Genomic DNA, 57671 nt, shown 5'->3' with positions numbered 1-57671 from the left:
ACCAGAGTCATTAATTGTCTCAAACAATTGGAAAACATCTTCTAAAGTATTAATAGTTATTAAAATAACATTCATTTTTTTAATATAACTGATGCCAAATCATTAATTTCTGATGAAGTTAAATGCTTATTTTCTAATCAATTAGTAAAATATAATTTTGCTTTATAAATTTTAGTTTGTTTAAATTTATCCTCATTTCTTAATGTTGCTTCATAGTATGGTTGATCATACTTATTTAGTTCTATTTTATTAAGTGAAAAATCATGTAATCCATAATTTTGATTACCCATAAAATAAAATAAGCATTTACGGATATCACTTATTATTCTACTATCTATTTCTTCTTCAGATCCTGTCTCTTTATTATTTATTCTTATTTTACAATAATCCAAAAATGCTGATAACAATAATAAATATGTTGTAATCCGTTGTTGCCCATCAACAATATTTACAATGTTAGTATTCTTATTATTATCTACATGTAAAATAATAGTACCTGTATAGTGAATATCATCGTTTGAATTAGGATCTTTTTTCACAAATTCTCACATTTCATCAATACTATCAGAAAATTTTTTTCATTGTTCTACTCCCCAACTATATCGTCTTTGATATGGCGGTATTTTTAATTGTTGATATTTTTGCAATAAAGCTTCTAAACTTATTTTTTCTGGGTGATTTAACTTCATTTTATTCTCCTTTTGATGTACTAATAACATTATAATATAAAAAAATTTTAAATAAACAAAAAATAGTCTTCTTATTATTTTAGAATAAAAAGACTGATAAAAATCAGTCTTTAATACTTTACTAAATTTATTTAGTTTTTGGACTTTGTCCATTTTGAATTGGTGTTTTTTGCTGTTTTTGCATTTCAGCTAATAATTCACGCATATATGGTTTAATAACTTCTTGTTCACCACCATACACAATTTGCACCGATTCACCACGAACAATCATACCAGTACTTCCTCCTAAGGACTGAATCCCGTCCTTATTGACAACGCTACTATCCACAACTGATACTCGTAAACGTGATGCACATGAATCAACAGCGGTAATATTATCTGGTCCGCCTAAAAATTCAATAATTCTACGTGCTTTTTCACGTTTAGCAGCATCCCCTTTCGCTAATGGTACATCTTTATCACTATCTGCTTGTTTTGCTTTAAAATCAGCTTTAGTATATAATTTTGCACCACCATCACGACCAGGAATTGCAACTTTTCCATATTTAATACAGAAGTAGAAGGCCGCAAAGTAAATAGCAATATATGGAACTCCAATAACTGGAATTCAATAGAAGTTTGTTCCTTTACCACCAACAAATGGAATAATTCCAAAGACAACAAAGTCAATAAATCCTCCTGAGACTGTCATCGAGGTATGCACATGTAATAATCCCATTAACATAAACGAAATTGCACATAATGGCATATGAACACCATAGAATAACCACGGTGCAACAAATAAGAAAGTAAATTCAATTGGTTCAGTAATTCCAGTTAGGAAACAAGTAAAGGCCGCTGAGAAATAAATCCCCATCACTTGCTTACGATTTTGTTTTGGAACACTAAATCACATTGCTGCGGCAGCAGCAGGTAACCCAAACATCATAAAAGGAAATTTTCCAGCTTGGAACCGACCAAGATTTAATCCCATATGTTCCACCATTGTAAAGGTAATTTTTGAATCAGCAATAATTTTATACATAATTGTTTGATCTCCAACTGCGGAAATTGTTGAAGCATTTAATGATGATACTCAAGTATTAATAGCCACTGTTGCATCAGCAGCATTCATTTTTGCCACATCAACACTAGCATCAATATATCCAGCACCTTGTAAATCTTTTAAGAATGCAATATAACTTAACGGGTCTTTAAGAACATTGGCAATTAAATCCGCCATACTCCCCCCCGCTTGTGTTCACCACAATGGTGAATAAAAAACGTGATGTAAACCAAATGGTACTAATGATCGTTCAAAAATCTCAAAAATTAGTGAATCCAACCCAACTGGTAATTTTCCTGAGTTATTTCCAAATCAGGCTAATCCTGTTCCAATTAAGGGCCAAATAATCATAAAAATAAATGCTAACGGAATTACCGCCAAAAACATAATAATTGGTACTAATTTAGTTCCACTAAAGAAACTAAGAGCTGAAGGCAATTGTGTTTTATGAAAACGATTAAAAGCAAAAGCAGCAATCGCTCCGACAAAAATTCCCCCAAAAACTCCAGTATTTAATGAATTAACTCCTAAATTAGCAGTTAGTAATTTGCTTTGCACAGCTCAACTTTGACCAGTATAAAATAATAAATTATATTGGTCAGTTACTCGTGTTGAACTAACAATTACAATTTTTGCATTTGGATCAGCAACTAATCGTGAATAAATTTCACTTGTTCGCATATAATCTAATAATCCATCCGCCGTTAATAACGTTGGACTCTCTGATGTTAAGCCATCAACAGTTAGGCCTTTAATTGGATTAGTAATCCCCTCAATATCAACAACATATTGAATGTGGGCAAATGCTTCGTTTAATAATGATAATTGAATAGCATTAAAAACTAAAAAACCAACTACCGATGTTAAAGCTGCAACTCCAGCATCTTCTGTATAAGCCATAGCCACTGAAATACAGAATAAAACTGGTAGATTACCAAAAGCAATATCACCCATTTTATTTAAAAAATTCCCAAAGTATCACGCTGCTGAAGCAGGGTCAACTTTTGATGAAATTGTTGCCCCAACGCCTAAGAAAATTCCGGCAATGGGTAACAACGCAATTGGTAACAAGAACGCTTTACTAAGTTTACTTAGCGTTGCCATTGTTCGTTGGTTTGACCGTTTTCATCATGCCCGTGATACAAATGGCTTAAGTTTTGCTTGCTCACTCATTTTAACTATTTCCTTTCAAAATTAATAAGTCAATAAATAAGGTAAGGTTTTATCCTTTAAATTTAAAATAATGTTATCTTTTATAAAACTATTAGAAAAAGAGCTGATATTCCAATAACATAGCAAAAAAATGCTCCGTATAAAGCAATATTTCGCTTAATATAATTTCATAAATCTAATTTTGTATTATTTTTTGCATAATAATCGCCACTATTTGCCAAGCGCCTTTTTTGCATAATGTAAACAATTAATAACAATGTTCCAACAATAATACCAAAAAGCATAATTGCTAAATATGTAACATTTTGTGGTGATAAACTTAAAATCATTTTGGCTGTTTTACTCTTTTCTATTAAAATAATTTTATAAGATTTCATTATTTTATGTTTTTATTTTAGAATATTTTTCTTTAAAAATCTATAATTTACATTTTTTAATAAAATTAGCAAATCATTTTTTATTTTATATTTTATCTAATATGTTGTAAAATAAAAATAGTTGGTATTATGAAAATAATTTTCATGGCAATCATAAAGAAAGGAGTTTCTATGTTATCCTTATTAACATATGATAAAACTAACTTAACCGATACGGAACTATCAGTTATTGAACAAATTTATCAAAATCCTTTATTATTTACGAGTAAAACCATCTCTGAATTGGCGAAAGCTTATTATGTTAGTGAATCAACAATTACTCGGATGGCAAAACACTTAGGTTTTAAAAATATCAAAGAATTACAGATGCATATTTATGAACGATTAAATTTTTTTAAACAGAATTATGAAACTAATGAAACCATGAAATTAAAAGATATTGCTAACAATATGCGTGTCTATTATTCTTATAGTATCCATGAAACAATTGACAATATTGATTTAGACGCCTTAGATCGTTTAATTAATGATATTGTCATTAAAAAGCGAATTGTCGCTTTTGGTATTGGCAATTCATTCCTTGCCTGTCGTGTTTTACATAGTAACTTAAATATGATTGGTTATAACTGTTTTACAACAGAAAATATCCATTCGCTAATGGTTACAATGTCAAATGTTGATGAAGATGATTTAATTATTATTTTTAGTAAATCAGGAAAAACGAATGAAGTTGTTAATATTATTAATTTAGCAAATAAACTTGGGATTGAAGTGGCGCTGATTACTAACAATCCCAATGCTGATGAGCTATACAAAATTAAGCATAAAATCCTTTTTGAAGTTCATACCAAAGAAAATGAACGTTTCCCTGCTTTATCATCGAAAATTGTGCAAATTTTAATCTCCGATATTATTTTTCGTAGTTTATTAAAAATTCATCCAAATTTAGAAGAAAATATTAAAGCGGCAAACGCAATTACTGAGGAATACAACAAAAAAGCTATCAAAAAATAAAAACGTTTAATTTAGACTAATCCCTACGGTAAATACAAACTTTGTATAATCCTAATGGGATTTTTCTATGCTAAATTAGACGTTTTTATTTTGTTCAATCTCAAACATTTCTTTAGTATAGTTAAACACACTACCATATTGTTGAACAACATTTGCAACTGGTAAATCAGCTTTAATTTCTCCATCTGCTAAATAAATGATACGATCACAAAAGCGTTCGATTTCTTCCATATTATGTGAAACCAAAACCATTGCGCGGTGATTAATAATAATATTTTGCTCTAAAAATTGAAAAATAACCTCTTTAACAGCAATGTCTAACCCCGTTGAAACTTCATCCAAAATAACTAATTGAGGCTGATGAATTACTGATAATAAAATATTTAATCGTTGTTGTTGACCACCTGATAATTTAGCAATGTTTTTTTTCATTACTGTTGTTAATTGATACGTTTCTAATAACTTGTTAATTTCAACTGGTGTTAAATTTAATTTAAAAGTATCGCAATAATATTTAATCATATCAAACGGCGTTAATCCTGGCGGATACTGTGAATTTTGAAATTGAATCCCAATTGTTAACTGGTGATGATAAACAATTTCACCACTACTAGTTTTACGAACCCCAGCAATAATCTCACTTAATGTTGTCTTACCACTACCATTTGCCCCAATTAACCCGATCTTTTCATTTTGATGAATGGTAAAATTAATATCTTTTAACACATATTTTTGATGGTATTTTTTACTAACTGCCTTTACTTCTAAAATAACTTCTGTCATAATCTGCTCCTTTAACAACAGTAATTAAACTCTTTTTTATTCTACCATTAAATAATTGCGAAACTTATTTTTACATCAATTCTAAATTAGAAAAAGTTTTTTTACTAAAAAATAGGAAAAATAGTAATTTACCAAAATTTACCATTTTTTGAAAAAAATAATTAAATTATTGCCTTTCACAAAAAAAAAAAAAAAAAAAAAAAAAAAAAAAAAAGACACTATAATTAAGGTGGGAAAAATAGTTTTTCCCAAACTGTCTGCCAATTTTTTGGTACACTGATTGATAGAATTGTAAGTACAATGAGTAACGTAACATAGTCATAGCGATATATACATAAAATAAAAAAGTGATATTTTAAAAAATATCATTTTTTTTATTTAAAAATAGTAATTTTAATTTGTGGTTTTAAACTTTCAACTAAGTCTCGTGAAGCAATCCCTGGACTAAAAGCTGTTGCTGAACCAGCACAAACGGCTATTAGCAATGCTGTTTGATAATCTTGTGTTTCTAAATAAGTACCAACAAAACCAGCAACCATCGAATCACCAGCCCCAACAGAATTTACTAATTGTCCTGTTGCGGTATTAGCTAAGTAAACATCGTGCGCAGTAATTAAAATACTACCATCCTTACCACTACTAATTAAAACATTTTGAGCGCCTTGTGCTCGTAGTTTCTGTCCTAAGGTAATAATTTCTGGCACTTGTTTAAAATGATAATTTGTTCCAAACAGTTCATTTAATTCGGCTAAATTTGGTTTAATCAAAAATGGCTTTGTGGCTAACGTTGACAATAACGCATCTTTTGTAGCATCAACCACAAATAAGATCTCATGGTCATAACAATAACTACTAATTATTTGATAAAGGTTTGGATCACAATTCCGGGGCAATGACCCTGAAATAATTAAAGAATCATTCTTTGTTACTTTTGTTTTAATCAAAGTTAGAATTGCTCTTATATCAGTTGATGTTACGGCAAACGCAACACCATTTAATTCAGTTTCTTGTTTTAGTGCTAAACTTTTAATTTTCATATTTGTCCGGGTTTTCCCACTGACTTCATGAAAATAAGCTGGCACTTGTTGCGCTATTAAATAATGTTCAAACATTTCTTTATTATCACGGCCCAAAAACCCTAAGGCGGTGGTTGGATAACCTAAGTGTCGTAACATAACAGCAACATTAATTCCTTTCCCCCCAATGACATCATATTCCCCTACTGCTTTGTTTGTTTCCCCTATCTGAAAATTAGGTACTTCAATGATTTGGTCAATGGCCGGGTTTAACGTTAATGTATAAATCATTTTCTTACTCCTTTATTTCTTATTTTAACATTATAAAAACCCAAATTATTGGGTTTTTATTAATTAATTTAAACTGCTAAAGTCATTTTTTTCGCTTTTAAGGCATTCATTCTTCAGAAACCAAGAATTAAAGCACTAATAAAGCTACCAATAATTAAAGCAACAACGGAAATTAAAATCGCTACACCAATCGAAGCTCCCTGGTTGCTAATTGTAAACCAGTTTTTGCCATTATCTTGAATTTGTAACAACGGAAAGACAAAGATTCCCCCATGCGGTGCTGCTAACGTTACGCCAAAACCACTCACAATTGCACCAGAAACAGCACTTCCAACCATAATTGATGGAATTGTTCGTTTTGGATCTGATGCAGCAAATGGAATTGCTCCTTCCGTAATAAAACACGCTGCTAAAAATCAGTTTGTATTTCCTTGTTCAACATCTCTTTTTGTTCAATATTTTTTAAACATTCTGGTACATAAAGCTAATGCTAATGGTGGTACCATTCCAGTTAACATTGCGGCTGCCATAAAGACTGTTCCCCCATTAGTTGAGCGAATCCCAGCATAAGCACTTTGGGTCGCATCAATCGTTAATGTTCCAAACACATAAGCCGCTTTATTAATTGGTCCCCCCATATCAGCAGCCATCATTAACCCTATAATAATTCCAATTAAAGCACTTAAATTATAATCAGCAATTGCTTTTAACCCTAAACCTAGGCCATAGTTTAAGTAACCTAATGGAATATTAAGCCCAAACATTAATACTCCGGCTGCTAACGCTGTTAAAACAGGGATTAAGACAATGTCTCGTACACCACGGACTGACGGATGGAAACGAGCAAATCCTTTTTGACAACCATAAACAACAAAGGCAACAAGATACCCCCCAATTAAGGCTCCAAAAAACCCAGAGTTAAAGTTTGAGATTGAGTCAGGAAATAACCGTCCCCATGTGTTAGCTCATCCTGTTTTTGTAGAAGTATCATATAACATTCCGGGGGCATTAGCAATTAACCCCGCTGTCATCCCTGGCAATAATCCTTGTGGTCCAACAATTGAGTAACAAACATAAGCCCCTAAAATTGGTACCATCATTCCAAAAATAACTTTTCCTAATCCAGAAAATCAAGCGGCAATATCTCGCGTTACTCCAAAATCACCACCACGATTACCAGAATCTAATAAGAATCCAATTCCTAAAATAATTCCTCCTGCAACAACAAAGGGTAACATGCGTGATACCCCCCCCAGCAGGTTTTTGGTAACATCCTTAAAGTTTTTTAGACTTAATTCTCCAACTTCATCATTCCCGCTTTTGCTGGCTTTTCCAACGGTTAACCGTTTGCCGGCAAGAGCATCATTAATAACTTCTTGACCATGATAAATAACATCTTTTGTACTTGTTTCTAAGTATGAAACACCATTCATCCGGTCCATTCCAGTAATTTTTTTATCAATTCCTAAAATAACTGCTTTTGCATTAACAATATCAGCTACGGTTAAAACATTTTCATTACCCCCGCGGCCTTGTGTTTCAACTTTAATTGTTAAACCCATTGCTTTTGCCGCTTCTTCCATCTTTTCTTTTGCCATAAAAGTATGGGCAATTCCCGTTGGACAAGCTGTAATTCCAACCACATCATAATGACCATCAGCTCTGGTTTGGGCTTTAGGTTCTGATGCTGGTTCAGCAAAAGCAGCGATAATATCAACAAAACTTTTTGCAGCACGAATTTTTGCAACAACTTCACTTTTACCCAAAAAGCTAGCAAGGTGCGCTAAGGCTTGTAAATGTTGTTCGCCCCCTTTTTCTGGGGTTGTAATCATAAAAATAACATCGACTGGCTTTTGATCTAAACTTTGTCAATCAACTGCTTTTTTTAGCGTCATAATTGCAATTGCTGGTTTAGTAACACTGCTACTTGAACAATGGGGAATGGCTAAACCATCACCAACTCCCGTTGGACCTTCTGTTTCGCGTTTTTCTAACGCTTTAATTAACTGTTCTTCGTTAGTGACAATTTTACTATTTCCTAACGCCGTTGCTAACATTTTAAAAACTTCGGTTTTATCTTTAGCAGCGGTTTTTAAAAACGTTGTTGTTTCGGTAAAATAATCAATTATCCTCATAATTATTTCTACTGCTTCCTTTCTCTTAATTTGTAATAATTTTAACTTCTGCTTGTGAAGCAAATTTTACTAATGATTTGACGTTAAATTTTGACTTGTCAGCTAAAACATAACTTTTTCGTGCTCGTTTAATAACCTCGGCTTTAATCATTGCTTCATCAGGATCAGTTGTATATAAATCAGCACCACTAATCCCATTAACCCCTAAAAAAGCACAATCAAGTTGATACTTTTGTAAGGTACTAACTGCTTCTCACCCAATTAAAGCCCCCGTTTGGTGTTTATATTTACCACCTAAGACATAAACATTATTAAACCCCGCTAAAGCTAGTAATTCAACATGAAAAATGGAATTTGTAATAATAACTAAGTCATCAGCTGGTTGCATTAACTTAATTAACGCTAATGTTGATGAACCAGCATCTAAATAAATACCCATCTTTGGTTTGATTTTTTTAACTGCTTGTTGCGCAATCAAATATTTTTCTTCAGCATGATGCTGAATTTTTTCATTTAATTGTTCTTCTAACCGAAATTCACGGCTCTTTTGCAGTTTAACTCCACCATGGACGCGTTTTAATAACCCTTGTTGCTCCATTTCCGTTAAATCACGGCGTAAGGTTGTCGGTGATAACTGTAACTTTATAATCAAGTCATTAACAAGCACTAAGTGTTGTTCATCTAAACAAGCTAAAATTTTTTCTCATCGTAATTCTTTTAACATCATCTCACCGTCTTTATTATAACTAATTTTTAACCAAAAACAACCAAAAATAACATAAAAAAACCAAAAAATAAAAAAACTGCTACTTTGTAACAGCTTTCTCAATATATGCTTCAATCACATCTTGTTCTTTTAAGTCATTATAATTTTTAACCGTTAGGCCACATTCAGCCCCAACTTTTGCTTCTTTAATATCATCTTTAATATGTTTTAATGAAGCTAATTCACCATCATAAACAATTACTCCATCTCGTAAAATTCGTACCCGTGATTTCCGTGGAATCACTCCGTCAGTAACATGACAACCAGCAATTGTCCCAATATCAGAATGACGGAAAATTTGGCGAACTTCAGCTTGTCCTAAGACTTCTTCCACCATTTCAGGATCTAACATTCCTTCAGCTGCAGCAACAATTTCTTCAGTTAATTTATAAATAATGGTATGTAAACGAATTTCAACCCCTTCATCTTCCGCTTTTTTTCGCACATGCGCAGTTGGACGAACATTAAAACCAACAATAAAGGCTTGACTTGCTAACCCTAAGGTCACATCACTTTCAGAAATTCCCCCCACAGTTGCTCGTAAGACATTAATTTTTACTCCTGGAATATTAATTTTTTGTAAACTTGATTTAACAGCCTCAACTGTTCCTTGGGTATCGGCTTTTAAAATAATGTTAATTTGTTTTAATTGCCCATCTTTAATTTGAGCAGATAAACTTTCTAACGAAAAGACTTGATTTTTATAACGTTTATTAATAGTATCTGTTGCTTTTCGTTTCAAGGCAATTTCCCGAGCTAACTTTTCATCACGAAAGACCATAAAACGATCTCCCGCATTTGGAACTTCACTTAAACCATGAATAATAACCGGGGTTGATGGTCCTGCTGTTTTGATTTTTTTGCCGCTTTCATCCGATAAATCACGAACATATCCAAAGGTGTAACCAGCCACTAAGGCATCTTTAATATTTAAGGTTCCTGATTGTACTAATAATGTTGCGACTGGCCCTAACCCACGATCTAAATGCGATTCAATCACTGTTCCTAACGCAAAACGATTAGGATTAGCTTTTAACTCCATTAAATCAGCCATTAGTAAAATTGTATCTAATAACTCATCAATTCCTTGTTTTTGTTTTGCACTTCCTTTGACATACGGAACAGTTCCCCCTCATTCTTCGGGAGTTAAATCTTCTTGTGATAATTGCATCATCACATTATCTAAGTTTGCGCCAACTTTATCAATTTTGTTAATAAAGACAATAATTGGCACCTCAGCCGCTTTAGCATGGTCAATTGCTTCTTTTGTTTGTAACATCACCCCATCATCAGCAGCAACAACTAATACAACAATATCAGTTACCGCACTTCCTCGTGCTCGCATTTGAGTAAACGCTTCATGCCCTGGTGTATCAACAAAGGTAATTTTCTCATCATTTTTAGTTTTAATTTGATACGCCCCAATGTGTTGGGTAATACCCCCATGTTCAGTACTAACAACATTGGTATTTCGAATTGTATCTAATAAGGTTGTTTTCCCATGATCAACATGACCCATAATTGTTACAATTGGGGGGCGTTTTTCTAATGATGTATCATCATCATTAACTTCAAAACTCTCAATTAAATTTTCGTGGGTTACTGATTTTTCACGTTTAAAATCTAAGCCAAACTCTAAACATAATTCTCCTAATTGTTCTTCACTTAAATAAGTATTTTGATTTAACATAATCCCTTTCGTAAAAAAATATTTAATAATTTCACTAACTGGTTTGTTAATTTTATTGGCAAATTCAGCAATTGTTAAGGCTTCCGCATAAACAAAAACCCCTTCATTGATATGTGCTTCAACTGTTTTTAATTGCGATTGAATGCGATGACGCTGATTTTTTGCTAATGATTTTTTATTTGGCTTATTATTTTTTTGATTATTCATCTGTCCCTCCTCCTTTTTTATTCTTTCTGATTTGTTAATAAAGTAAGTAAACTTTGTGCAAGATGACGATCACTAATCCCCAGGGTTTTAACATTTTCAGTTCCTAATGCTTGCTGGGTTAATGGTGACTCAAGACACTTAAAATAAGGAATATGATAATAAAAACATTTTTGTTCATATTTTTTTGCTTGGGTTGCACCCCCATCAACACTATTCAACACTAAAAAAACTTTTTGTTGTTTAATTGCTGCTAATAAAAGTGCACCAGTTACTACTTTTCCCGCTTTTTTTGCTAAACCAAGATAACTATAACCTTTGTGATTTAACATTTTTAATCTCACCCTTCATTAATTTCATGATATAACATCTCATAAAATTGGTCAGTTAACTTTACTTTTAAAGCACGCTCTAAGGCATGATTTTTTTTTGCTTTTTCATAAGTCTCTAATGTTGGTCGCAAATAGGCCCCCCGTCCATTTGCTTTCCCCGTTGGATCAATAATGATTTCCCCACTGGGAGTTTTCACAATCCGCACCAACTCTTTTTTTGGTAACATTTGTTGTGAAACAACACATTTTCGCAATGGTGTTTGTTTGTGGTTTGCCACGCGGATCCCTCCTTATTAATTATTTATTTTGATCATAATAGTCATCATAATCATCATAATCAATTTCTTCATCTTCATCTTGACTTTCTAATTGTTCATTTTCAAAATAAGAAATATTCTTTTCAATTTCTTGAATTTCTTCGACTAATACTTCTGGTGCTGCTTCTGATAAATCATCAACTTGATATTCATCTTCATTCATAATCATTGTTTCTTCCGCCATTTGTTCTTCAATAATTTCAAATTCTTCGACTGGTAATTCTACAGCAACTTCAACTGGTGGGGTTGCTGTTCCTTTTCCTTTAATTTTATCTTTTAATTTAACTTGTAAAGCCACCAATTCTTCATTTGTTAAATTTCCATTTCATAAAATTTCAACTTGTTTTGTTAACGCTTCACTATAACTCATAATGTTTAGTTTCCATTTTGTTAACTTGGCCACTAATTTAGCAGCACTTCCCCCCTTACCAATTGCTAACGACAATTGTTCATCAGGAACAACAACATCAGCTTCTTTGCCTTCATCATTGGTTGTAATCGAAATTACTTTTACTGGTGATAAGGAATTAATAATAAATTGTTGACTATTATCATCATAAATACAAATATCAATTTTTTCATCTTGTAATTCTGCTGTAACTTTATTAATTCGACTTCCTTTGCTTCCAACACAAGCTCCAATTGGGTCAATATTTTCATTAGTACTATAAACAGCAATTTTACTACGGCGACCAGGATCACGCGCAATTGCTTTTACTTCAATTACTTGTTCAAAAATTTCAGGAATTTCACGTTCTAATAAACGATATAAAAAATCATTACTTGTTCGCGAACCTGTAATTTGCCCAGCATTTTTTGATTTAACAATATCTTCTGCTAAAAAAGTAATTTGTTGGCCAACTTCATAATTATCTGAAAAAATTAAGTTTCGACGTGGAATGTAAGCAAAGGTGCGGTCAACTTCCACTAACAAATATTTTTCTTCCGCCGCAATAACAACTCCTGTCATTAAATACCCTTTTTGGACAATATATTCATCAAAAATTGAATCTTTTTCAGCTTCTTTAATTTGTTGCTTAATAATTTGTCCGACTTGAAAAATTGCTAACCGTGAAAATTCTTCCGAATTAACTGGTTCGTAAACTTTATCATCAACGGTAATTTGTTCTCCATATTTTTCTTTCGCTTCTTTTAAACCAATTTCTAACAAATCATCTTCAACTTTTTTAACAACTGTTAATTCTTTTTCAACCTTAATTTGTCCTGTTTTTTGATCAATATCAACAATAATTGTTGCTTCTGGATCAAAATGTTTTTCATAAGCTTTTTTAATTCCTTCTTTAATTGATTCTAAAATTAAATCGCGACTAATCTGTTTTTCACTAACAATTTCATCAATTGTTACTAATAATTTTGCACCATCAATCATGCTATAATATATCCTTTCTTAAAATTTAACTGCACAACGCGCAAATTTAATGTTTTGATAAGTTGTTTGTAAGGTTTTGCGAGCACCTTTCACAAAATAAGTAATCGTTACTGTTTGTTTTTCATCAACTGCTGTTAATTCACCACTAACTGCAGTTAAATTATTAACTTTTTCAATAAATTCAAAATAAACATAATGATTAACTTGTTGTTGTACTTCATTTCAATTCCGTAAAGGTCTCTCAGCACCTGGTGTTGAGACTTCTAACAAGTATTCTGCCAGAAACAAATCAAGGTCATCAACCAGATGATTAATTTCTTCACTAATAATTGTTAATCGGTCTAAATCAAGCACCGTTGTTTGATCTTCAATTAAAATTTGCACTACATTAGTTCCAAAATCTTGTAAATAATTAACTGCAAATAATGTTAAGTTCTGCTTTGCTAAATAACTTTCCAAAGCTGTTTTTAACTGTGCTTGCTGTTTTATAAATTCTTCCATGCAACACCATCCTTTTTTAAACTATCATAATTAAAATTATTGCCATTAAAGAAAGAGCACAATTGTGCTCTTTCTTCTCCTTTTTTAATTACATAGTTATTGTAATACTTTATTAACAAAAATGCAAATTTTTATAATAAAAGGTTAGGATAAAGAATTGGGTACCAGTATAGTACTATACCTATACATAGGGATAGAATATACCTTTATTATATTAAATTTACCGTCTATAAAATCTAAGAATAATGTATTCTATAAATATTAAACAACAAAATGATTAATTTTGCAATACAAAAATAACAATTTTAATTGCTTGTTTATGTATAAAAACTAAGCGTATGCTAACTCTGTAATAGCCTTACCTGTTAATCCGGCTTTAGAACCACTTTGAACTATTGGAATACTACCATAATTTGGTTTACCTACAACTTCATATGGATTAATACTATACTCAGGTAAAATTCACCTTGATGTCTTATTAAAATGGTCTTGTTCAGATACTATTGTCATTTCATAATTCTTTAATTCTGTTATAGGATCAAATCCATTAATTTTGGCAAATCGTAAATCTAACATATTTTGTAATACTTTTACATTCACTATTTTTGCCCCATATCCTAAAACTTGTTTAATATTATGTGAAATTTGTCCTTCTGCGCATACTCCCAAACATCATTTTTCTTTATATATTTCAATCCCTGCCTTATTTCGTTTGAGATAATTTATCACTTTTGGAATCTTATTTTTATTTGTTATTAAGTCATTTTTCTTATAACTAACAAGTAAATCTAATAATTTATCTACCTGACCAGTTGAATATAAATAACGAATTATTTTATAATGTAGTTTATGATACGCTAATGTTCTACTTGAAAGCAAACTTTTTGTAAATCTTAATGCATGGAATTTATCTAATACATAATCTGCATTTAATAAATTAGAGATTTCATAAATTCAATTAGCGCCATCACCACCAACGATTAATTTAGTATCATTATTTATAATATAAAATCTATTAATATGTTCTAATATTTCATTCATAAATTCTGATGTATTAATACCTTGACCTAATTTCACCATTTTGTAAAATACTTTTTTGTTCTCTAAAAACTTTTTGCTACTATCAGATTTTATATGACCCGTATAAGTAGTCAATGAACGTATCCGGTATTTATTACATTTTTTCTTTTCATTAATTGCCTTTAAAAAAGTATCATCTAAAGCAATATAAATTCTATTCCCAGTTTCTAATACATCAACTTTATTAACAGAATTATAATTAATAAACTCTGAAATATTTTCACGTTTAATGACATTACTTATAGTCTGAGTTGTTAAATGTGCTTTTGGAAAAGCTAATAAAATATCTTTATGTCGTAATCCATCGCCTATCATATTCAAAATAGTTAATCTTAAATCATGTGTTAATCTCTGATATTTCTTTAATTTAATATGATCATAAAATAATATTTTATATCTTCACTTTCCATAAGTATCTTTTTTTGAATTATAAAATTCATTATCTCAATATTTATATCGATGTAATTTTAATTTAATTTGACCAAAAATAGATATTAAATATCTCTTTTTATATCCTTTTGGCTTATATAATGGATTAGCTTTTCTAATATACTGAAATAATTCATCATCAATTTGTTCTAATGTTTTTACTAATTTTTCTCTGTACGTTTGTTGTGCCTCATGATTAAAGTGCTTAAAAAAATCATAAGGATTAAAATCATGAACCATATTTACTATTACCCTATCTTTATAAATACTACATTTTAACCATACTGATTGATACATTAATACATTTTCTTTATATATATTATAACATAAAATGCCTAAATCAGGCCATCTTTATATATGCTATATTCATATGCAAAATAAATTAGTATTGTTCTAATCAAATATATTACTAAATTTGAGAGATGCTGTGTTGCTATAAAATTTCCATACTCATTATCTTTAAAAAAATACTATCTTTTGAATGTGTAAAAGTATTTCTTAAATCCTTAAAAATGCCAAATAAATTACCCTTAAAATCTAAATCTGGATTAATTCACTTAATTGAACCATTAAAAAAATTTTATTTTCTAAATTATTCAATAACATCAATGTGCTATTAAAATTACCATTTAAATTTTTACTAACACTATTTAAATTATATTTTAAACCAGATTTTTTATTTTTGCTTCAATTGCTAAAAATTCAATAATTTTATCTATAATTTGATAAAAATTTATATAAATCAAACTTGATGTATTTTTAAGAATATAAATATTTTTATAATCTATTGGAATTAAATTATAAATATTATTATCATGTAATGTTTGAACCTTTAATCATATTGAATTTTGATAAATAGCCTTTAATTCATCTATTATTTTAAAATTGATTTTAGTATCATCAAATTTAAAATCAAAATTTCAAATATACTTTTCATCATAGGTATTTATATAATAATTTGATAAATATAATTCATCATCTAAAATATATCATTGAAATAATTCAAAGAGTTTATCACTTGAATATTCCTTCTTTATATTTAGGTTTAAATTAAATAAAGTCTCGTAGTCTATCTCAAAATATTTAGTTATTTCGCATAAACACTCTGTTACAAAAGCTGTATCAATTCTTTCTAAATCTCTTACTTTAATATTTTTCATATGTTCTAACCATCCTAAATTTTCCATTATTAAAAATGATACATATTTCACTAAATCTTGATTTTTTTCTTTATCAAATAGAATATTTAAATTCTTATTAAACTTAAATTTTGAATATACTGAAATCAATAATAGTGCATTTATTCATGATTGTATAGAATCGTTTTCATACATATATTTTCCATTAGAATCTCTTGTAATTCTATAACTGTTTACTAAAAATAACGCTATTGATGATATTTCTAAAAATTGATTCTTCTTCTTTAAAATATGCATATATGAAAAAACCAGTTGTGTTATACATCGAATTTGAGAATAACTCGGAAATTTAGATTTAAAAAAAAAATAAAAACTCTTGAAAATGTAAATTGTATATATTCAAAACATTTGCTTTCACTAATTTTTGTATATTCAAAACTTTCTTCTTTAAAAATTTTTATATATACACCTGAGACCAAGGCATATAACCACATAATATTTTCTAAAAATCAAAATCATCGTAATTTATATCTTGTTGCATATTATATATTTGTTTTAAAAATTTTCTGATTTCTATTATTTTGTCTGAACTAACTTTAACTGAACTATTAATTAAATTAATACATTCAGATCAACAGAATTAAAAAATGATTCTTCCATATCTTCTCCTCTACATTATAAAAAATAAATTAAATAACTAAATCATTTTTTGTATTCTATTTTTAAATAATTTAGATTTTTGAAAATTTATTACTTGCTCTTTATAATAATTTTAATAATAAACCTATACAACAAAAAAAAGCAATTATTCATTGCCTTTTTTATAAATATTATGTTCATTTTTAATATTAATGAAATGATTAAATTTCTCTGCTATTTCTTCTGCAAACTTAGTTAATCATTCAGGTTTTTTACGTAATATTACAGACGGATTCTGATGACTATCATAATCATTAGTTAATAAACTTAATTGATTAATAACAAATGTGATACCTTCATCCATTACTATTTGGCGTTTAGTTTCTTCAGCATTTGTTTTATCTAAATATTTTATCAATGCTCCAATTTTATAATTTAATAAGTTATTTAAAACATTAGACATAATTTCTGCAATTGGTGTCACATAGTTTTCTAACATATTTTGCTCAATTGATGATATTAATAAATCTGCTAAAACCTTATTTTTTGTGCCAGCAGAAGTTTTAACTACTTATAAACTGATTATATTTCTCAATTTGTTCTTTTGTGTATAATCTAATTCTAATTTCAACATTATTTGCCATACCTATTTATTTCCTTTCAAACTCGTTGGTTGTTTATCTTTATCAATAGAAATTTGTCATTCATCATTAAATGGAATATGTTCATTTCCAGATAATACGTTAGTGGCTTTTTTATCTTTAATATCTTTTTGTTTTTTCTTATTCTTAATAGATTTTTCTTTAACTGATTCTGTTTCATACTCTGGCATAATATAATTTTCATTTTTAAATGCTACTAACTCTTCTGATGTTACATTTCGATGTAAAAAATGACGGTCAAATGATGATAAAATAAATAACATATCACCACGTTTTGCACGCGCAATATTTTCACGTTCTGCAGCAGAAATACCTCCAAATGGTCTAAATAAAATACATAATTCTTCTAAATCATCTGGTGCTAGATGCATAATAGTCATAGTTTGAATATTATTTAAAATAGCTGTGGTTTTTTTATGAATTAATTGATTATCTCCACCACTAAAATCTTTTAAATTTTGAGTAGTTAATAATAATCTTGCCCGATATTTTCGTCCACGTTTGGCCATTTGATAAATAAAATTTAATCCAACCGGATTATCTGGATCAATACAACGGTGTGCTTCATCTAAAATAATTACAATATCAGAATCACCTTTTTGGCGATTTAATTTAATTTCATTTTTAACATAATTAAGAATTAAATATAATTGTGCTGCTGTAACATTAGGAACATCTTGATCCAATAAATCTTTAAAATCAATTACTGTAAAAATATTATTTAATTCTAATGTTGTATGTCCATTCCATAATTTTGCATATTGTCCATCACCAATAAAATCAAACTCTAATAAATCCTTTAAATCAGCTAATATTGGAGTTTTCTTTTCATTATATGATGCACATATCACATCATATAAATCATTAAAAGTAGGAAAATCAGCAGGTTCCAATTTACTTATATTTGTTATGTTTGTTATACCTTTACTATGATAAACTTTTTGGCATTCTGCACTTAAAACACGTAGTTCTCGCTCTTGTAAATCTTTATATAATGTACTAAAAAATTGTGTTAAAAATCGTAAATGAGTTGATAGTGGTTCTTCACTATAAACTTCATCCATTTCAGTTGCATCTAAAATGTTTTCATCTTTTGCTACTAAACTATTATCAAAAATTTGAAAAGGATTAATTCTAATTATTGCCCCATTTGATGCATTTAGATATTGCCCATCAAAGAAACTACAAATATTTCTATATTCACCTTCTGGATCAATAATAATTACTCTACGATTTTTTGTTAAATGATGAATTACTTCTTTATAAGTTGTTCATGATTTCCCATAACCTGACTTACCTCAAATAACACCATTATAATTTGTTCGATGTTCATCTAAATAAAATGTATCAAACAAAATAGTATCACCTAATAAATTATCACCTAAATAAAATCCAGTAGAATCTAACACACCACTATTAACAAATGGAAATGAATTAGCTAATGTATAACATGGCATTGGATGTCCTAACACACCAGTTAAAGCATCATCAGGTTTTGGCAGAATAGAACCATAATATTCCAATTGACGATATGCTAATGGGTCTAATACAATATCCATATCATATAATTGTTTTTTTAATTGTTTCTCTATTTTCTGTAAATCTTTTAAATTATCAGCATAATTCAAAAATAGAATATTAACAGTTTTTACAACATCATTCCCAGATGATACTTGTTCAATTAATGTTGTTAATACTTCTTCATCATATTTAATATCTGTTTTATTAATAAACCCCCGAGACATTACTTGTTTTGTCTGTAAATTATTTAATGCTGTTTGAATTTGTTTCTTAATTTTATGTGTTTTTTCATGTTTAATATTTCAAATCACAGTTTGTTCTAAATTTGCCAACATAGCACCCCATCCATTAGTTGGGTAATTAGGATACGAGTAAATACCATTTATTGAATAATACATTCCATCAGCTTTGAAATAATTTTTATGAAAACTCACTTTTTTAAATGTTACCAATGAATCTATCATATTTTCATTTTCATTTACTGTTTGTTCGCTATATAATTCACAAAATGGATTAAATAATCGCTTAATACTATTAATTAATTCATAACCTTTTAATTGTTTTAATTTAACATTAGCATTTTCAAATTGATTAATAATATATTGAATACTATTTATTTCATCTAATTTATTAAAATATAAATACATCACAAACATTTTTCTTGTTTTAATTTTATTTTCACTATCAATTGTACTATTCTTAAAAATTTTATTTGTTGATAGTAATTGGAACTTTCTAGCATTATAACCTTTTTCTGAAATAGCTTTTGTTTTAAATAAAGTATCACAATTATTTAAATTAGTTTTTATTTCATTTAAAGAATCACTAAAATCCATTGGTACTTCAATTTTACGAAAACTTACTTCAAATTCTAATGATTTTAATGCATCTCTAAATTCCATTATTTTTAATTCTTGAATTCTTTGATCTAATAATGAAATATTATAACCAGTTACATCAAATGCACAAATATATCTCCTTTTACCATTAATTGAACGAGTTTTTAAAACATTATCATCAATTAGTTTATCGTATGGAAATAATAAAGTTGTATCATTATCTGTATATTCTTTAAAAGTTTTTTTCTTAGCTAAGAATTTAAACATCAATGCTATTGCATACCAGCCCTTAACTCCTGGATAAACTTGAATTAACAATGGAATTAAAAAAACTAATCCAATAATAGCTAATGCTAATTTAAACGTTCATGGTGTTGGAATACAAAAAATGATAACTGCTAAAATTCCAATATATCCTAGAATAATTAATAATTCAATTAATCCAATTCCACGTCAAAATTCTAATCTAGTCTTTTTAATATTTTTGGGAATTATATTTTCATTCATAACTTCACATCCTTCTATTTTCTTTTACGGTTTTTGCCACCAATACCTTTGCGTTTTTTATATCAAAAGAACATACCTACTCCCCCCCTGATACTACACTTGTTATTGCAATTACTGCTGCAATTCATGCCTTATTCTTTTGAAAATAACTTTCACCCGGTTCAGCATCTGGTTTTGGTTTTGGCGGTTCTGGTGGATCGGGAGGAACTGGTGGTGAAACTGGATTATTAACTAAATTAAATGATGAACTTCCGATTGCTAAATCTGATGCATCATTTGCATAAAGAATAATTGTCAAACTAGTTTTACCAGTTGTCGTATCTAAAAATTCAGTTAATACTTTATCTGATAAATCACCTGGTGTATTATCATGTGTAACTGGATCTGCTTCTGGAATTTCAGTTGCCGTTATTCCATAATCCGTATTAATAACTAAATTATTAAAACTATATGTATCTAAATAATTTGTTACATTTTTAATAATTCATTGGCGTAGTTCATCAATCGTAAATTCTTTAAAATTAAAATCATAGTCTTTAAACTTAATTTTACTTAAATCAGAAACTAAATCTGGATTATAACTACTTGAATTTCGGACTTGAACATTAGCATTACCAATTAATAAGGTCGATGTTGCTAATGCTTTAATATTAATTTTTAAATATTGTGGTGCTGTTTGATTATTTAATAATGTGCTTAATCCACTAACATCAACATTAATATCTTTTCCATCTGGTGTATAGATAGAATAATCTACACCGATAATTGCCTTATTATTTTTTAATTTAATATATTTATCAACTTCAATATTAATAACATCTTTAATTTGAATGATATCATCCTTATTCATTTTTATTGCTGGAAGAGTTCCAGAAATATCAATATATTTAACTGGGTCTGGATCAGGTGGAATTCGTTGGGCAATAACGTCGGACGTATATTCTTTCCAATAACTTGATACTTGTTCAAATGTTAATTTACTAATATCTAATGAATTTAAACTTTTATAAGTTGCCAAATAATTCTTTAAATGAATTCCATGAACTGTTGTTCAAAAGTCTACTGCAATTGTATTATCATTTAAGACATCTAAAAATCTAGGATATTTATTTTGATATTCAGCACCCTATTAATACATATTTTTCATAGGCTAATCCATCATTAGTTTTAGTCACATAATGCCAAATTCCTTCTCATGATCAATATTTATTATCTGCATCAGATTCAATTTGAGTTAATTTTTGTTTGTCATTTGGATTATTATATTTAGTTAATTTATTATCTACACCTTCTCTTCGTACAGAGTCAACTTGTGTTTTATCAAATAATTGTTGTACACCCATTCCGGTAACTGAACCTTCAGTAATAAAACCTAAATCATAATCTTTAGGATTAACATTTGGATTAATTACTTCACCATTTTGATTTAATGGATCTAATGCAAATGGATATTCTGACTTCTTTTTGACTCAAATAATTTGTGTTTTTGTTCCTGTAGTTTTATTAACTTCTTTGTCATATTTTGGGTTTGGCTTTCCATCGATCGTTGGTTGAATTAAGGCATTTTGTTCTGGGTTTTTTGTTGGATTCCATGCATATCATTTTTGTTCTAATGTAGGAACTAAATTTGCTATTGTATATTTAATTTGATATTGCGATTTGTATTTTCCATCATCATGATAGACGATTATATCAAATACATTAACTCCTTGTGGTCCTTTATCAACTCTTTCATCTATCATGTTATAAATAAATTTATTATTTAATACTTCTACTTTTTCACCATTAACAGTCATTCATTCAGTTGAATCATCTGATCCATCAAATTCAATATGTGCTGTTGTATGATACTGAATGTTACCACCATAATTTGGAGTTACTTTACTTGGTTCCAATTGAATTCCTGTATCTGGAATCATTCCCTGTGTAGAATCTTGTGGATTAACAATTTGTCCAGGCATAATATGTAACCTTTCTCGTAATGATTTTCCTCAATATCCTGATGACAATGTTATATTTATTGGTGTATAAAATGTTCAGACTTCTTGTTGTTTAGAAGTTGGATTAATAAATTTGATAACTATAGTGGATTGTCTTGTTGAATTATTAAAAGAATATGGCTGAATATACTGCTTTCAATCATAATAATCATTTCCCAAAACGCTATTAATTACTGAATTAATTTTTGTCGTTAAATCATTTCCTTTACCGGTTGGATCAGTTATATTTCTTTTATCATCTAAAGCACCTGAATAATCTGACTCAAAATTTATTTGCCTTGATAAATTGGATTGTAAATTGCTTTTAATTGTTGCTAAATTCTGATTTGAATTAATCGTTATTTTTGTTACAGATAATTCACTAGTTGTATCAGTTCATGAAGAGTTTCCACCTTGATACATTCAACACTCTACATAAAATGTAAACCATAAATAACCAGCTAAAGCTCCAGGTTGAATTAAAATTTGTGCTAAATTTGATGCTTGATTTTGTGTTCTATTTTGAGACCATTTAAATACATCATAATCCCTATTTGATGAAGCTAAACTCAATGTAATTGGACCAGAATAACTCTGGTTACGCCCAAATCCAGATGAACTAGAAAGGGCACTAAATTCAAAAGTAATAGATTTATAATATTTATAAAATGTACTTTCATCTTTTACAAAATCTGTATATTTTCTATAGTATGTACCTGTATCTTTATCGCTTAATGTTGTTCACCATGAATTTGTACCCTTATAAACTTTAAGATTTATATTTGAATATAATGTTATGTTTGGATAAAATGGTGAATTACTATATGCATAAAATATATTAGATAATTGAGTTGTTGTTAACGACATCAATGGAGTTGTAGGTAACATACTAGTTATTAATATCGCTAATAAAAATTTCATCTAATTCCTCCTTTCCTTCATTATTATTTTCATTTAACTTTTGTAATGTCTCTTTATTTTGAAAGTAAATCTTTTGTTTTCTTGCTTTGTATCGTTCAACAATATCAGACATTTTTTTCAAATAAATAACTAAATCACTACCTAAAATTTTATGTGGTGATAATAAGCCTTCTTTATCTCAATGCATATATTCATATGTTTTTAAAATTCCAACTGTTGCATAATTTTTGTTATATTTATTTGGATGGATACAATTTAAACTAAGTTTAATAACCCCATAGGGATTTAATAAACCTAGAACTTTTAATGGAATTTTTACATTGCCCTTTAAATCTGATTCTTTCTTATTCTTTATTAATCATTCCGTTTTAATTTGAAAATTTAATCAATCAGTATTAGTTTTATTACTCATAATTATCGCCTCCTTTAAACATAAACTCCAATATAAATTCCAATAAATGTAATTGCAAGTAGTAAACACGCAATAGCAATACTTAACAAAATTCTAAATTTTAGAATTTCTTTACTTTCTAATTCTTTTAGTTTTAATTTAAACTTTCCAGATGATTTAATATATTTTTAATCATGTAATAACTGATAATAAACATAGTTATAACAAATATAAAAATAAATATAGTTAAGACATATTTCATATTATTTCCCCTTTCTTACCATTAAATTTTCAAAAATTGATTTACTTTGCATTTCATAAAAAGATGATAATGAACTATGACGTTCTTTTGCTATTGTCTTATTAAATGTGACTAGTAATTTATCAAAAATATTTCATTTAATAGATTTCTTTTTATTAAGATTAAATCGCTCATTAAAAATAGATTCACTTGTTCTTACAAATGATGGTGATTTTTTACCCTTTTTATAATCTGGAACTTCATCTTTAATAAATTTTAAAATATTATTTGCGATTGCAATTTTTAAATGATTAATTCTGTTATCTTTATAATTTAAAGCTAAATCTGTTCTAACTTTATTCGTTAATGATTCTTCAACCATTTCTTGTTGTTGATTAGTTAAAATATTTTCGTATTCATCATATGAATTTTTAATAACTGTAGAATTAATAAATTCATTTAAGAAACTATCCATATGTTTTCTTGCTCTATTAAAATTTGAACTTTGATATTGTAATCGACCTTTTGTAGGAATATGTTCTAATAGTTTATTAAATTTAACTGATAAAGTATTATTTGTTTCATTATCATAAATCTTTTTAATTTCTTTTCACGTTAACGTATCATCACTTTTATTCATTACGATTGAATCACGTAGAATATTCAAATTATGATACATTAATGAATTGTTTTTAATATAACTATTTACCTTAAACTTAAATTCATCTCATGCTTTATTTAAATTCTTTTTATTCATTTTACCTGGATCAGTATATTCATATTTACCCGTTTTATAATTCATTCTTTTAGGTTCTTTTTCTCATAATAAGAAATGAACATGTGGATTGTCCGTATTTTTATGAAAAGCAGCTTTTCAATTAACATTACTTGGATCCATTCCATAACCTTTAATAAGAGTATTAATACAATTCTGGGTAACTTCCATTGCAGCACGTTCAGTCGTAATTTCAAATTGTGATGCAAAACTACTATCTAATGATCATACTCCATCAATGTAAGTTACTTTGTTTTTTCGCATACTTTTTTTGGTATTTTTAATACCGTCAATCATCATTTTACCGTTTGCATCAAACAATCCTGTTGAACCTGGACGTTTAGAATAATAATCAAATACTGTTCCATATTCTTCACATGAATTTTGAACTACATTTTCTAGTTTTAATAATTGCTCATGGGTATGAGATTTTTCTACTACATCAGTTTCAATTTCTTTGCAAATAGCTTCTTCACGTGTAACATAGTTATCTCATCCAGAATCTGAATAATAATTATATGTAGAACTACCATATTTTGAATATCGAATTTGTCGGCCCACAACTGGTGGTGTTGAATTTAATTTGTTTTGCATATCAACCTCCAAAAAATATATCTATGTAAAAATAAAAAACTTCGAGCACCAGCACAAACATATACTAAAAAGTATATCTTTATTTGCCGGTACTCGAAGTACACGATGGCCTATTTAATTTTTACAAAATAATTATAACACTATTTCTTATAATATGTATATTTCATTAAACGCTTTTTTCGAACCTTTATACGAATTTACAACAAAATTAATTCAAAATTCAAAATGAAAATATTCATGTGGTAAAATTTGGTGATTCATTATTATTCCTAATTTTATTTCATCTGTATTTATATAATTACTTATTTTTATCACTTTTTTATTAATAATTTCTCCAAGATATTGCATTTTTTTATCAAAATCAGAATCCATTAATTTAGTAATTTTTTTATCTATAGTTTTTATAAAATTATCCTTGTTTCTTATATCAGAAACATCATAAAATAATTTAGCATATTCTGTAATTTCAAACCCAATTGTATATGAAGTAACTGTATTTTTAAAAATAAAATCTGGACCATTATATTTCCCTTGATCAATACTACCACTTTTAATATATTTCTCTAAAATAAAATTTTTCTTAAAGAAATTGAAAGCTGATGATAATAATTCATATCATGAAATCAAATTAATTCTGCATCTGTAAAATAATTATCACTCTCATATTTTGATAAAAGTGAATTAAGAAGCGAATCGTTTTCATATTTAAATACACATAATAATGTATATATTTTTTTATAAAAAGTTCATTTATTCTTTTATCATGAAAATCTAATTGCATTTTTTCAGATAATTTATGTTGAAAATATAAATTTTTAAATATATTAATTTCATGATCTTCACATAAATAAAAATATATGAGAATAAATCTATCTGTAGATTTTTTAACTAATTCATATAAGTCATTAAATACATAATCTAGTTCAAATTCACTCAAAAAACGATTTTCATAATATTTACTATTTTTAAGTGTTTCAAAAAAAGAAAGTGGTATTTTTAATTTAATTGATTGTCTTTTACAATTTTTAAAATTACAAATTTTATGTTTAAAATAATTATAAAAATTTACTAAGAAATCTTTTTCTGTTGCTATCCTATCATTTTTCATTACATATTGAAGTTCTATACATATTCCTTCTTTCTATATTTTAGTTCTTTAACATTATATCAAACTATTAAAATCTTTAACCCATAGTTTTGCACATCTTTAACCCAAAGCAGGAAAAGAGTTGTCCACACATCTTAAAAAACACTATATTCCATATAGGTTTTTCGTGTGTCCAACTCGTTTAAAAGTATGCGCAGATTTGTGCATATATTAAACCCCATATTTATTGGGTATTTAATATATGTGTGGACAACTCTGCGCATACTTTGGACAACTTGGAAAACCAAGTTTCAAAAAAAGGACTTTCGTCCTTAATCGTTTATTACTTTGCTATCACTAATGATTTAATTTGTACACTTATTTCATCTATTTGAATACGTACAGCTTTAATTTGCTCTTTAATTTCTCTTGATGAATGAAATTTTTCTTCTTCAAGTAAATCTTCTAATAATGTAACTAAATCAATCTTTTGTTTTTGAAGGTCCTTAACTGTAAGTTTTTCTTCTACTAACTCATTGCTACTTTCTATCTTATTTTCTTTAACACAATCACTTAAATCAAAGAAATAATTATTGGCGAATTCATCATCAGTCATTGGAATTTTATCAATGTCTGGAACTGCTCCAATTGGATAATCATCTACTTCTCACATTGGTATAAATTTAGTACGCAAGGGATTCTCATTTGTATAAATTACAATCCCTTCATTTTTTTCAAATTTCATTACTTGATCTGATGATATTAATTCTATTCCTTTTTCTTGACTCTGTTTATTTTTATTTGAGTATGAATATGATTCAATTGTTTTTTTACCTACAAATTTTGAATAATATTCAGCAGTTTTAGCATTCATAGTTTGAATAATTATATGCATATGACAATTATCTAAAATAGTTTCTGCTGCTTCTTTATAATTTGTATTTAATTGTGTTCTACTTTGAATTACTAAAGTGAATCAAATATTTCTACCTCCACTAACAGTTATTTTTCTATCCATATCTGGAATAACTAATGTTGGAAACTCATCTAACATAAAATAAAATGGTCTAGTTAATTTACCTTTAGCATTATCTGCTTGTTCTATTAATAATTTATATAATTGCGTAATAAACAAACTGGCAAATATATCTTTATCTTTTTTATCATCAGGTGATACTAAAAATATCACAGTAGGTTCAGATATTATTTTTGATAAATCAATTTCATTTTGGCTAATTAAATTCCTAATAATTGGATCACTAAATTTATTTAATCTATTTTTTAATGTAGAAGCTATGTCATTTAAAGCATCACCACTAGCATCAATTGATCCTGCTGCGATTCTAGCCACATGTGTTGAAGGTAAACTAAGAAAGTAGTCCTTCAATGCTGCAATATTATTAACGATAGGGATTATTTCTGCTAAATTAAATTTGTTTTGATCAAGAGAATTGCTTTCTTTCATTTCATATAGTATTCCTAATAAGATGCCTTTTGTAATATCACGTGCCCCAGAATTTCAAAACTCATCTTTTGAATTAGTTGAAAAAAATAATGTTTCACAAATATCATTAATATAATCAATAGCTTTTTGCTTATATAAAAATGATTTGAAGTTTTGATTTAATTCTTTCTCATCTTTTTCCAATCTACAATATTCTTCCCAATTACTAAATGCACTTGCTAAGACATTTCATGAATATGAATGTTCTGGATTACGTAAGTCAATTTTAATAACGTTATATCCATTATCTTTAAATATTTGTGAATCTTTACTATACAATTCCCCTTTTGGATCAGTTATGCATAAACTTGGTTTAACACTACAACGGGCCATAACTTGTAAAGTAGGTTTAACAAAACCTTGTGTTTTACCTGCTCGTGTACCAGCAACAATAATAGTATGTGCATCTTTTCTGATGTTTACTTGAATTTTTCCTTTTTTGTTTTCTTCACTTTTTACAACAATCCCATAATTATTTTTAGGATTAAATAAATCAACTTTAGCATATTTTTCATCAATTTCTTTATCTGATAATCATTTAGCTGAACCATATGTATTATTCTTACTTTCTTTACTATATATTTTGCTTTTACTTGCAAATATCTTATAAAATACAAAAACTAAGTAAATAACAATTGAAAATAGGACTATATACAATAAAGTATTATTTTCATTGGTTTTAATATAATCAATTACTATATCTAAACCTATTCTTCTTATTTTTATTAAAGATAATAGAAATGCTGAACTAAACAATACAAAAGTTAAGTAAAAAGGAAATAAAATGGTAAAGAAGATTAACAAATGTTTTTTAGCTTTTAATTTCTGTTTCATTATCTACCACGACCTTTGTTTTGCATTTGTAATAAATTATTATTCAATTCTTGATTAATTTGTTTTTCTTGATCCAATTTATTTTTCAACTCTTCAATTTGCATTTTCATTTCGATGAAAATATCTGGAACAGATGATAGTGTATTAACATGTACATCATAAATTTTATTTATTATCTCCTGTTTAACTTTTTCATCTTTGATAACATTGAATTTATTACGTGTGATATCATTGCCAATTATTTCATCTTTAGTTAAATTCTACATCTCATCAATATCTAAAAATACTTCTCTACCTTTATTATTATATTTAACATGAATATTAGGATGATATTTTACTTCTTTTCCACTACTTTTCTTAACAGTTTCAAATGGAATAACTTTATATAGATTTCCAATTTTTCCAACTACTACACCTGGTCGTTTTTTAGCATATGTAACATGGCATTGTCCAACTCCATCAGTACTTGTTTTATTAATTTGAATAATTTTAATATTTTTATTATTTAACTCTTTTGCTAATACATCTCGATGTATTTTTCAAAATCATACAATATTATATATACGATAATCTTTATTCATACTTTATTTCCTCACAATTAAAAAATCACTTTACTAAGAAGTGATTTTAATCGTGCGCTACTTATTTCTAAGTGCCTGGCTCATATGAGCAATCCTCATTAATATAATAACATATTAATAATATTTGTAAACCACTTCTTAATATTTATGTAAAAATAAAAAACTCCGAACACCAGCACAAACATATACTTAAAAGTATATATTTATTTGCCGGTACTCGAAGTACACGATGGCCTATTTAATTTTTACAATTAAATTATAACAGACTTTTTTACAAATTTAGCATCTTTAAGATAATGAAATTATGTAATACTTTTTTTAAAAACATAATTAATTGTAATTAAAAAATCATTTCTATCATTAAATACATGAACTAAATCACTATATTTATCTCTAAATTTAGATGGCCAACTATTTTCTTTATTTTCAAATGATAACTTTGTTGTTAATAAATGTCTTCCATTTTTTAAACTACTTCTTGCTTGTGAAATTGTTCCACTCGTATCCGATGCTTCAACTACTAGCGATGCTATAGATACTATACTCATAAAATTATTTCTTCTTAAAAAATTATATTTCAGTGTATTTTCAAATATTGCATATTCAGATAATAATAAACCATTTGATTTAATCCATATTTGCAAATTTTTATTTTCTTTTGGATAAAATTTTGATAACGGAGTTCCAATAACAGCAATTATATTTTTATATTCATAATTTTTACATATTTCATGCGTCAAATAATCAATTCCTTTAGCTAACCCCGAAACTATAATAAATTTTAAATTAATTAATTCCTCAGTTATTTTTCTGTATATTTAATACCTTGTTCTGATGGAATTCTTGTCCCTACGATACTAATTTTATTTATTTGATTCAAAAGATCAATATTACCTTCATAAAAAAAACAAATTGGAGGTGAATCAATATTATTTTTAAAATATTCTGGGTATAACTTATCATCATAATGAACAATATTACCACTTTGATATAGAATTTTATTAATATCTATTTCATCTTTAACATCTGAAATAAATTCCATAATATTATTTATAACTTCTATATTATTATATTTGCTCTTAATATTATTTTTAATTATATCTATTACATTTGTGTACTCGTTCTGATTTCACTTAATTTTTATTTTATTTTTTATTAAATATTGAACAATTGAAATGAAATCATTTGATCAAATATCTAATAAATTTAATTCATTTATACTAAATCTATTTGTTAATGTATCATCAAATATAGACAATTGTGAATATTCTATACTAGTAGAAGAAAATAGTTTTAAAAAGTTATCAAGTGCAATATAAAATTTTGCAGCATAATCCCTATTCCCATTAAATAATTTAATTAAATAAAAATAATTAATTATTTTTGTTGTTCTTTGACTTTGCATAATCCTATACTCCTTTAAATAATTTTACCTTAATTTAGAAAAGTTTTTTATTATTAACAAGATGTTTCATAATAAAGTCATAAGTTGAGATTTTATAATCTTTATAATAAGTATCACATTTTCTAATACCTGGAGGCATACAGTTTAATTTAATTTGTCCATAATTATTTGTTTTATATGATAAGACGACAGTAAGCTTTCCATCACAATTTGGATTATCACATGTAAATTTTGGAAAATTTTTATCATAACTATAATCTTTAGAAAATGAAACTGCAATAATATTTTGACTAGGTATCCCTGCATTTAAAAGTATAGATATTAAAGTTTCAAGTGTAGCACCTGTAGTTTTTACATCATCAATAATTATAATTTTACTAGACAATAAAGATTCTTGACTAATTTGTTCTCTAATTTTATAACAACCTTCTAAATTGTTCGTTCTATCTTCTTTTGTAGTAAGTTCTTTATTCTTTTTAATGGTTTTTGCATAATTCAAATATATTATTTTCTGACAAGTATTTAAATCTATTAAGTTCATATTGAAAAACAGGTGGATATCCATAAATATAATTATTTATATCAAATTCTTTATCTACTACTAATTTATATCACTCTATAAAACGATTAAAAATTGTTAAAAAAAATGAGTTTTTTGCATTTTGGGAATCATTAAATGCATCATTTTGATTTTGGTTATTATTATTAAATTTATTTATTATAATAGCTCTATTATAATAATAAATAGAATTTGTAAATGTATTTTTTTCATTAGTTTTATCTACAAAATATCGCCCTAATGAATAATGCTCAATTTCTATATCTGGATATTTATCCATAACAATAAAATCTTTAATGACTGCTGATAACAACAAATCCTTAGGAGGTTTTTCAAAACTATAGATTCCATTTTTTCAATATGTAAACTTTTCACCTAATAATGTAAAAATTGCTCCTTCAAAAAAATTTTCTATTGATTTAGTAACTCCGTCAATATAAGGACAGTTATAATTTGCTCATATATTTTCTAAATTAGATATACTAATTATTAATGATGTGAAGTTTATATAACTAATATTATTCATCTTTGTTAAAATTATTGAATTAGTACAATCATACTCTGTACTTGTATATTCATAATAATCTAAAATATTTGTATCCTGCAATTCTGACAATAAACAAATTTTAGAAAAACATTTTTTAATATTATTAAGATCATTAATTTTATTAATTTCTAAACTATTAAATATACGTGATTGATTCTTTGCAAATTCTGAATCATCTAAAATTAAAACCATATTTATAAAATCAGTTCCTTCTATTTCTGTAAATATTGATACACATTATATTTAATTAAATAATAAACTATTTCTCTATAAAAAATGGCAAAATAATTATTATTAATCTATTTTTCAACATTAAAATATTCATAATAATTTTTATTTGTTTCTTTATCAACAATTTCTGGATAACATGATCAAGCATATTTTACTTCATCTTCCTTTTTTCATTCTAATACTGTATCTTCATAACCAAATAATTCAATCAATTCTAAATGAGTTTGAAAATATTTATTTTCTTTTTCTAATTGTTTTCTATAACCTTTTTCGTTGATACCAAATCCTAGTAATTTACCTAGTCCCATAAAAACACCAACTTTCATATAATAATTATATAATAAAAAGATAAGAAATTATATATTCTTATCTTTTTTTTCATTTATTTTTTCCATAACTGACTGTACTGTAGCTTTTCTATTATTTTCTTTTCATTTAGTTTTTGCTTTTTCTATACGTTTATTATTTATAATTTTATTTTGTACTTTTAATGCCTTATCTAGTTTATATGAATATTTTCCATAATGTTTATCATCAAAATTTATATTTTTCATTTTTGATTGTATTTTTGAAACTTTTGCATCTGCTAATTTCATAAGTTTTTTATTAGTTTCACGTTTAGATTGTCGTAATTCTGTAACCATAGCTGGATTTAATGCCTGTCCCATTTTTACAAAAGGACTTGTCATTCCTTTACCAACTTGTTTAAAGAAGCCTTTTGCTCCACCAGCTTTTCTTGCTTGGTGTAAAGTATTAATACTTGTTGATACTCCTGCTGTAATTGCAGCTGCACGAGCAAATGTTTGAACTAATCCAGGACGTTGATATAAACTACTACTTCTTTTTGGCATTGGTTGTCCCATACTTCTATTTTGTTCCATCACTTGTTGACCATATGGAATATCCCCACCCATACCAGGACTATTTTGTAGTTTTTGAGCTTTTTTATTTTTACCAATTCCTAATGCACGAGCAGTTAATTTACCAGCACCTGCTGCAAACATTCCTGCTGCCATAGTTGATTTAATCGATGACATTCCTTCAGCAATTCCGACTGCTTCACCAATTAATGAGGCAATAATAGTTGAAAATGATAACATTGCAAGTCCACCACCGGCCATAAATAATAATAAGAATAAACTATGTGCTGCTCATCCACCTTCAAGACCACCCATACCTGATGATACGATTGCTTGTAAAGCTGATATAAAGACATAAAATCCAATTAAAGTAGCGGTTGTTGCTAAAAACTTAGCTATTACCATGTCTTTTCATTTATATGCACGTTGGCCATCATCAATAACCATTACAACACAGACAACTGGGGAAATTATTAATAAAAAGAATAATTCGATTACTTTTTGTACTAATTGTAACCCTACCATTGCAATGGCAAAGAACATAAATAATACTCCAAATATTTCAATAAACATATTGTAATCGAGAATATTTGCTGGTGGACCAAAATTACCTGGTGTTGGACCAATTAATCCATTTGGATCACCAATATGATATAAATAGATTTAACCAATAAGTTTGATTTGATGGTTGATAAGATTTAATATAATTATTTTTATCACTTTCTGTTAATAACATTTGTGATAAATCAGGATGACTTAATTTTGATCAGCGATAACCATTATAGTTATATTGAATATCAGTAGTTGATTTTAATTATGATAAAATTTGATCTTTTGTAAAGAAAGACCCTGCCATTTCATAACGATCAGTTTGAATATTATTTTCTAAGTTTTTTGTGACAATATTTTCTAAATATTGAATTGCCTCATATTTATTTTGAAATTCAATACTAGTATCATTATTGTTACTATTTCCTAATTGATAAACCTTCTGAAAATCAGTATAAGTCTGAATTGCCTCATTTTTTGATAAATAAGCATTACCATCCTTTCCTTTATAGACAGAAGTTAACTGATCAACATTTGATGTTAAAACTTGGTTAGATAGTTGATTACCACTATCAATTAAATAATTATATGGGTTACGATAAGTATGATATTCCTTAATTGGTGTTTTAGCTATCATATCAGCTTCCAATTTAGCAAAATCATTCATACCATAACTCTTATTGTTATATAAATAGTAATTATTTTGTGTTGAATATGATTCTACTTTCATATTATTATTAACATATTGCATTAAAGCAGCATTTGAACGAAAAACATTGCTATCAAATTTATAATAAACATTATCTGCTGTTTTTCTACTAGCAACTATTGTTGAAACAGTTGCAATAACAGTTCCAACACCTAAAATTGAGATTGAACTAAAAATAGAAATAACTTTTTTTGATTTAAAAAATTTATTTATCATTTTATATTCTAATTATATCAGTACTTCATTCATAGTTCTACATCTCTTGTTGCTGTTATTTGGTTATTATTCAAATATGAAAAAGTCAAATTTGTTTTCGCACGCACACCCTTAGGAAGACCTGCCGGAATTTCCCCTAAATACTCATAATTATTAGCCACAACACTAATTCTCTTCTCACGATAAAATCATTTTGCATTCGTATCTGTCTCATCAGAAAAAGCTTGAACATAATATTCAGAAATTGCCTTTAAAATCTCTGGATTATTATTTTCCTCATACTTTTTCTGCGGAAATTGATCATTTCAAACAGCAAGCGGACTATCTAATAAATGAGGGCGAAAATCCGGAAATTTTGGTATTCACATTGCATTTCCTAACCTAATATAGTAATCAATATATTCATCAAGTCACTGTTGTTCAGCAAATTGTTTAGTTTCGGTAAACTTTAAAACTAAATTTTCTGCCTTAAAATCTATATTATTTTTATTACTTTTTATTGCTATGGTAAAGTTAAATTCATAAGTTTGATTTAAAGTATATTCATAACCTGTTTTTACATTTCATAACTTGAAAACATACTCGTTTGGCAAATAAGTAAAATACGCATTAAATTTTTGACTAAATATATCATTAATTAAAGAACTATAAAGATTTGATACTCAACCAGATTCCATTCGTTTAGTATCTTCTGGAGTCTGAAGTAATTTATCCTTAAAGAAAAATTCACCCCTATACTCAAATGTCTGGTTAGCCGCAAAAAAAGCAGTCAAATTCTCGGTTGTAATTGGTACTTTAACATTATTACTATCATTATTACCTGTTTGACAACTAACAACTGGCCCCACACCAGCCGCTGTTATTCCTGCTGCCGTTAACAACGCTAAAAAATTTTTCATAAAAACTAATTCCTCCATTAATATTTTTATTAATTATGATTTTAATATTTTTGATAGAAATAATTTTTTCTAATTTATAAAGTTTGATATTATTAATAATTGCTAAGTTATAACAACTAATTATTTCAAATAAGCTATTACCATAGTTTTATATGATTTGATATTTTACTATCAAAGGATATAATATTATCCATTTAAAAATAACATAAAGAATTATTAAAAGCAACAATTAGAGTTTCTACAGAATGTGTTATGTTTCGCTATGTCTTAATAGTCCATTAGCTCTTTTAAACTTTAGATAAAAGTTTAAAAATTTAAATTATCATAGAATGCTACTTCTTTTTTAAGATTATTTTTTTATTTAGTACTTTAAAATAACTTGAAATACCTATTAGTATTTAGTATTGGAAAATAAAATAACAAAATAAAATTAAGCAAAATAATGACATTTGTTTCATTTGAAACTTGAATTTTAAATAATGACATAAATAATATGAATAATAACGAAATTAACAATACTACTAAAATAATATTTACTGTTCATAAATAACCTTTATACATCAGAAAAAGCAGAACAACTATAAAAATATTGTATATTGTTCAAAAAGTTACCACCGTTAAATAAGTTAATTCTGAACTTTTTACAAAAGTAATTATTTTAAAAATATTATAAAAAGATTCATTTTTAAAATAATAGGAATTAATAAAATAAAATAAAAAACTATAAAAATTATTAATCATACAATCAATCATTTTTTATTGAATTCATTTTTAATCTTCTTTCTTATTTTTTATTCTTAAAATTATATAAATTTAAAAACCATTCTTTTCATAGTTTTTGCTAAGAACGCCATTTAAGGATAATATTGCTTAAATGATATTTTTAGAATAACATAATTTTATTTAAAAATAAATATTTATAGTAAAATAAGTCCATTACTTTACCCTTGTTTTACTGAAAATCATACACATTTGGGACTACCTAAATTTTTAAAGTAAGTTAGAAGAGACAAAATAATGTATTTCTAATAATTCAAAAAACCAAGTTTTGTTACACTAACAATTAATATACTTTAAAAAAGTATAAAGAATAGTATAAAATTTTATTAAATAATCTTATGATTTTTATAAGGAGATAATATTATGAATTGAACATTTAATAAAGTAAAAGAATTTATGGAAAAATTAGGCATTTATATAAGTAATGAATCTTTATGATCAAATGCATGCACTACCAAAGGCTGTGTTAATGAAAACAATTCTTTAGAAAGTTATCAAAAATTAGAGTTTCTTGGAGATAGAATTTGAAATTTTTGCATTGCTCTTAATTTATATAATAAAACTTCAAAAAAAGAAATTAAAGACATTGAACTTGAATATAAAAAATTAACAAATAATAAATTTCAGCAAAAAATTAGTAAAGAATATGAATTTGATAATTTACTTAGAATGAATAAAGGAGAATATAACCAAAAACAATATATGGGAAAACCAGCTAGTGATATTATTGAGTCAATTGTAGGAGCAATGTATATAGAATTAGGAATGAGCAAAACAGTTGAATTTATTAATAATTTAATAAAAAAATATACGAATTAAAAAACAGTATTAATTTACTGTTTTTAATGACTATTAAATACAACCGTTAATTTAATAAATTACCCATAATCTTATTTTTGATATCATAAAATTACTAAATTTTAAGTTCACAAATAATAAATTGTCAAGGTTTTAATTTGCATTTCTTGTTAAGCAAATTATTAACATTATAATTTTCATAATTTGTTAAAATAATTTTTGAACATCTGTTAAAAGATCTGAATAATAATTCTGCTCATCTGAAGATCAATTACTAATGAATAATAATTTTTGATTATTTGTTTTCTAGTATAAATCATCAACTGAGGATGATATAAATCAATTATTTCAAAATCACCATCAGAAAATAAAGTACTATATTGAGTATCCTTTCGTAATTTAATCATTTTTTGATAAAAACTAAGAATACTATTTGGAGTATTGATTTGATTTTCTACGTTAATTTCTAAATAATTATCATTGCCTTTAATTCATGGTTTAGCAGTAGTAAAACCAGCATTCAATTCATTTGATCACTGAAAACCTGTTCGTGCGTTATCTCGTCCGACTTCTTCAACACTTTTCATAAATTCACTAGCAGTTAGTAATTTTTTTTCTTCAACTAATTCTTTATAAGCATTATGAATTTCAAGATCTTGATAATCAGATAAAGCTCAATTTTTAACATTTGTCATCCCAATTTCTTGTCCTTGATAAATATATGGAGTGCCTTGTAAACTTAAGTTAACTCCAGCTAATAATTTAGCTGATGCTGATCAAAAATAATGCGGATCCCCAAAGACTGAAACTGATCTTGGCAAATCATGGTTTTCAAAGAACAATGAATTTCAACCTTGATTTTGTAAACCTTGTTGTCATTTTGTAATAATTTTTTTAAATGTTACTAAATCAAAGGGATCTTTTTTTCATTTATTTAATTCTTTATCATAATTAAAAGCAATATGTTCAAATTGGAAAATCATTGAAAGTTCTTTTGCTTGCGGTTTTGAGTACTGAATACCAGTCTCTAAACTAGCCCCTCAACATTCACCAACTGTTACAATTTCATCTGTTTTTCATGAATTTGCTCGTAATTCTTTAATGTACTGATGTAAATTAGGACCATTAGCTAGAATTTTTTTATCAATATTTTTACCAATTAAATCAATGACATCAAATCTAAAGCCAACCACTCCTTTTGTAACTCAAAAATTAATAATTTTAGCTATTTCCAAACGCACTTTTTCGTTGTCCCAATTTAAATCTGGCTGTTGATCAGCAAACATATGAAAATAATATTGTTGTAAATCTTCGTTAAATGTTCAAGCAGACCCCCCAAAAATACTTTTAAGATCATTGCGCTGATCACGTCAAATATAATAATCATGATAGCAATTTGTTTTATTTTTTTTACTTTCCAAAAATCATTGGTGCTGATCAGAAGTATGGTTTAAAACAATATCCATCATTATCTTAATTTTTCGTTTCTTACTTTCAACTATTAATAAATCAAAATCAGCCATTGTTCCAAACATTTCATTAATTTCATAATAGTTAGCAACATCATAACCGTTATCTTGCATTGGTGATTGATAAATTGGACACAACCAAATAACATCAATCCCTAAGTTTTGCAAATAATCCAATTTTTGAATGATTCCTTGTAAATCACCAATCCCATCATTATTGCTATCATAAAATGATTTTGGATAAATTTGATAAATTACTGCTTGTTGTCATCATTGCTTATTTTTCATTTTTTTCAAACACTCATTCTACTGGAATTTCACTTGTTCCTTCATTTTTAATTGTATAGGCACGAAATTGTTCATTTGTAGCTAATAATTGATTCTTTGCAATTAAAAATACTTTATCATCATGATATTTAATTGTTAACTTAGTTGCTTTATCATCTAAATAAGCATAAGTTTTACCATCATCATTATAATATTGTGCTGTAATATCTTTATTAATATTAGAGTCTAAATAAACATAAATGTTAACATTTTGATAATCAACATCTTTTTGCTGTTCATTAGTTTTCATTATAATGGAATTGCTTTTAACAAAAATTGGTAATTGTGTTAAATCAGCTTGAACAATAATTCATTGTTGTCCTTGATAAACTGTTTTTGTTCAATAATCATATCAATTACCTTGTGGTAAATAAACTAACCGTTGTGTTTGTTCTTGTTCTAAAATGGGGGCAACTAAAATATTATCCCCTAGTAAATATTCATCACTAATTTTATAAGTTTCTACATCATCACCATATTCTAAAAATAATGGGCGAATACTTCCAATTCCCGTTTGATGTGCTTCAAATGCTAGAGAATAAATTGTTGGTAAAAATTGATATCTTAAATATAAATATTTTTTAATAATTTGCAAATATTTATCTCCAAACGCTCATGGTTCTTGATTAACTGCCTCAAAAGCAGCATGATTCCGTAAAAACGGAAAGAAAATATTAGCTTGATATCATCGTGTTAACAATGCCCCATTACTGTCACCAGCAAAACCTCCAATATCAGTTCCAATCATGTTAAAACCACTTAAACTAAGGTTTAAACACATTGGAATTGTTTGTTTTAACTGCCATCAATAACTAAAATTATCCCCTGTTCACACAGTAGCATATTTTTGACTACCAGCATATGCACTTCTTGTGATTAAAAAAGGGCGTAAATTAGCTTTTGCCAATAAGGTTTTTAACCCATGATAAGTTGCTACTGATGTATAAAAACCATATTTATTATGAACTTCTTTGTGTAATTGTAAACCGGTTGTTGTTTGATGAACTGCATCACCACTAATTGTTTTTGCAGCATTAAAAACTGCTGGTTCATTCATATCATTTCAAATCCCAGTAATTCCTAAATCAGTATAAAACTTATGTAATTCTCCTCACCATTTTTGTACTTTTGGGTTAAACAAATCTGGGAAAACACAATTACCGGGCCAAACTTCACCAGTTTCATATTCTGTTCGGGTTTTATCACGATAAACAAACATATCTTTTTTACAACCATCATTATAAACCTGATTATCTTCAGCAATGGCAATCCCTGGATCAACAATTGGGACAGTATTAATCTTTTTATCTATTAATTGTGCAATAATTTTTTTAATATTTGGAAATCTTTCTTGGTCAAAAGTAAAAACACGGTACCGATCCATATAAAGAATATCTAAATAAATTGCTGATAATGGTAAATTAAATTTGTGATAATTTTCAATAATCTTTAAGAATTCATTTTCATTTTGATAAGTATGACGTGATTGATGATGTCCTAAGGCTCATTTTGGTGGTAAAAATGGTTTTCCTGTTAAATTGGTATAATTTGTAATAATATCTTTGATTGTTAACCCCCCAATAAAATATAAATCCAAACTATTTTGGTCAACTGCAATCTTAAATTCATTATCATTCGTCATATCATAAAAGACCCGACTAGGATTATCAACAAAAATTCCTTTATTACTATTAAAATGATAATTTAAAATACTAAAATTAATTGCCGTATACATTTCTTGATTAATTTCACAATGGGGAGCATAAATATCTGTAGCTCAATTACTTGTTTTAGTTCCTTTTTTATTAAGAACTTGTCCTGGTTTTTCACCAAAACCAAAATAACGAACATCTGGTTTAGTTTTAACTTTAATTGTTAGACGATCATCAACAAAGTTTGGAATTGGAGCAGTAAAGATTTCTTGTTCTTGGTAAAAAATTTGCACTATTGCAGTTGATACCTTGACCAAATAGTCTTTATAACCAACCATGTAATTATCTTGTTGGTTGTCTACTTGATAATTTTGTTGTCTTGGTAATAAAATAATATCAGAATCAAGAGTCATTTTATCAGCATGATAAAAATTCAAGCGAATGATGTTTTGATAAAACGCTACTAGTAAATTGCCATTTTCATATTGAAAAGTAAGATAATCTTTTCCCTTAATAAGTTTCTTAATTTTGCCAAAAGATTTAATTTGCTCTGGTTTTTTATACTCTGTTGGTTTTACTTGAATACTTGAGGAACTATCCATTAATTAATTCTCCCTTCTGTTTTTGTATCAAAAATATGGATATTTGTATATTTTAAATAAATTTTTGCCCCAATATCATTGGTGTAACTAACGGGGACTGTGATAACAGCATTATTTGTTTCCAAATTAGTTTGTGAAATTAATACTTTCAATTCTTGTTCTTTCCCTAATAACTCAATATTAACAATTTCACCGACACAATCACTTTCGTGTTTATCAACAACTTTAATGTCTTCACTTCGAATTCCAACATAAATTTCATTAGTTTGATAAGCATTTAATTTCTCAAGATCAGTAGGATCTAATTTAATTTTAATATTTTGACAATTAGAGATAAAAGAATCACCAACATATTTGCCACGATAAACATTCATTGTTGGCGTACCAATAAAACGGGCGGTAAACAAATTAATTGGTTTCTCATATAATTCCCGTGGCGCACCAACTTGTTGAATTTTTTGATTATTCATCAAAACAATTTTAGTCGCCATTGTCATGGCCTCTAATTGATCATGGGTGACATAAATTGTTGTCGTATCAATTGCCCGGTGAATTCGTACTAATTCTGTACGCATATGTTCACGTAATTTGGCATCTAAATTGCTTAATGGTTCATCCATTAAAAATAATTTGGGTTTCCGAACAATCGCTCGCCCTAAAGCAACCCGCTGACGTTGTCCTCCCGATAATTCTTTTGGTTTTTTATATAGTAAACCTTCAATGTTTAAAATTGTGGCGACATTTTGAACACGACGTAAAATAACATCTTTTTTCTCTTTTTGCATTTTTAAACCAAAAGCTAAATTTTTAAAAACATTCATATGCGGATATAAGGCATAACTTTGAAAAACCATCGCAATATTACGGTCCTTTGGTAAAAAATTATTTACCCGTTTTGTATCAAATAATAAGTCGCCTTTTGTCACAGAACTTAATCCGGCAATAATCCGTAATAAGGTTGTTTTGCCACATCCGGATGGACCAAGAATAATGCAAAATTCATTATTATTAACTGTTAAATTAATGTTTTCTAATGTGTAATACGGGTTCCCTTCATATTTTTTTCCGATATTTCTTAATTCAACTTTCATATCTTCATTATCCTTTCACACCAGCTGCGGATAATCCCCCAGTAATATTCTTCTGCAATGCAATAAATAAAATTGTAATTGGTAATCCAATAATTAAGGCTCCTGCTGCATACGCTCCTTGCGCCATATTATTGGGATTACTAATTAAGGTGTTTAATCCCGATGCCACAGTATAATTTTCCACTGATGGTAATAATAATTGTGGCAAAATAATATCACCAAAGGGACCAATAAAACTTCATAAGGCAATGATGGCTAACATTGGGCGTGCTAATGGAATAATAATTTGCAAATAAATTTTTCAATTACCACAGCCATCAATTCTGGCGGCATCATCAATTTCACTAGAAATATTATCTAAATAACCTTTTAAGACAAAAGTATTACCAGCAATTCCACCCCCAGTATAAATGATTGTCATAACAACTAATGGTGGCATATTAACACCTTCTTTTAACAATTGGAAAATAACATAAAAAGCAATAATAGCGGTAAAGGTTGGAATCATTTGTAAAAGCATAATGGCCATTAAGCCTGATCTTTTCCCACGAAAACGAAAACGAGAAAAGGCATAGCCAATTAAGGAAATAACAATAACAGTAAATATCATTGTCAAGGAAGCAACAATAATTGAATTTTGTAATCATTGCCCATAATATGTTTCAGCAAAAAGATATTTAAAATTTGAAAATGAAAACTCAAAGTTATCAGTGTTAATTGTTTCTTTCGAAAATGTATTAAAAGAAGCTTTTATTAAATGATAAATTGGTCAGAGAATAATGACAGCTCAACAAATTAAAATGATGTAATTAAGAATTAACCCAATTCAACCACTAACAGTTAAGGATGGAACATCTGATAAATAAATTTTTCCTTCCGTTTCACTCAAAAAGCGCATATACTTAACTTGAAATTCATTATCAAGAGTTTTTAAAATATTCTTACAATGATCATAATAAATTAATTGATAATCAGACAATGTTGCGTACTCAATATTGTGAGTGCTAATAACTGAATGATTCTTACGTTCATTAACAACTGCCATTTCACGTTTTAGAATATAATAACCAATAGTATAATATGCAATATCGCTTGCCTGTGGTATTTGTAACGTTTTTAAAACTAATGTGCTTAAACTTAATAACCGCTGTCAATTATTTACATAAGAAAAATCATTTAATTTTAAGTCATTAATAAATTCAAATGGCTGATTAATATTTTTATTGTTAAATAAAATTTCTTTACTTTGTAAATAAAATTCATTACTTATTAGTGCGGCATTTTTTAAGAATAATATTTTAAAAACATTATACCCATTAGAAATTTCACTTTTAGAATCTTTTTTTGTTAAAGGATATAAATTCATTACTGTCGCATATTTGATTAACTTTATCATAGTTTCTAATTGCGGATGCTTAATTTTTAAAACCTCACTAAGGTTAGCAAATAATGCCATTAACAAATGATCTTGATCATATTTGGCATAAATTACTTTTGCCGAGCGAAATTCTTGACGGGTATAATGATAGAGATCGTGCTTTATTGTTAATGTTTTAGACTCATTTTTTTGCAACACATTAAAATCTTGTTTAATCCCATTCAAATAGTCTTCAGAAATATCTAACCGATATTTATAACGTTTTTTCCAATTACTAAAGAAACTTTTAATTGTTTTTGGGTTAAAAGTTGCTTTTTTAATTCATAACCGCATGATAATACCTCCTAATTCTTAAATGCTTTCATATTTCGAAAACTAATTGATGATACTGCTATTACAAACACTGATGTTAATAAGGCAAAGGCCGCTCCCATTGAAGCATTATTATTGGTACCAGTTGATAATTTAAAAATAAAGGATAATAAAATATCTGTTGTTCCCGGTGAACCAATTGTTGATACAACTGGACTTGGCCCACCACCATTAAATAATCAAATAATCGCAAAATTATTAAAATTAAAAGTAAATGAACCTAGTAATAATGGTGCAATTTGAATTACAATAATTGGAATTGTAATTTTAATGATTTGGCGAAATGTTGTTGCCCCATCAATTTTGGCAGCATCATACAGATCCTTTGAGATACCCTGCATCACCCCAGTTGTTAATAAAAAAATGTATGATTGTCCTAATCAGGATTGAACAAAGATTAAGGCAATTTTAGTTAATAATTCACTCCGCTTTCAATATTGAATACCAAAATTTCTCGTAATACTATCAATTATATTATTATCACCAAATAAAATGGAAAATAACATAATTGTAATAAAAGCAGGAACTGCTCATGGCAAAATTAATACGATTCTAAAAAAGATTTGCCCTTTAATTCTTTTATTTGCTAATAAAAAAGCAGCACATGCTCCGGCAATTAACCCTCCCATTGTTGCAAAAATTGTTCAAAGAACAGTTCAGCTGAGAACATTACGAAATGATTCACCTCATGGTCCAGAAAAAATAACCCTATAGTTTTCCAAACCAACTCAATCATAAGTATTACCAGGGGGCATATGTCCAGCCCCATAGTTTGTAAATGAAATTAAAATTGTTGATAAAACCGGCACAATAACAATAAATAAAATTAAAAATAATGCCGGAATTGATAACATATAAGGAAACCCTTCATTTTGGAGATATCGTCTTGTTTCACTTCAATTATGTAACCGTGACCCTTTTTCTAATTTAATTGCCCCATAGTAAGTATCACGGACAATTAACATTAACATAATTAACACTAACGTAAACAATATTAAACTAATCACACCCTCAATTAAATAATAATTAGAATCTGGCCAGTTATCTTCGCCAGTTCCAAAACTACGCAATCCAAATAAACCATTACCCCCAATATTACCAATTCCAAACGAATATAATAGAAAAACACTTATAATTGGAATAACAGTAAACATAATTAATAATCCTTTAAAAAGTTGCTTGTTAACGATTTGACCAACACCAGGAATAATTCCTAATGTTGTTACTCATCATTTTCGAATTTTATTACATTCATATGGAATGTTATTTTTTAAATTATTAATATCACTGGTATATGTGTTAAGTAAAATTTTTAATGCTTTCTTAAATTGGTGCTTTTCATAAATAACATTATTTTTTATTAAATAAAATTTATTTTGATATTTGATTTCCTTTGTTTGAATTCTTAATTGATGTTTTAAAAATTTAATTTCTTGTCGTGTTAATTTTTCATTTTTTATTTTTGTCTTAAATTCGTTTTGACAAATATTTTTATCATTTTTATATTTTTGCAAATATAATTTCTTGTCGGGCTTAATTTTTAAAAAGTTTTGTTTTGCAGTTGAAATTTTTGCCTTTCATTCTTTTTTCAAATCGTATTTGTTTTTATAATAATTTAATTTAAATTGGTACAAATAATACAAATACTCTGCTTGATACGACGTTTCTTTTGTTAAATTATATTTATCCATTTGATATTGTAATTTTAAAGACCATCTTTCCGATCTTGATTTTACTTTTGCAAGGTTTGCATATAGTTCTTTTTTCAGATTTTGTTGTTGAACATTAAAATCTTGTTTTAATGTTATTTTATCAGATGTTAATAAATTATGCTTTTTTGCTTCATATCATTTACCTTCATTTGTTATTAGGATATGCCGTTTTTTTAAAATTCGATTTGCAACTTTCCCATTTAACTTTATTTCTAAAATATTAAGATGATGACTTGTTAATGCTTCTTGGACTGCTGTTTTATAAGCTGTTTTATTAAAAGGTTTTACCGTTCCTTTTAATTCACGAAGTTTTGATTTTAAAGATAACTTTTCTAAAGTGAGTTTTGCTTTGATTTGAGCATATGAAATAACTGTCTCTATTTCTAGTTGCGAAATTTTATTTTCTAAAACTACTAGATCTTTCATTTATTATTATCCTTTTCTTTGCATTACTTTAAGCGGGCCATCTTTGTCCGCAGTAATTCTCGATGTAAATATAAGTCTTTAACTACCAAAAACATGCCAATAAAAATACTAGCTGTTGCCATACAATTTATAATATAAAATACATCATAAACTTTTGTTAAAATAATTGGAGCGACAATTACTGCCAATCAAACTATTGCCCAAATTAAACAATAACCATAACCAATTCTAATGCGATTTTTTGCTAAAACACTATAAACAATAAATGAAATAATTAATAGTGCACTAACAAGATATGAAATCAGATATCTTCGTTTTAATTCTAAAATAATATCTTGGATATTCATTGTTTGATTTGATAATAAAATGGTATTTGCCTTGTCGCTTAATTTTTCAGCGGAAAAATTTATTATTAAACCAATAGAAATTGATAAAATATAAATTGCCGCGCCAATTAAAAAAATATAAAAAGTTGTATTCGATAAATTTATTTTTTTATTTTGATGATAGTTATTTTTTGTGATTTGCATAAAAAGTCTTTACAACTATAACCTAATTATTTACTTTTTAAAGGTAAAAGTACGGATGTAATTTGCAATATCATGACTTAATGTTCTAGCATAATCATCGCCAGTTTTACTTTTGTTAGGAGCTGCCCCACTAAAAGCACGACTATTGTAGTTATCTTCATAAACCCCTCAGAAGCCATTAAAAATACTATGGATTGGTCGCGATGTACTATTTGCATAACCATTAATAATACTTTCCACAAAAGATTCAATTAATTGATCTTCTTTTTTAGCTTCAGCAAGTAATGCTGCTAATCCATTTTTATATGGTGTTATCTTTCCAGCATATTTATACCAATCATAAGCATAAGTTTCACCTAATATTTCTTGAATAAATAAAGTTGCTACTTCTTTTTTAGTTTTACCAGCTGATTGAATTTTGGCTTGCTGACGATCTAGCCGATTGTTCATTGATAAAGTAAAACCACCCTTAAAATGTTTTCATTGTTTATTATTAACACGATAGTTATCAATTGATTCAAAAGCAATATCTTTTCGTTTCATTCCAAAAACAGTATCTTCGTCACTAAATCCAGCAGTTTTCAAAATTCTTCCAGAAGCATCTTTTTTTGAATAATCTCATGGTCCGGCAATAAATCAGTCAGTTTTGCCATCTAAAACAGCATCATATAATCCTTTTCCCCCAACTCAACGTGTGGCAACATTAAACATACTTTCTGGTAATGTTTGTGCAAAATCATAACTACTTGTTGCAACTTTTTTGAAATCATCATTGTTATAATCAAAAACAGTTTCAACACTTTTAATTTGATTATTCTCTTCAACGACATTAACTAAACCTTTTGTTGCTAATGTGTTATATAATAGTGATCCATATCATAAGTCACCCAATGTTGCATTATATACTGGTCTTTTTTCTGCGACATTTTTAGCTGTCATATCTTCTAAGTTTTTAACTAAATCTTGACCAAGTTTTGTCTTATTATAAACAGTAATTAAACTTTCAATATTTAATGTAACGCCATATTTTTTACCATCACTAGCAGTTGCGACATCTTTATCAACATCGCCCCCCAGACGTTCGTCAAATTCACCAATGCTAACAGTTGACATATCTGCTAATTTGTTTTCACTAACATAACTAGTAAAACGGTCAAACGGTAAAGCAAAAACATCTGTTAGGTTGCTATCGGTAAATGGTAGTTTATCAAACAAACCTAATTCATCAAATGTCCCAATTTCTTTAATTTCAATTTTAAATTTAGATTTGTCCGCTGCTAACTTAGTGTTTATTACCTTAGCAGCTTTTTCATAAAATGGCCTTCATTCTTTTTCAGCTTGCACTTGAATAGTATATGTTTTATCAGTAGTTCTTTTACATGCTATTGCTGTTAATGATGACGATCCAACAACAACGACAGCACTTAATAATTTCATTAATTTTCGCATATATATTCCTCCTTATAAATATATTTATACTTAAAAACAACGGTTTTAACTACCGTCGCTATCCAAAAGTTATGTATACAACTTCTGTTTATCAGTCTTTAAATTATTATAAAATATTAGGTACTATTTATCTTATAAGGAGGAAGCACGAAATGATTGAAAAAACAGCAATTTATCATCAAGCAAAATCAAATTTTGCTTACTGTTATGATGAAAACACAATTCATCTGAAATTAAAAACTAAACGGAATGATGTTAAAGTGGTTTTTGTATATGGCAATGACCCCTTTGCTTATCAAAAAATTAATAATGAAACACAATGAGTTAGTAAAAAATATCAAATGACTAAATATCAATCAAGTTCACTTTTTGATTATTGGTTTTTAGCAGTAAAGCCAACAAATCATCGCTTTTGTTATTTCTTTGAGTTAATTAGTGATACTGAAAAATTGTTATACACTGAACAAGGCTGCTATTTTGAACAAGATAAGGCAGCAATTTTAAAAACAACGAAAAAAGCATTTAATTTTCCCTATATGAATAAAAGTGATCTTCATCGTTATCCGAAATGAGTTCTCGACACAATTTGATATCAAATCTTCCCCGAACGTTTTAATAATGGTACTCTAAAAAATAAATCATTAAACATTACCCCTTGAAATTCAACTAATCCCACTCCCGATAACTTTTTTGGTGGTGATTTACAAGGAATTTTAGATAAATTAGATTATTTACAAAACTTAGGAATTACCGGCTTATATTTAACTCCCATTTTTTTAGCACCATCAAATCATAAATATGATACTACCGATTATTTTCAAATTGACCCTAATTTTGGCACTAATGATTTATTCAAAACGCTTGTTACTGCCTGTCATCAACGGAATATTAAAGTAATGTTGGATGGTGTTTTTAATCATGTTGGTTGAAATCACTTTGCTTGACAAGATGTTTTAAATAAACAAGAAAAGTCAATTTATAAAGATTGATTTAATATTTACCAATGACCTGTAAAAAAAGAACCATCTTTTACCACACAAAAAGAACCATTAAATTATGATTGTTTTGCTTTTTCACTTGCAATGCCAAAATTAAATACTAATAATCCAGAAGTACAAAATTATTTAATAAGTGTTGGAAAATATTGAGTCGAAAAATATGACATTGATGCTTGACGATTAGATGTTGCAAATGAACTTAGCCACGAGTTTTTGCGATGCTTCAAAACAGCTATCAATGAGCAAAAAGCTATCTATATTCTTGGTGAAACTTGAAACATTGGATTGCCTTGATTAAATGGTGAACAAGTTGACGCTGTGATGAATTATTACTTTACCGATATTATTTTAGAATATTTTATTACTCAAAAAATATCATTACAAGATTTTAGTAACAAAATTAAAGAAACATTATTTCTTTATCCTGAACAAGTAACTAAAATAATGTTTAATTGTTTAGATTCACATGATACTGCTCGAGTATTAACATTAGCTAAAAATAAAATAAAATTATTTAAATTAGCTTATCTCTTTTTATTCATTTGCCCTGGAACACCATCAATATATTATGGTGATGAAATTGGGTTAACAGGGGAAAATGATCCCTTATGTCGTAAATGCATGAACTGAAATAAAAAAGAATGGAATATTGAAATTTATAATTTCTTTAAACAACTGATTAACCTTCGTCAACAGCATCCAATCTTAGGAAATTATGGTAACTTTAAAATTGTTGATCATTCTTCAGATTTGTTAATTTGTTTAAAGGAAAACAAACTAACAAAATATTTAATAATAATGAATAATACATTAAGAAAGCAAACAATTGATTTAACTACATTTGGTAGTGGCTTTGTTAATTTAATAACAAACCAACAACAGCCCGTAAAATTACACCTAAATAAATATGATTTTGTTATCTTTAAAATAAATAATTTTAATAAAATTTAATATGACTTGATTGAAAATAATCACAATCAATATGTTTTTCAACAATTTCAATAATTAAATTATTTTTATCAAAAATTACCGAATTAATGACCACAACTTTCTCAATATTTTTACTCAAATACTTGTGATCATTATTATCCGCATTTTCAATAGTAATTACATTTGGCGAGTGACTTAACATAATGTTGTTTTTTCTAATAAAATTCATTAAACTAATTTCAATTGCTTTAAAATCAATTTTATCAAAACATGTTTTTAATAAAAAAGACTTGAAATATCCCATCGCTTTATTACTCTTATTGAACAAAATTTTAACATAACCAATATAATCATCAAAATTAATTTCTTCTGGATTAATATTTAAAGTATTTAAAATATCATTCAAAATATCCTTTTCAATATTTACTTCAACAATTTTATAATATGTCACTAAAATATTAGTATCTTTTAAACCAATTTTATTGAAATAATAAAAAGAATTTAAATAGTATCCACTTCCTTTTTTTGCATAAATAATGCCTTGATTTAACAATTTTTGTAAACAAAAGCGGACTGTTGTTCGTGTTGTTTTAAACTTAGTCATTAAAGTCTTTTCACTAGGTAATAAAAGATCTTGTGTATAATTTTCTTTACTATAGATTTTTTCTAAAATATAGTTTGTAATAATTTTTTTATTGTATTATCCATAAATTTTATTCTATCCTTTTTGTGCCTTTTTATTTATATTAAACATATGCTACTTTTTAAAAAATATTATATTTACATATTATTTTAGATACCAGTTTGATAAAAATTTTAGACTATTCTGAAAAACAGTTAATAATTAAAATTTTTTAAAATATATTAATAACATACTTTATTTATTGGAAACAAAATTAAAAATTTATTAACTAATATATTGTTTTCATACTACAGTCTATGTTTTTTCCTATTTAATTATAAAAAAAAAAAAAAAAAAAAAAGCAAATTTATTTGCCTTTCTTAAAAATTAAATTCTCTTTTACCATTCTTATTTTTTAATTATAATTCTTAACTATTCTATAGTTATTAAATCGTATAATTAAAATTATTTAAATTTAATATAAAATTCAATAATAGGATTCTATAATTTATTAAATGCTTTATCTATTTTTAAAATTTCTAATTGCACTACTAAATGACCTTTTAGTTAAAGTTACTATAAAATTAATTATCTATATCATATTCCTATATTTTTTAAATCATATTTTAGCACCATAGTTTACATTCCAAAAATTTTTTGCTATGTACATTTTTATAATATTAAGAATCCTATAATTTTCTATATTTGCTTTTTAAAATATATATGATTAGTTAATTCATTTATTATTAAAGATATACTAACAGAAATTTTAAATACAAAGCATTTTATTCCAAGAATTTTTTTATCATATCATTTAGAACAACAACTTCTCCACCAAAAATAATTTGAATATTGTTTCCTTTAATGATTGTTCCGCTAGCACCTTCTTGTTTAAAAAGTTCAGCATTTATTTTCGTTGGTTCCTTAACTGTTACACGTAAACGTGTTGCACAAGATGTAATAGATAATATATTTTCTTTACCCCCTAAAGCAAAAATAATATTATTGATTCTTTGATTTTCATATTTTTGCAACTTAAATTCATCTTTTTTAATTAATTTAATTTCATTTCCATCACGTCCTGGGGTAGATAAATTTCAATGTTTAATACTAAAATAAAATATTCCAAAAACTAATGCACCTTCTAAAATTGCAAAAATAAATGCATAATAAAACTTAGTTCCTTTCATAATCGGTAGTGCTCCGTAAATTATTAAATCAATAAAACCACGAGCAAAACCAACACCAATATGAGCACCCACCAATTGCATTAACATATATGACAATCCCGAAAATGGTACATAAACCAAATAATACAAATATGGAGCAATAAATAGAAAACTAAATTCTAGCGGTTCTGTTATTCCAGTTAGAAAAGCAACTAACATTGCTGAACCAATAACGGAAATAGTATTTTTACGATTTGATTTATTAGCTGTTAAAATAAATGCAGCGCCAATCCCCATACATACTCCTAAATAAGTTGGATAATCTTGAGTAAATCTTCCTGCGTAAATATTAGCATATTTGGCAAATCATTCGAAAATAGGAATGTTTTCTAAACCATTATTTATAGGCAATGAATTATAAGGCAGCGAATTAATAAAATTTCAAATTGATTGATCTCCTTCAATACTTCTGTTCGACAACAGACTTAAAATATATTGAATTTGTTCAGTATTTGTATTAACCTGGGCATTTTTAACTGCATTTAAAAAAATATTAGTATCCAAAATTCCTCCAAATGGAGTAGTAAATGCTACCGCAATTACAATCTGGTGTAAACCAAATGGCATTAAAGCTCTTGTAAAAACACCATAAAGAAATCCATCAACACCGCCTGGTGCTTTGGCAATGTTTTCACCAATTATATTAATCCCTTGGCCAATTCATGGTCAAAAAATTAAAAATCCTATCGCTAATAAAAAACTTATTGGAATAATAATAAAAGGTAAAAAACGAACGCCACTAAAAAAACTGATTGCTGAAGGTAATTTTATTAAATGAAACTTATTATAAAAATATGCAGTAATACCCCCAATAATAATTCCTCCAAAAATTGATGTTTGTAATGATGTAACTCCCAAGTTTTTAGTAATTAAACTTTTTAAATTTTCATCACTATGAAATCACATTATATCCTTAAATTTTTCTCCTTCAAAATGTATAAAAGGTATTTGAGATGAAGAAAATACTAAATAAGAAATAATTGCAATAAAAGCAGCTGATCCAGAGTCATTCGTAAAAGTACTAGTAACTGCTATACAAAACATTATTGCAAAATTTGCAAAAATAATTTCACTCATTCCCTTAAAAATATTAGCTGCTAAAAGACCAGCATCTGTATTTGTATTTGCCCCTATTGCACCACCAATTCCAAGCAATAATCCGGCAAATGGTAAAATTGAAATAGGTAGCATTAAACCACGAGCAAATTTTTGTAAATTTGAAGACCAATTATTTTTTTTGTTTTTTCATCATTTTTTAAAAGTAAAAAACTTTTCCCCCCGTACTTCTGTATTCATTTACAAATATATTTTCCTTTCTTTTTTAAATAATTATTCTTTTGTTATTTTTATAAATCGTTCTGTTATTAACTGTGGCCGTGTAATAGCACTTCCAACAACAACGGCATGAACATGGTTAAAATGCAATAAGTCATAAGCTTCTTCTGGTGTCCAAATTCCACCTTCCACAATTAAAACTGCCTTTTCTAAAACATCATCTAAAGATTTTATGAATTCATAATTATTTTCTAAATTAGATAATTTAGTTGTTTCATTAGTATATCCACGTAAAGTAGTAGCAACTAAATCAAATCCAAGTCTGTCAGCATTTTTTATATCTTCGATATTAGAACAATCAGCTAAAATTAATTTTGTTGGAGCCTTTTCTCTAATATAACTAACAAGTGTTTCTAAATTATCATATGGTCTTATTCGTAGTGTGGCATCTAAAGCAATTACATCAACATTTAAATTAAGTAAAACATCTATTTCTTCTCTTGTTGGTGTAATAAAAACCTCACTATTTTTATAATGTTGCTTAATTAAACCAATAATAGGTACATTCAGTACTTTTTGAACTGCCATAATGTGATTTTTTTGACTTAAACGTAGCACTTCTGCACCCCCCATTACACAAGCCAAAGCAATTTTTTGCATAATATAACTATCATTTAAAATCTCATTATCAACAGCTTGGCATGAAACAATAATTTTTTTCCTTATTTTATCTAAAAAATTAATAATTTTTCCCCTCCTTTCTACTTCATTTTATGAAAAAATAACTTTTTTACAATAAAAATAATAAAATTTGTAAATTATTTACAAAAAATATTACAATTAGATATGAGGTGAGTAATAATGAAACAGAAAATATTAGAAATAACTAATTCGAAAAAAACTGCAACAGATGAAGATATTATTAATTTTGTTAATAATGAAACAGAATATTTTATTAATAAAAATATTAAAGAGATAGCAAAAAAATGTCATACTTCAACTGCATCAATTAGTCGTTTTGCAAATAAAAATAATTTTAAAACATTTAAAAAATTACAACAATATATTTACGAAAAATATGAATATCAAAAAAAGCATTATAATTTATCAGATGGAACAAATTTAAGTGATACTATTAACAATATTTCTACATACAATATATATGCAATTAATGAAACAATAAAAATATTGATCATACTAAATTAGAATTATTGATTACTAATATAATAACAGCAAGTAAAATATTTTTATTTGGTGTTGGTTCATCATGAATTCCTTGTGAAGAATTATCAAATAATTTACAAAAATTGGAATTAATATAGTGTGTAATAAAGACTTTCATACACAATTGCTAACAATTCCATCTTTAACTGAAAAAGACCATATCATACTTTTTTCAAAATCTGGACGTACCCGTGAAGTTCTTGAAATATTAAAAAATGGAATTAAGTATAAAATTCCAATTACTTTAATAACTTCAAATTTAAATTGTGGATATGAAAAATATTTATATAATAAAATTATTTTTCGAACATTGGAGCAACTTTTTAGATACTCAGCTGTATCATCCAAAATTACACAGTTATTATTTGTTGATATTGTGTTCAACAAATTATGGAAAGAAAAAATAAATTTAAGGAAATAATTTTAAAAGGTAATAACATAATTAAAAATTGAAACAAAATTAATTCTTAAATTTACATAACAGTTCCTATTGTATTTCACTTATCAAGTAAAGTTTTTACTTTTAAAATTTCTTGATATTTTTCTGGTTTTTTTCTGCCAACATTGCTACTAAAAGATCAACTATAATTAATTGAGATATTTTATTAGAAATAATTGGAAAATAATTTCATTCATTATAACAACTATAATATGTTATTTTATAATCTGATTGAATGAAATCATTATTTTGATGTTCATCCATAATTAAAATAGTTTTTACACTATTCTTTTCGATAATTTAAGTAATTCACAAACTTCACGAGTATATGAAGACTTTGAAAATAAAATCATTAAGGCATTTTCCTTAAATGAATTTAAGAATAGTAATTGCTCATAAAAATCTTGTGACATATAAGAATTAAATCCTAGTTTAATTAAACTCTTATTTAATTCAGAACAAATCATGGTAGATAACTCCATTCCAAAAATAAAAATACGTTTAGAAATAAAAATACAATTAATAATATTACTTATTTCTAATAAATTTAAATTATTAATTGTTTCAAAAATAGAACATAAACTAACATTTTTAATTTTTTGAATTATATTAGGTAGTTTATCATTATATCTAAAATTAAAACTAGTTTTGATCTGCTTAACTTTTTGAGAAATAAATACTTTGAGTTCTTTAAAATTTTTATATCCTATTTTTTGATAACCTAGATATAATAGATGTTGATACTCCAAAGTTTTTACAAATTATTGTTATAGAATTACTCAAAAAAATTCTGGTTGTTTATTAATTTCAGTTACTATTTTTTTCTAAAGATGTTAAATTGTGTAGATCCACAATAATTATTGGAATCATTTAATTCCTCCTTTATTAAAATTTATAATGTACCAAATTTTCAAAAAATTTGCATTTTAATAAAAAAATGCAAAAATACTAATTTTATTGTAATTTATAAAATTATTTTTAAAATGTAAATAAAAAATAGAAAGGCATAGAAAAATGAAAATCTTTGATGAAAAATTATTGCAATATATTGATAAACCAATTAAAAAATGAGAGGAAGCAATTAAAATAGGATCTAATTTACTAATTGAAAATGATTATGTTCAAAATGATTTCCCAAATAAAATTATAGAAATCACAAATGATTTAGGACCATATTATATTTTAGCATCAAAATTAGCATTATTACACATTATGCCCGATTCAACAATTTTAAGAACTGGAATTAGTTTTACATATTTTAAAATTCCAGTCGCTTTTCAAGAAGAGGAAAAATATCATATTAAATATTGCTTAGCTCTTTCTGCAGAAGATAATTTCTCACATATTGAATTACTACAACAAATCGCAAAACTATTTGCAAAAAAAGAATTTTTAACCGATATTAAAAAATGTTCTTCAACAACTGAATTAATTAATATTGTAAAAAAATATGATAATTAAAGAAACAGAATTTTTAACTTTTTATAAAAACATAATTATTGATACACTTGCAATATTAGTTGAAATTCTTACATTTTTTTAACTGCATTTTATAGTGTAAAAATTTACAAAAACTATTTGTTCAATTATTAAAAATTCTATGGTAATTTAAATAATTGAAGAAAAAGTGGGAATATTAATTAATTTATTATTTGAAATTAACAATATTATTGTTAATTAGTAATGATTTTGTTCTGTGATTTTTTTAAATGCATTACCAAAAATTGTCTTAACTAAATTATTAATTATTATTTGTCCGATGTTATTACATATCTTATTAGTTCAAATTACTTTTTATAAATATATTTACTATTAATCTCTGTGAATACTTTAAATTTGGTTGAATTAAATTAATTTACAAAAAAATTGCCAAAGTAATGTAAATAATGTTAAATAATTAACTCTTATTGATTCTATAATTAAACTATATTACAAATCTTCTCCTATTTACTCTTCATTTATTAATTTTTGACCAGCATCTGATACATGCTGACTACGTTGTCAATCCTTATAAATAAAAAAACCAAACGCAATGGCTAATAAAACTGCTAATACTAATAAAACAACAACAGACACAACAACTAACATTATTTAATTTCCTCCTTTATTTTTTTCTTACCATAGTAGCTATTAAATACTGCTACTAAAATTGGTATTAAAATTCCTAAGACAAAGGCTAACACAGAAATGTATCAAGCATTAACAGTACAGCTTATAATAAAATCATACACAGAAAATCCAACAATAATTACTAAAATTAAAGGAATTAAATAACGCATCATAAATTGATATAGTTTTCCAATCTTAATTCATGATACTTGATTGTTATAATTAATTATAATGGATAGTTTTTTTGCATATCAGACAAAAAAGATAATTTGACTTAACGATACTAAAATTAAGTCTAACCCTGCTGCTAATAATTGAAATGAATTTATTAACTGATAAGTGTTTTCAAAAACTAATGATAAACCAACAACAATAATTGTTACACAAATTCCACAAATTACTTTTTGATTACTAATATCATATTGTGTTTCAATTGCATCAACAATAACCTCAACATTCCCGACAGTAGTACTTAATCCAGCAATAAATAATGCTAAAAAGAATAAAATACCTAAAAAATTGCCAAAACCAATGACGGTATTTTGATTAATAATATGAAAAGTCTCTGGTAAAACATTAAAGACAAAAACCATTGAATCATTTCCAAATTTATTTGTAATTTGTTCTTGAAATAATGAAATATTATTTTTATCTGAAATTAAATTATTAACAATTGCCCCAGAAGCACCAAAAATAAAGATCAGATTAGTAATTGATAAAAATAAAATTCCAATTACTAATAAATAAGCTTTTGAAGCATTATCTTGGTTGTGCGGTCCAACCCCAGCAAACCGCATCATCATTCCCATTCCTAATGATGTTGTAAAAAACGCTAAAG

At 26.9% G+C, this 57671-nt stretch carries 47 protein-coding genes and 2 pseudogenes (2 of these 49 cut by a window edge); 5 read left to right on the top strand and 44 right to left on the bottom strand.

Annotated elements, in window-relative coordinates; genetic code table 4:
• The 4 genes from E7Y35_RS06105 to E7Y35_RS06090 form a co-directional block, all read right to left on the bottom strand.
• Positions 1–75 carry the beginning of a hypothetical protein gene (locus E7Y35_RS06105; protein WP_283272102.1) on the bottom strand. The gene continues 234 nt to the left of window position 1, outside the view, so 75 of the gene's 309 nt are visible here — the first part of the coding sequence; it begins with the start codon at positions 73–75; the stop codon falls past the left edge of the window.
• On the bottom strand, positions 60–689 hold the full coding sequence (locus E7Y35_RS06100) for a DUF262 domain-containing protein (RefSeq protein WP_283272101.1): 630 nt from the start codon (positions 687–689) through the stop codon (positions 60–62). The genes E7Y35_RS06105 and E7Y35_RS06100 overlap by 16 nt, the downstream gene beginning before the upstream one ends.
• 127 nt (positions 690–816) lie before the next feature.
• A complete protein-coding gene (locus E7Y35_RS06095) occupies positions 817–2907 on the bottom strand; it encodes a PTS transporter subunit EIIC (protein WP_283272100.1) in 2091 nt (696 codons plus the stop codon).
• 80 nt (positions 2908–2987) lie between these two features.
• The gene (locus E7Y35_RS06090) at positions 2988–3236 is read right to left on the bottom strand and encodes a hypothetical protein (protein WP_283272099.1); all 249 of its coding nucleotides are present in this window, start codon (positions 3234–3236) and stop codon (positions 2988–2990) included.
• 219 nt (positions 3237–3455) lie between these two features.
• Between E7Y35_RS06090 and E7Y35_RS06085 the strand changes: the two genes are divergently transcribed.
• Positions 3456–4298 (top strand): MurR/RpiR family transcriptional regulator, encoded by an 843-nt coding sequence (locus E7Y35_RS06085; protein ID WP_283272098.1) that lies wholly within the window; start codon positions 3456–3458, stop codon positions 4296–4298.
• A 75-nt stretch (positions 4299–4373) separates the two neighbouring features.
• On the opposite strand, the gene E7Y35_RS06080 is transcribed toward E7Y35_RS06085, so the two are convergent.
• From E7Y35_RS06080 to E7Y35_RS05945, 27 genes and pseudogenes are all read right to left on the bottom strand, one after another.
• A complete protein-coding gene (locus E7Y35_RS06080; protein WP_283272097.1) occupies positions 4374–5081 on the bottom strand; it encodes an ABC transporter ATP-binding protein in 708 nt (235 codons plus the stop codon).
• Positions 5082–5455: 374 nt separating this feature from the next.
• Entirely contained in the window at positions 5456–6388 is a 933-nt protein-coding gene (gene pfkB, locus E7Y35_RS06075) for a 1-phosphofructokinase (RefSeq protein WP_283272096.1), read from the bottom strand.
• 68 nt (positions 6389–6456) lie between these two features.
• Positions 6457–8523 (bottom strand): fructose-specific PTS transporter subunit EIIC, encoded by a 2067-nt coding sequence (locus E7Y35_RS06070; RefSeq protein WP_283272095.1) that lies wholly within the window; start codon positions 8521–8523, stop codon positions 6457–6459.
• A 25-nt stretch (positions 8524–8548) separates the two neighbouring features.
• The gene (locus E7Y35_RS06065; RefSeq protein ID WP_283272094.1) at positions 8549–9250 is read right to left on the bottom strand and encodes a DeoR/GlpR family DNA-binding transcription regulator; all 702 of its coding nucleotides are present in this window, start codon (positions 9248–9250) and stop codon (positions 8549–8551) included.
• Positions 9251–9329: 79 nt separating this feature from the next.
• The gene (gene infB, locus E7Y35_RS06060; RefSeq protein ID WP_283272093.1) at positions 9330–11186 is read right to left on the bottom strand and encodes a translation initiation factor IF-2; all 1857 of its coding nucleotides are present in this window, start codon (positions 11184–11186) and stop codon (positions 9330–9332) included.
• Positions 11187–11203: 17 nt separating this feature from the next.
• Positions 11204–11515, bottom strand: a complete 312-nt coding sequence (locus E7Y35_RS06055) for a L7Ae/L30e/S12e/Gadd45 family ribosomal protein (protein WP_283272092.1) — start codon at positions 11513–11515, stop codon at positions 11204–11206.
• A 2-nt stretch (positions 11516–11517) separates the two neighbouring features.
• Entirely contained in the window at positions 11518–11793 is a 276-nt protein-coding gene (gene rnpM, locus E7Y35_RS06050; RefSeq protein WP_283272091.1) for an RNase P modulator RnpM, read from the bottom strand.
• Between the two features lie 19 nt (positions 11794–11812).
• A complete protein-coding gene (gene nusA / locus E7Y35_RS06045) occupies positions 11813–13222 on the bottom strand; it encodes a transcription termination factor NusA (RefSeq protein ID WP_283272090.1) in 1410 nt (469 codons plus the stop codon).
• 18 nt (positions 13223–13240) lie between these two features.
• Positions 13241–13723 (bottom strand): LSm family protein, encoded by a 483-nt coding sequence (locus E7Y35_RS06040; RefSeq protein WP_283272089.1) that lies wholly within the window; start codon positions 13721–13723, stop codon positions 13241–13243.
• A 330-nt stretch (positions 13724–14053) separates the two neighbouring features.
• Positions 14054–15529 (bottom strand): Mbov_0401 family ICE element transposase-like protein, encoded by a 1476-nt coding sequence (locus tag E7Y35_RS06035; RefSeq protein WP_283272088.1) that lies wholly within the window; start codon positions 15527–15529, stop codon positions 14054–14056.
• Positions 15530–15894: 365 nt separating this feature from the next.
• Positions 15895–16668: a hypothetical protein gene (locus E7Y35_RS06030; RefSeq protein ID WP_283272087.1), complete on the bottom strand. Its 774-nt coding sequence runs from the start codon at positions 16666–16668 to the stop codon at positions 15895–15897.
• Between the two features lie 508 nt (positions 16669–17176).
• Positions 17177–17509, bottom strand: coding sequence for a hypothetical protein (locus tag E7Y35_RS06025; protein ID WP_283272086.1), 333 nt, complete (start codon positions 17507–17509; stop codon positions 17177–17179).
• 147 nt (positions 17510–17656) lie between these two features.
• On the bottom strand, positions 17657–20539 hold the full coding sequence (locus E7Y35_RS06020) for an Mbov_0397 family ICE element conjugal transfer ATPase (RefSeq protein WP_283272085.1): 2883 nt from the start codon (positions 20537–20539) through the stop codon (positions 17657–17659).
• A gap of 76 nt (positions 20540–20615) precedes the next feature.
• Positions 20616–23439, bottom strand: a pseudogene (locus tag E7Y35_RS07150) (Mbov_0399 family ICE element protein).
• A complete protein-coding gene (locus E7Y35_RS06005; RefSeq protein WP_283272082.1) occupies positions 23408–23851 on the bottom strand; it encodes a hypothetical protein in 444 nt (147 codons plus the stop codon). The pseudogene E7Y35_RS07150 and the gene E7Y35_RS06005 overlap by 32 nt, the downstream one beginning before the upstream one ends.
• Before the next feature lie 242 nt (positions 23852–24093).
• Entirely contained in the window at positions 24094–25440 is a 1347-nt protein-coding gene (gene mobL / locus E7Y35_RS06000; RefSeq protein ID WP_283272081.1) for a relaxase MobL, read from the bottom strand.
• Between the two features lie 147 nt (positions 25441–25587).
• Complete coding sequence (locus E7Y35_RS05995) at positions 25588–26067, bottom strand: hypothetical protein (protein WP_283272080.1); 480 nt, start codon at positions 26065–26067, stop codon at positions 25588–25590.
• 1 nt (position 26068) lies between these two features.
• A complete protein-coding gene (locus E7Y35_RS05990) occupies positions 26069–26548 on the bottom strand; it encodes a hypothetical protein (RefSeq protein ID WP_283272079.1) in 480 nt (159 codons plus the stop codon).
• A gap of 322 nt (positions 26549–26870) precedes the next feature.
• Positions 26871–28865 (bottom strand): VirD4-like conjugal transfer protein, CD1115 family, encoded by a 1995-nt coding sequence (locus E7Y35_RS05985; protein ID WP_283272078.1) that lies wholly within the window; start codon positions 28863–28865, stop codon positions 26871–26873.
• A gap of 260 nt (positions 28866–29125) precedes the next feature.
• Entirely contained in the window at positions 29126–29446 is a 321-nt protein-coding gene (locus tag E7Y35_RS05980) for a hypothetical protein (RefSeq protein WP_283272077.1), read from the bottom strand.
• 302 nt (positions 29447–29748) lie between these two features.
• A pseudogene (locus E7Y35_RS05975) lies at positions 29749–30488 on the bottom strand (DNA-processing protein DprA).
• A gap of 397 nt (positions 30489–30885) precedes the next feature.
• Complete coding sequence (locus E7Y35_RS05970; protein WP_283272076.1) at positions 30886–31350, bottom strand: hypothetical protein; 465 nt, start codon at positions 31348–31350, stop codon at positions 30886–30888.
• Positions 31328–32149 carry a hypothetical protein gene (locus tag E7Y35_RS05965; protein WP_283272075.1) on the bottom strand — a complete coding sequence of 274 codons (822 nt, stop codon included), beginning with the start codon at positions 32147–32149 and terminating at the stop codon, positions 31328–31330. Before E7Y35_RS05965 ends, E7Y35_RS05970 begins: the two co-directional genes overlap by 23 nt.
• Positions 32150–32256: 107 nt before the next feature.
• Positions 32257–32496 (bottom strand): hypothetical protein, encoded by a 240-nt coding sequence (locus E7Y35_RS05960; protein WP_283272074.1) that lies wholly within the window; start codon positions 32494–32496, stop codon positions 32257–32259.
• A gap of 48 nt (positions 32497–32544) precedes the next feature.
• Positions 32545–33636: an Mbov_0396 family ICE element transmembrane protein gene (locus tag E7Y35_RS05955; RefSeq protein ID WP_502957525.1), complete on the bottom strand. Its 1092-nt coding sequence runs from the start codon at positions 33634–33636 to the stop codon at positions 32545–32547.
• 226 nt (positions 33637–33862) lie between these two features.
• Positions 33863–34522 (bottom strand): hypothetical protein, encoded by a 660-nt coding sequence (locus E7Y35_RS05950; protein ID WP_283272072.1) that lies wholly within the window; start codon positions 34520–34522, stop codon positions 33863–33865.
• 8 nt (positions 34523–34530) lie between these two features.
• Positions 34531–35421, bottom strand: a complete 891-nt coding sequence (locus tag E7Y35_RS05945) for a hypothetical protein (protein ID WP_283272071.1) — start codon at positions 35419–35421, stop codon at positions 34531–34533.
• Positions 35422–36564: 1143 nt separating this feature from the next.
• Here E7Y35_RS05945 and E7Y35_RS05940 point away from each other — a divergent pair.
• Entirely contained in the window at positions 36565–37020 is a 456-nt protein-coding gene (locus tag E7Y35_RS05940) for a ribonuclease III domain-containing protein (protein WP_283272070.1), read from the top strand.
• 209 nt (positions 37021–37229) lie between these two features.
• Here the strand turns inward: E7Y35_RS05940 and E7Y35_RS05935 are convergent, their stop codons facing one another.
• The 7 genes from E7Y35_RS05935 to E7Y35_RS05905 are packed head-to-tail and all read right to left on the bottom strand — an operon-like array spanning position 37230 to position 48007.
• Positions 37230–38756, bottom strand: coding sequence for an alpha-glucosidase (locus tag E7Y35_RS05935; protein WP_283272069.1), 1527 nt, complete (start codon positions 38754–38756; stop codon positions 37230–37232).
• Positions 38746–41049, bottom strand: a complete 2304-nt coding sequence (locus tag E7Y35_RS05930) for a glycoside hydrolase family 31 protein (protein WP_283272068.1) — start codon at positions 41047–41049, stop codon at positions 38746–38748. Before E7Y35_RS05930 ends, E7Y35_RS05935 begins: the two co-directional genes overlap by 11 nt.
• A complete protein-coding gene (locus E7Y35_RS05925; protein ID WP_283272067.1) occupies positions 41049–42140 on the bottom strand; it encodes an ABC transporter ATP-binding protein in 1092 nt (363 codons plus the stop codon). Before E7Y35_RS05925 ends, E7Y35_RS05930 begins: the two co-directional genes overlap by 1 nt.
• A gap of 7 nt (positions 42141–42147) precedes the next feature.
• Positions 42148–43851 carry a sugar ABC transporter permease gene (locus E7Y35_RS05920; RefSeq protein ID WP_283272066.1) on the bottom strand — a complete coding sequence of 568 codons (1704 nt, stop codon included), beginning with the start codon at positions 43849–43851 and terminating at the stop codon, positions 42148–42150.
• An 11-nt stretch (positions 43852–43862) separates the two neighbouring features.
• Positions 43863–46028: an ABC transporter permease subunit gene (locus tag E7Y35_RS05915; protein WP_283272065.1), complete on the bottom strand. Its 2166-nt coding sequence runs from the start codon at positions 46026–46028 to the stop codon at positions 43863–43865.
• 23 nt (positions 46029–46051) lie between these two features.
• Entirely contained in the window at positions 46052–46558 is a 507-nt protein-coding gene (locus tag E7Y35_RS05910) for a hypothetical protein (RefSeq protein ID WP_283272064.1), read from the bottom strand.
• Between the two features lie 30 nt (positions 46559–46588).
• Positions 46589–48007 carry a type 2 periplasmic-binding domain-containing protein gene (locus tag E7Y35_RS05905; protein WP_283272063.1) on the bottom strand — a complete coding sequence of 473 codons (1419 nt, stop codon included), beginning with the start codon at positions 48005–48007 and terminating at the stop codon, positions 46589–46591.
• A gap of 152 nt (positions 48008–48159) precedes the next feature.
• Between E7Y35_RS05905 and E7Y35_RS05900 the strand changes: the two genes are divergently transcribed.
• The gene (locus tag E7Y35_RS05900; protein ID WP_283272062.1) at positions 48160–49956 is read left to right on the top strand and encodes a glycoside hydrolase family 13 protein; all 1797 of its coding nucleotides are present in this window, start codon (positions 48160–48162) and stop codon (positions 49954–49956) included.
• Here E7Y35_RS05900 and E7Y35_RS05895 read toward each other — a convergent pair.
• From E7Y35_RS05895 to E7Y35_RS05885, 3 genes are all read right to left on the bottom strand, one after another.
• Positions 49943–50596: a GntR family transcriptional regulator gene (locus E7Y35_RS05895; protein WP_502957524.1), complete on the bottom strand. Its 654-nt coding sequence runs from the start codon at positions 50594–50596 to the stop codon at positions 49943–49945. The genes E7Y35_RS05900 and E7Y35_RS05895 overlap by 14 nt on opposite strands.
• Positions 50597–51342: 746 nt before the next feature.
• Positions 51343–53082, bottom strand: coding sequence for a PTS transporter subunit EIIC (locus E7Y35_RS05890; protein WP_283272060.1), 1740 nt, complete (start codon positions 53080–53082; stop codon positions 51343–51345).
• A gap of 33 nt (positions 53083–53115) precedes the next feature.
• Positions 53116–53805: an N-acetylmannosamine-6-phosphate 2-epimerase gene (locus E7Y35_RS05885; RefSeq protein ID WP_349306613.1), complete on the bottom strand. Its 690-nt coding sequence runs from the start codon at positions 53803–53805 to the stop codon at positions 53116–53118.
• Between the two features lie 117 nt (positions 53806–53922).
• On the opposite strand from E7Y35_RS05885, the gene E7Y35_RS05880 reads away from it, so the two are divergent.
• Positions 53923–54267, top strand: coding sequence for a MurR/RpiR family transcriptional regulator (locus E7Y35_RS05880; protein ID WP_283272059.1), 345 nt, complete (start codon positions 53923–53925; stop codon positions 54265–54267).
• A 735-nt stretch (positions 54268–55002) separates the two neighbouring features.
• Here E7Y35_RS05880 and E7Y35_RS05875 read toward each other — a convergent pair.
• Positions 55003–55191 (bottom strand): phosphoheptose isomerase family protein, encoded by a 189-nt coding sequence (locus E7Y35_RS05875; protein WP_283272058.1) that lies wholly within the window; start codon positions 55189–55191, stop codon positions 55003–55005.
• A gap of 547 nt (positions 55192–55738) precedes the next feature.
• Between E7Y35_RS05875 and E7Y35_RS05870 the strand changes: the two genes are divergently transcribed.
• The gene (locus E7Y35_RS05870) at positions 55739–56185 is read left to right on the top strand and encodes a PTS sugar transporter subunit IIA (RefSeq protein WP_283272057.1); all 447 of its coding nucleotides are present in this window, start codon (positions 55739–55741) and stop codon (positions 56183–56185) included.
• A 486-nt stretch (positions 56186–56671) separates the two neighbouring features.
• On the opposite strand, the gene E7Y35_RS05865 is transcribed toward E7Y35_RS05870, so the two are convergent.
• Together E7Y35_RS05865 and E7Y35_RS05860 are read right to left on the bottom strand one after the other, a co-directional pair.
• On the bottom strand, positions 56672–56812 hold the full coding sequence (locus E7Y35_RS05865) for a hypothetical protein (RefSeq protein ID WP_283272056.1): 141 nt from the start codon (positions 56810–56812) through the stop codon (positions 56672–56674).
• Positions 56812–57671: the 3' portion of an SLC5/6 family protein gene (locus tag E7Y35_RS05860; RefSeq protein WP_283272055.1), read on the bottom strand. 682 nt of this gene lie beyond the right edge of the window; 860 of the gene's 1542 nt are visible here — the last part of the coding sequence; its start codon lies beyond the right edge, outside the window; the stop codon is at positions 56812–56814. The genes E7Y35_RS05865 and E7Y35_RS05860 overlap by 1 nt, the downstream gene beginning before the upstream one ends.

It is taken from the genome of Spiroplasma sp. SV19 (genome assembly GCF_030060925.1).
In the GTDB taxonomy this organism is placed as follows: Bacteria; Bacillota_I; Bacilli_A; order Mycoplasmatales; family Mycoplasmataceae; genus Spiroplasma.
The sequence above is the reverse complement of the archived record's forward strand: the minus strand, read 5'-3'. Positions and strand labels throughout refer to the sequence as shown.